The 55,572-nt window shown below is 69.7% G+C and carries 53 protein-coding genes; 18 read left to right on the top strand and 35 right to left on the bottom strand.

Features of this window, described 5'->3' with window-relative positions:
• Positions 1-2,126: 2,126 nt before the first annotated feature.
• Positions 2,127-2,519 (bottom strand): VOC family protein, encoded by a 393-nt coding sequence (locus D7W82_RS10700; protein ID WP_120618242.1) that lies wholly within the window; start codon positions 2,517-2,519, stop codon positions 2,127-2,129.
• 99 nt (positions 2,520-2,618) lie between these two features.
• On the opposite strand from D7W82_RS10700, the gene D7W82_RS10695 reads away from it, so the two are divergent.
• Positions 2,619-3,572, top strand: coding sequence for an oxidoreductase (locus tag D7W82_RS10695; RefSeq protein ID WP_120618241.1), 954 nt, complete (start codon positions 2,619-2,621; stop codon positions 3,570-3,572).
• Positions 3,573-3,597: 25 nt separating this feature from the next.
• Here D7W82_RS10695 and D7W82_RS10690 read toward each other — a convergent pair whose 3' ends face one another.
• Positions 3,598-4,473, bottom strand: coding sequence for a helix-turn-helix transcriptional regulator (locus D7W82_RS10690; protein ID WP_370450978.1), 876 nt, complete (start codon positions 4,471-4,473; stop codon positions 3,598-3,600).
• A 229-nt stretch (positions 4,474-4,702) separates the two neighbouring features.
• On the opposite strand from D7W82_RS10690, the gene D7W82_RS10685 reads away from it, so the two are divergent.
• Positions 4,703-5,848 (top strand): NAD(P)/FAD-dependent oxidoreductase, encoded by a 1,146-nt coding sequence (locus D7W82_RS10685; protein WP_120618239.1) that lies wholly within the window; start codon positions 4,703-4,705, stop codon positions 5,846-5,848.
• Positions 5,849-5,858: 10 nt separating this feature from the next.
• On the opposite strand, the gene rsmG is transcribed toward D7W82_RS10685, so the two are convergent.
• The 6 genes from rsmG to D7W82_RS10655 all read right to left on the bottom strand — a co-directional run bounded on the left by rsmG (position 5,859) and on the right by D7W82_RS10655 (position 13,625).
• On the bottom strand, positions 5,859-6,512 hold the full coding sequence (gene rsmG / locus D7W82_RS10680) for a 16S rRNA (guanine(527)-N(7))-methyltransferase RsmG (RefSeq protein WP_120618238.1): 654 nt from the start codon (positions 6,510-6,512) through the stop codon (positions 5,859-5,861).
• A 76-nt stretch (positions 6,513-6,588) separates the two neighbouring features.
• Entirely contained in the window at positions 6,589-8,430 is a 1,842-nt protein-coding gene (gene mnmG / locus D7W82_RS10675; RefSeq protein ID WP_120618237.1) for a tRNA uridine-5-carboxymethylaminomethyl(34) synthesis enzyme MnmG, read from the bottom strand.
• A gap of 488 nt (positions 8,431-8,918) precedes the next feature.
• Complete coding sequence (locus tag D7W82_RS10670) at positions 8,919-9,473, bottom strand: hypothetical protein (RefSeq protein ID WP_147439289.1); 555 nt, start codon at positions 9,471-9,473, stop codon at positions 8,919-8,921.
• A 110-nt stretch (positions 9,474-9,583) separates the two neighbouring features.
• A complete protein-coding gene (locus D7W82_RS10665; protein WP_120618235.1) occupies positions 9,584-10,261 on the bottom strand; it encodes a glutathione S-transferase family protein in 678 nt (225 codons plus the stop codon).
• Between the two features lie 36 nt (positions 10,262-10,297).
• On the bottom strand, positions 10,298-10,759 hold the full coding sequence (locus tag D7W82_RS10660; protein WP_120618234.1) for a macro domain-containing protein: 462 nt from the start codon (positions 10,757-10,759) through the stop codon (positions 10,298-10,300).
• Between the two features lie 40 nt (positions 10,760-10,799).
• Positions 10,800-13,625 (bottom strand): pitrilysin family protein, encoded by a 2,826-nt coding sequence (locus D7W82_RS10655; protein WP_199727723.1) that lies wholly within the window; start codon positions 13,623-13,625, stop codon positions 10,800-10,802.
• 251 nt (positions 13,626-13,876) lie between these two features.
• Here D7W82_RS10655 and D7W82_RS10650 point away from each other — a divergent pair, with 251 nt between their 5' ends.
• Positions 13,877-14,287 carry a hypothetical protein gene (locus D7W82_RS10650; protein WP_120618232.1) on the top strand — a complete coding sequence of 137 codons (411 nt, stop codon included), beginning with the start codon at positions 13,877-13,879 and terminating at the stop codon, positions 14,285-14,287.
• A 21-nt stretch (positions 14,288-14,308) separates the two neighbouring features.
• Here D7W82_RS10650 and D7W82_RS10645 read toward each other — a convergent pair whose 3' ends face one another.
• Positions 14,309-15,295, bottom strand: a complete 987-nt coding sequence (locus D7W82_RS10645) for an aldo/keto reductase (RefSeq protein WP_120618231.1) — start codon at positions 15,293-15,295, stop codon at positions 14,309-14,311.
• Positions 15,296-15,555: 260 nt separating this feature from the next.
• Between D7W82_RS10645 and sppA the strand changes: the two genes are divergently transcribed.
• Positions 15,556-17,352 carry a signal peptide peptidase SppA gene (gene sppA, locus D7W82_RS10640; protein ID WP_120618230.1) on the top strand — a complete coding sequence of 599 codons (1,797 nt, stop codon included), beginning with the start codon at positions 15,556-15,558 and terminating at the stop codon, positions 17,350-17,352.
• Between the two features lie 2 nt (positions 17,353-17,354).
• On the opposite strand, the gene D7W82_RS10635 is transcribed toward sppA, so the two are convergent.
• On the bottom strand, positions 17,355-17,951 hold the full coding sequence (locus D7W82_RS10635) for a cysteine dioxygenase family protein (RefSeq protein ID WP_120618229.1): 597 nt from the start codon (positions 17,949-17,951) through the stop codon (positions 17,355-17,357).
• 292 nt (positions 17,952-18,243) lie between these two features.
• Here D7W82_RS10635 and D7W82_RS42330 point away from each other — a divergent pair, with 292 nt between their 5' ends.
• Complete coding sequence (locus D7W82_RS42330; protein WP_120618228.1) at positions 18,244-19,272, top strand: general secretion pathway protein GspE; 1,029 nt, start codon at positions 18,244-18,246, stop codon at positions 19,270-19,272.
• A 10-nt stretch (positions 19,273-19,282) separates the two neighbouring features.
• Here D7W82_RS42330 and D7W82_RS10625 read toward each other — a convergent pair whose 3' ends face one another.
• From D7W82_RS10625 to rpmH, 8 genes are all read right to left on the bottom strand, one after another.
• Positions 19,283-19,891 carry a Uma2 family endonuclease gene (locus D7W82_RS10625; RefSeq protein WP_120618227.1) on the bottom strand — a complete coding sequence of 203 codons (609 nt, stop codon included), beginning with the start codon at positions 19,889-19,891 and terminating at the stop codon, positions 19,283-19,285.
• A 77-nt stretch (positions 19,892-19,968) separates the two neighbouring features.
• Positions 19,969-21,324 carry a tRNA uridine-5-carboxymethylaminomethyl(34) synthesis GTPase MnmE gene (mnmE, locus tag D7W82_RS10620; RefSeq protein ID WP_120618226.1) on the bottom strand — a complete coding sequence of 452 codons (1,356 nt, stop codon included), beginning with the start codon at positions 21,322-21,324 and terminating at the stop codon, positions 19,969-19,971.
• Between the two features lie 60 nt (positions 21,325-21,384).
• Positions 21,385-21,612: a hypothetical protein gene (locus D7W82_RS10615; protein ID WP_014400867.1), complete on the bottom strand. Its 228-nt coding sequence runs from the start codon at positions 21,610-21,612 to the stop codon at positions 21,385-21,387.
• A 46-nt stretch (positions 21,613-21,658) separates the two neighbouring features.
• On the bottom strand, positions 21,659-22,447 hold the full coding sequence (locus D7W82_RS10610; protein WP_120618225.1) for a hypothetical protein: 789 nt from the start codon (positions 22,445-22,447) through the stop codon (positions 21,659-21,661).
• Positions 22,444-24,264, bottom strand: coding sequence for a membrane protein insertase YidC (gene yidC / locus D7W82_RS10605; protein WP_120618224.1), 1,821 nt, complete (start codon positions 24,262-24,264; stop codon positions 22,444-22,446). The genes D7W82_RS10610 and yidC overlap by 4 nt, the downstream gene beginning before the upstream one ends.
• Positions 24,265-24,316: 52 nt before the next feature.
• Complete coding sequence (yidD, locus tag D7W82_RS10600) at positions 24,317-24,535, bottom strand: membrane protein insertion efficiency factor YidD (protein ID WP_014400870.1); 219 nt, start codon at positions 24,533-24,535, stop codon at positions 24,317-24,319.
• The gene (gene rnpA, locus D7W82_RS10595; RefSeq protein WP_014400871.1) at positions 24,532-24,951 is read right to left on the bottom strand and encodes a ribonuclease P protein component; all 420 of its coding nucleotides are present in this window, start codon (positions 24,949-24,951) and stop codon (positions 24,532-24,534) included. Before rnpA ends, yidD begins: the two co-directional genes overlap by 4 nt.
• Positions 24,952-24,966: 15 nt before the next feature.
• Positions 24,967-25,119 carry a 50S ribosomal protein L34 gene (gene rpmH / locus D7W82_RS10590; protein ID WP_120526629.1) on the bottom strand — a complete coding sequence of 51 codons (153 nt, stop codon included), beginning with the start codon at positions 25,117-25,119 and terminating at the stop codon, positions 24,967-24,969.
• A gap of 599 nt (positions 25,120-25,718) precedes the next feature.
• Between rpmH and D7W82_RS10585 the strand changes: the two genes are divergently transcribed.
• The 4 genes from D7W82_RS10585 to dnaA all read left to right on the top strand — a co-directional run bounded on the left by D7W82_RS10585 (position 25,719) and on the right by dnaA (position 29,598).
• A complete protein-coding gene (locus D7W82_RS10585) occupies positions 25,719-26,315 on the top strand; it encodes a DUF6310 domain-containing protein (RefSeq protein WP_370450977.1) in 597 nt (198 codons plus the stop codon).
• The gene (locus D7W82_RS10580; protein WP_120618245.1) at positions 26,312-27,067 is read left to right on the top strand and encodes a DUF5953 family protein; all 756 of its coding nucleotides are present in this window, start codon (positions 26,312-26,314) and stop codon (positions 27,065-27,067) included. Before D7W82_RS10585 ends, D7W82_RS10580 begins: the two co-directional genes overlap by 4 nt.
• Before the next feature lie 467 nt (positions 27,068-27,534).
• Positions 27,535-27,969 (top strand): GNAT family N-acetyltransferase, encoded by a 435-nt coding sequence (locus D7W82_RS10575; protein ID WP_120618222.1) that lies wholly within the window; start codon positions 27,535-27,537, stop codon positions 27,967-27,969.
• A 270-nt stretch (positions 27,970-28,239) separates the two neighbouring features.
• Positions 28,240-29,598 carry a chromosomal replication initiator protein DnaA gene (gene dnaA / locus D7W82_RS10570; protein ID WP_120618221.1) on the top strand — a complete coding sequence of 453 codons (1,359 nt, stop codon included), beginning with the start codon at positions 28,240-28,242 and terminating at the stop codon, positions 29,596-29,598.
• A 6-nt stretch (positions 29,599-29,604) separates the two neighbouring features.
• Here dnaA and D7W82_RS10565 read toward each other — a convergent pair whose 3' ends face one another.
• The gene (locus D7W82_RS10565; protein WP_255417103.1) at positions 29,605-30,018 is read right to left on the bottom strand and encodes a CBS domain-containing protein; all 414 of its coding nucleotides are present in this window, start codon (positions 30,016-30,018) and stop codon (positions 29,605-29,607) included.
• A gap of 210 nt (positions 30,019-30,228) precedes the next feature.
• On the opposite strand from D7W82_RS10565, the gene D7W82_RS10560 reads away from it, so the two are divergent.
• On the top strand, positions 30,229-31,032 hold the full coding sequence (locus D7W82_RS10560; RefSeq protein ID WP_147439288.1) for a hypothetical protein: 804 nt from the start codon (positions 30,229-30,231) through the stop codon (positions 31,030-31,032).
• Between the two features lie 9 nt (positions 31,033-31,041).
• Here the strand turns inward: D7W82_RS10560 and D7W82_RS10555 are convergent, their stop codons facing one another.
• Entirely contained in the window at positions 31,042-31,863 is an 822-nt protein-coding gene (locus tag D7W82_RS10555) for a hypothetical protein (protein ID WP_120618218.1), read from the bottom strand.
• A 132-nt stretch (positions 31,864-31,995) separates the two neighbouring features.
• Here D7W82_RS10555 and D7W82_RS10550 point away from each other — a divergent pair, with 132 nt between their 5' ends.
• Together D7W82_RS10550 and D7W82_RS10545 are read left to right on the top strand one after the other, a co-directional pair.
• Positions 31,996-33,402: a pitrilysin family protein gene (locus tag D7W82_RS10550; RefSeq protein ID WP_120618217.1), complete on the top strand. Its 1,407-nt coding sequence runs from the start codon at positions 31,996-31,998 to the stop codon at positions 33,400-33,402.
• Between the two features lie 2 nt (positions 33,403-33,404).
• The gene (locus D7W82_RS10545) at positions 33,405-34,913 is read left to right on the top strand and encodes a pitrilysin family protein (protein WP_120618216.1); all 1,509 of its coding nucleotides are present in this window, start codon (positions 33,405-33,407) and stop codon (positions 34,911-34,913) included.
• 66 nt (positions 34,914-34,979) lie between these two features.
• On the opposite strand, the gene D7W82_RS10540 is transcribed toward D7W82_RS10545, so the two are convergent.
• Positions 34,980-35,261, bottom strand: coding sequence for a hypothetical protein (locus tag D7W82_RS10540; RefSeq protein WP_120618215.1), 282 nt, complete (start codon positions 35,259-35,261; stop codon positions 34,980-34,982).
• Between the two features lie 455 nt (positions 35,262-35,716).
• Between D7W82_RS10540 and thrA the strand changes: the two genes are divergently transcribed.
• Entirely contained in the window at positions 35,717-38,173 is a 2,457-nt protein-coding gene (gene thrA / locus D7W82_RS10535) for a bifunctional aspartate kinase/homoserine dehydrogenase I (RefSeq protein WP_120618214.1), read from the top strand.
• A gap of 50 nt (positions 38,174-38,223) precedes the next feature.
• On the opposite strand, the gene D7W82_RS40035 is transcribed toward thrA, so the two are convergent.
• Positions 38,224-38,706, bottom strand: coding sequence for a hypothetical protein (locus D7W82_RS40035; protein WP_147439287.1), 483 nt, complete (start codon positions 38,704-38,706; stop codon positions 38,224-38,226).
• Positions 38,707-38,762: 56 nt separating this feature from the next.
• Here D7W82_RS40035 and D7W82_RS10525 point away from each other — a divergent pair, with 56 nt between their 5' ends.
• The 4 genes from D7W82_RS10525 (at position 38,763) to D7W82_RS10510 (ending at position 41,700) form a co-directional block, all read left to right on the top strand.
• A complete protein-coding gene (locus D7W82_RS10525; protein ID WP_120618212.1) occupies positions 38,763-39,413 on the top strand; it encodes a TIGR02269 family lipoprotein in 651 nt (216 codons plus the stop codon).
• Positions 39,414-39,442: 29 nt separating this feature from the next.
• Positions 39,443-40,171 (top strand): double-CXXCG motif protein, encoded by a 729-nt coding sequence (locus tag D7W82_RS10520; RefSeq protein ID WP_120618211.1) that lies wholly within the window; start codon positions 39,443-39,445, stop codon positions 40,169-40,171.
• Positions 40,172-40,309: 138 nt separating this feature from the next.
• On the top strand, positions 40,310-40,948 hold the full coding sequence (locus tag D7W82_RS10515) for a TIGR02269 family lipoprotein (protein ID WP_120618210.1): 639 nt from the start codon (positions 40,310-40,312) through the stop codon (positions 40,946-40,948).
• A 26-nt stretch (positions 40,949-40,974) separates the two neighbouring features.
• Positions 40,975-41,700 carry a double-CXXCG motif protein gene (locus D7W82_RS10510; protein WP_120618209.1) on the top strand — a complete coding sequence of 242 codons (726 nt, stop codon included), beginning with the start codon at positions 40,975-40,977 and terminating at the stop codon, positions 41,698-41,700.
• Between the two features lie 5 nt (positions 41,701-41,705).
• On the opposite strand, the gene D7W82_RS10505 is transcribed toward D7W82_RS10510, so the two are convergent.
• The 5 genes from D7W82_RS10505 to D7W82_RS10485 form a co-directional block, all read right to left on the bottom strand.
• Positions 41,706-43,499: an alkaline phosphatase D family protein gene (locus D7W82_RS10505; RefSeq protein ID WP_120618208.1), complete on the bottom strand. Its 1,794-nt coding sequence runs from the start codon at positions 43,497-43,499 to the stop codon at positions 41,706-41,708.
• Between the two features lie 45 nt (positions 43,500-43,544).
• Entirely contained in the window at positions 43,545-43,961 is a 417-nt protein-coding gene (locus D7W82_RS10500; RefSeq protein ID WP_120618207.1) for a VOC family protein, read from the bottom strand.
• 65 nt (positions 43,962-44,026) lie between these two features.
• Positions 44,027-44,884: a helix-turn-helix domain-containing protein gene (locus tag D7W82_RS10495; protein WP_120618206.1), complete on the bottom strand. Its 858-nt coding sequence runs from the start codon at positions 44,882-44,884 to the stop codon at positions 44,027-44,029.
• A gap of 11 nt (positions 44,885-44,895) precedes the next feature.
• Complete coding sequence (locus D7W82_RS10490) at positions 44,896-45,915, bottom strand: alpha/beta fold hydrolase (protein ID WP_120618205.1); 1,020 nt, start codon at positions 45,913-45,915, stop codon at positions 44,896-44,898.
• Positions 45,916-45,984: 69 nt separating this feature from the next.
• Entirely contained in the window at positions 45,985-46,422 is a 438-nt protein-coding gene (locus D7W82_RS10485; protein ID WP_120618204.1) for an SRPBCC domain-containing protein, read from the bottom strand.
• A gap of 56 nt (positions 46,423-46,478) precedes the next feature.
• On the opposite strand from D7W82_RS10485, the gene D7W82_RS10480 reads away from it, so the two are divergent.
• Entirely contained in the window at positions 46,479-46,814 is a 336-nt protein-coding gene (locus D7W82_RS10480) for a helix-turn-helix transcriptional regulator (protein WP_120618203.1), read from the top strand.
• A 10-nt stretch (positions 46,815-46,824) separates the two neighbouring features.
• Here the strand turns inward: D7W82_RS10480 and D7W82_RS10475 are convergent, their stop codons facing one another.
• The 8 genes from D7W82_RS10475 to D7W82_RS10440 all read right to left on the bottom strand — a co-directional run bounded on the left by D7W82_RS10475 (position 46,825) and on the right by D7W82_RS10440 (position 55,367).
• On the bottom strand, positions 46,825-48,102 hold the full coding sequence (locus D7W82_RS10475; protein WP_120618202.1) for an MFS transporter: 1,278 nt from the start codon (positions 48,100-48,102) through the stop codon (positions 46,825-46,827).
• A gap of 213 nt (positions 48,103-48,315) precedes the next feature.
• The gene (locus tag D7W82_RS10470; RefSeq protein ID WP_120618201.1) at positions 48,316-50,124 is read right to left on the bottom strand and encodes a CapA family protein; all 1,809 of its coding nucleotides are present in this window, start codon (positions 50,122-50,124) and stop codon (positions 48,316-48,318) included.
• 111 nt (positions 50,125-50,235) lie between these two features.
• The gene (locus D7W82_RS10465) at positions 50,236-50,742 is read right to left on the bottom strand and encodes a DoxX family protein (RefSeq protein ID WP_120618200.1); all 507 of its coding nucleotides are present in this window, start codon (positions 50,740-50,742) and stop codon (positions 50,236-50,238) included.
• A gap of 115 nt (positions 50,743-50,857) precedes the next feature.
• A complete protein-coding gene (locus D7W82_RS10460) occupies positions 50,858-51,637 on the bottom strand; it encodes a tRNA1(Val) (adenine(37)-N6)-methyltransferase (protein WP_120618199.1) in 780 nt (259 codons plus the stop codon).
• A gap of 2 nt (positions 51,638-51,639) precedes the next feature.
• Entirely contained in the window at positions 51,640-52,593 is a 954-nt protein-coding gene (gene gshB, locus D7W82_RS10455; protein ID WP_120618198.1) for a glutathione synthase, read from the bottom strand.
• A gap of 80 nt (positions 52,594-52,673) precedes the next feature.
• Complete coding sequence (locus D7W82_RS10450; RefSeq protein WP_120618197.1) at positions 52,674-54,335, bottom strand: serine/threonine-protein kinase; 1,662 nt, start codon at positions 54,333-54,335, stop codon at positions 52,674-52,676.
• A gap of 441 nt (positions 54,336-54,776) precedes the next feature.
• Complete coding sequence (locus D7W82_RS10445; RefSeq protein ID WP_233587407.1) at positions 54,777-55,103, bottom strand: hypothetical protein; 327 nt, start codon at positions 55,101-55,103, stop codon at positions 54,777-54,779.
• Between the two features lie 9 nt (positions 55,104-55,112).
• On the bottom strand, positions 55,113-55,367 hold the full coding sequence (locus D7W82_RS10440) for a hypothetical protein (protein WP_233587406.1): 255 nt from the start codon (positions 55,365-55,367) through the stop codon (positions 55,113-55,115).
• Positions 55,368-55,572 lie beyond the last annotated feature (205 nt).

Genomic DNA, 55,572 nt, shown 5'->3' with positions numbered 1-55,572 from the left:
CCCACGAACTCCGTTTCATGAAGACGCCGCATCGAAGGTGGGCCGGTTCACACGACCGGCGGCCCGCTGATGCGCACCGCGAGGTGAAAGGACGGGCTGCCGCTTCTCGCGAACCACGCTCAACGCGGACGGTGCATCGAAGACGAGCCGCGCGGCATGAACGACCGACCACGGATGCGAGCACCGCCACGCGGAGGCCCGGGCTGACCTTCCGGAACCACGTCAGTTGAAGAGCGTCCATCCAGGCCAACCGTTCCATGTGGACCACGCATGAGAACGAGCGTCGCCGCGCGGAGGAACGGTCCGGCGCGTTTTGAGAACCACGCCAACGACAGGCCACGCACCCATGCCGTGCGTTCCACGTGGAACACGCGTGACGACGAGCGTCGCCGCGCGGAAGCACGGCCCTACTCTTTTCGCGGACCACGCCAGCCCCAGGCCGCGCCCATGCCAGCAGGTTCCACGTGGAACACGCATGAGCGCACGACCCTCGCCATGCGGAGAACCCGTCCGGCGCGCTTCGCGGGCCGCATCAACCCAAACCCCATGCGCCCGCGTCCGCGTCCGCGTCCGCAGGTTCCACGTGGAACACGCGCATGCGGAGGCGAGCACACGATGCGGAGCGCGGCATCTCGCGTGGACCCCATCAGCCCGAGTCCGCGGTTCAACGCCGCTGCTTCAGCCGGACCACGCCAGGCCCTTTCGAGCACGCGGCGAGAAAGAAGGTCCGGCATCTGGCGCGGACAACGGCGGGTCCCAGCCGTGCCCCAACGCAAGCCAGGCCGTTCCACGTGGAACACGCGCATGCGGTCGCGAGCACCTCCGCCCCTTCCATGCGGAAGGCCCGCGCGGCCCGTTCCACGTGGAACACGCTCACGTCATCTCGCGCGCATGCGGCGCGCACCGGTCCAGCAGCTGGCGTGAACCCGCTCTGCCCGACCCGTTGGTCCCCACGCCGGACGTTCCACGTGGAACACGCTCACGCTTCGAACACGCTCACGCTTCCGCGAACACACGCAGGTGAAGACCGGGTCCGCGCGGTTCCTGAACACGGCGCTTCAAGGCAGTGGATCCACCGGGACGTTCCACGTGGAACACGCAGACGTCTCCATCCGCTCCACAGGCCATGAACTCACGGGTGCTCGTTGAGCGCGTTGCTCTCTTCAAGCGCCGCACCCATGCCGGGACGTTCCACGTGGAACACGTCACGGAGGTCGCGAAGCGGAAGCGTTTGAACCACTTCCGGCACGCGCGCTTCGAGCCGTGGTTGGGGAAGGAGCAACCGGCCTGGGGCTCCCTTCCATCCACCGCGCTTCGCAACCACCAGCCATGAACCGCCGCATGGATGCCTGTCCGGATCCGATACCCAAGAGCCCGCGAACCGCCGTGATGAACGCCTGATGCGGAGCCGTTCATGCGGTCCCTTCTTCAGCGCCCAACAGCACATCCCATGCACTCCCCCTCATGCTGACGGCCGCAGTCCGAGCAACCAGGGGAGCCCCTTCTTGGAGCGTGTTCCACGTGGAACATGCGAAGCCGCATGAGCGCTGGCTCCCCTCCCCTTCTCCCCATCAAGCGCTCCAGGTCAGTCACGGTTCAACGCCACGGCGAACAACCGCGTGCCGCTTCAACGCTTGTTCGCCAGCGCCTCCACACGCGGACCGGAGGCCGGTCGTGTTCCACGTGGAACACCGGTCAGCCACTCAGCCCGTGCCTCCATCGCTTCATCTCGTTCAGCGCAGCCATCACGCACCGGATCCAGTGGTGGACGGAGGCTCATGACTTCGAGGTCCTTTGCATGCGTGGTTGCGCAGCACGGGCGCGATGCGGGCCCCTGCGCGAACAACGACGTGAGTCCGGTCCTTCGTGAACGGGCTTTCACGCAGCTTCTTGTGATGCTCAGCCAGGACTCAACCGCATCAACCTTCGGGACCATTCGCAGGACCTCCAGGCAGCGCGTGTTCCACGTGGAACATGGGCATCACGTGCGTCCGCGCTCGGCTTCGAGCCTCTCGCCGTGAACATGTTCCACGTGGAACGCGGAGCCTGGTGACCCGCGAACGCATCCGGGCGACTCCGCCTTGGAGGACGTTCCACGTGGAACAAGCGCCGCCGCGCTCCACCGTTCAGCGTGACCAGGCCGCTTGCTGAAGCACGACGCGGTAGCCGTCCGGATCCTCGAAGGTCCTTCCGTTCGTGTCCCAGTACGGATTGCGTGACCGCACCGGCGCGAAGCCCGCGGCCTCCATGCGGTGGACCCGCGCTGCCCACGCTTCCGGGTCCGGCACGTAGAACACCAGGAGGTGGTCCTCGGATGGGGCTCGCGGTGCTTCGTGTCCGTGCTCCACCGTGAACTCCAGGTGATACGGCGCACCCGCATGTCCGAGCATCACGCCGTCGAACCCGGCGTGGTCCTCGAATCCCCCGAGCACCTCGAAGCCCAACCCGTCCCGGTAGAAACGCACCACCGCGTCCAGGTTCCGTGTCGGCCTCGCGACCCGCAGCTTCACCGCGTCCATGCGCCGCCCTCCCCTTCCCGGATCCGCATCCGGGTGGTGCCAGACATAGGATGAATTGACGCTCTTTTCGCGCGGACCGAGGGCCGGCACCTTGCGCCCATGACCACGAAACAGCAGCCCCTGAACTCCGGCTTCGGCGCCACCACCACCGCACGCGAGGCGCTGGGCAACACCCGGCTCGATGGCACCGTCGCCATCGTGACCGGCGGCTACGCGGGCATCGGACTGGAGACCACCCGCACGCTCCACGCCGCGGGCGCCACCGTCATCGTCCCCGCGCGGACTCCCGACAAGGCACGCGCCGCGCTCGCGGGATGGGAGCGCGTGGAGCTGGAGCCCATGGACCTCTTCGACCCGGCGTCCATCGATGCGTTCGCTTCGCGCTTCGTCGCGTCCGGCCGGCCGCTGCACCTGCTCATCAACAACGCGGGCATCATGGCCTCGCCGCTCACCCGCGACGCGCGCGGGTTTGAAGCGCAGTTCGCCACCAACCACCTGGGCCACTTCCAGCTCACCGCCCGGCTCTGGCCCGCGCTGAAGCAGGCGAACGGCGCGCGCGTGGTGTGCCTGTCATCGCGCGGCCACTTCTTCTCCGGCGTCGACTTCGAGGACCCCTTCTTCCAGCAGCGCCCCTACGACAAGTGGGTCGCCTACGGGCAGTCGAAGACCGCGAACATCCTCTTCGCTGTCGGACTGGATGCGCGCGGCGAAGCCCACGGCGTGCGCGCGTTCGCCGTCCACCCCGGCGGCATCCTCACGGACCTGGCCCGGCACATGTCCGAGGAAGAGGTGCGCGCCTCCATCGCGAACTCCGACAAGATCGAACCGCTGAAGACGCCGGAACAGGGCGCCGCGACCACGGTCTGGTGCGCGACCCACCCCCAGCTCGCGGGCAAGGGCGGCGTGTACTGCGAGAACGTCGACATCGCCGTGATGGCGCCCGCTGACGCCACCCTCCGGCGCGGCGTGAAGGACTGGGCCGTGGATCCGAAGCGGGCCGACCGGTTGTGGTCCGCGAGCGAGGCGTGGACCGGCGTCCGCTTCAATCCGTGACGCGCGGTCCGCGGATCCGCGGGGGCTACGCCCGGTCCGGACCGGGCGTCGGCGATGACGGTTGGAACAACTTCCGCGTGCGCTCCAGGTTGGGACCGGGACGCGGCGAGTAGAAGGACACGCGCAGCTCCCGCCCATCGGGTTCCGAGTACGTGAGCGTGACGTTCTCGAACGCGATGGGCCCCCACTTCGGAAGGAGGAACACCTTCACCATGGAGGCGGTCTCCACCACGTCGTGCTCGCTCCAGAGGCGCGCGAACTCCGGGCTCGCGGCTTGGAGCTGCTCCGCCAGCGCGTCGAACTCCGACCGGTCCGCGGCCCTCGCGGCGTCCATCCGGAATCCCGCCACCGCGCGGCGCACCGCCTCATCCCACGAAGGCATGCGCGCGCGCCGCTCTGGATTCATGAACAGCGCCCACAAGCCATTGCGCGCCTCCGGAGCGGAGGCCGGAAGGTCCAGGTCCGCGTAGAGGACGGTCGCCGCCGCGTTCCACGCGACGATGTCCCACCGCCGGGTGGAGGCGAGCGCCGGAAAGGGATGCGCGTCGAGCAGCCGTTGAAGCGCGTCGCTGACCGACTCCGGTGAGCGCACGGGCAGGGGCGCGGGCCGGCCATGCGCCAGCGCGAAGAGGTGCAGACGTTCCGTCGGCGTGAGACGGAGCGCGACCACCAGGCGCTCCAGCAGCGGTTCGGAGACGTGGATGTCCCTCCCCTGCTCCAGCCACGTGTACCAACTGACGCCCACGTCGGCGAGCCGCGCCAGCTCCTCGCGACGAAGGCCCGGCGTGCGCCGCCGCGAACCGGAAGGAAGTCCCACGTCCTCTGGACGCAACCGCTCACGGCGGCTGCGAAGGAATTGCGCGAGCTCGACGCGCCCGGAGCCGCGGGAGGTGTCCGTCACGCGGTGGAACGTTAGGCGAACCGTCCACGTGAGGCATCGGCACCGGGGTGTTCCGCGCGTCGCTCGCGGACGCTCGTAAGGTGCCCTCCCCTTCCGACGAGATGCTCCAAACCTGTCCGACTGTCGGACAGGTTCGTGCGGTGCGACTCGGACGGGAGGCCCTGCCGCGTCCCAACCCCGGCGTCCCTTTGGGTTGCATGGGGCCCCACGCCCATTTACATAGCACACTATGCACATCACGAAGACAGTGGGAATCGTCGGGGGTGGTCCGGGTGGGCTGACGTTGGCGCGCATCCTGGAGACACGGGGCATCGTGGCCACGGTGTTCGAGCTGGATGAGCACCCGCTCTCCCGTCCCCAGGGAGGTTCGCTGGACCTGCACGGCGACTCCGGGCTGCGCGCGCTTCGCGAGGCCGGACTGGAGGCGGAGTTCAAGGCCGTTGCCCGATACGACGACCAGGGTGACGCCATCTATGACGCCCAGGGGACGCTCCACTTCCAGCACAACGAGGCGAGCGACGGCGACCGGCCGGAAATCGACCGCACCCAGCTGCGCTCGCTCCTGCTGGACAGCCTCCCCGCGGAACGGATCCGCTGGGGAAGCAAGGCGTCCACCGTGGAGCCACTCCCCAACGGGCGCTACCGCGTCGTGGGTCCGGCGGGTTCGCTCGGCGAGTTCGACCTGGTGGTGGGCGCGGATGGCGCGTGGTCGCGGATCCGCCCGCTCGTGTCGTCAGCGACGCCGGCCTTCACGGGCGTGCTCTTCATCGAGCTGCAAATCGATGACGTGGACACGCGGCACCCAGCGGTCGCGAAGCTGCTCCCGCGCGGGAAGCTCTCCGTCGTCGGAAACAACCAGGGCCTCATCGCCCAGCGCAGCAGCCACGGCCACGTGCGCGCCTACTTCATGTTCCGGGTGTCCGAGGCGCAGCTCCAGCAGGGGCTCGTGGACACGTCCTCCCCTGCCCGGGCCCGCGAACAGCTCAAGGCGCTGCTCCCTGGGTGGGCGCCGTCCCTGCTCGCGTTCATCGACGCGAGCAACGACAACATCGTCGCGCGGCCCATCGTCGCGCTGCCGGTGGGCCATCGGTGGACACACCGGCCGGGCGTGACGCTGCTCGGGGACGCGGCCCACGTCATGCCGCCCTTCTCCGGCGAGGGCGTGAACATGGCGATGCTCGATGGTCTGGAGCTGGGGCTCGCGCTCGCGGCGGATGCCGACTGGAGCCGGGCCGTGAAGGGCTACGAGGAGGCCATGTTCGAGCGGGCCGCCTCCGCCGCCGCGGGTGCCATGCAGGGGCTCGACTTCGTCTCCGAGCACGCGCTCGACCACGTGCTGGAGCACTTCCGGGAGCTTCAGCAGGCCGGAGCCTGACCGCCCTCCTCTACTGCTTCGCGAACACCGCGACCTGACGCTCGGCGCCGGAGAACGGGAGCCGGTACGACCGGGCGGACACCACGCGCAGGTCGCGCTCTGCCGCGCGCGCCTGGAGCTCCGCGTCCGTCTGCTGCTTGCCCAGCATCGCCACCACGCGTCCGCCCTCCTCGACATACGCGGGCGCCAGGTTCAGCCAGTCCGGCAGGTCCATGAACGCTCGCGCGATGAGCACCTGCGCGCGCGGAATCCCCTCCGTCTCCGGCTTCCCTTCCGCCCGGGCATGCAGCCCGCGCACGCCGACGAGGCCCAGGCTGGCGGCGGCGGCCTTGATGAACGCGATCTTCTTGCCCACCGTGTCCACCAGCGTCACGCCCAGCTCCGGCAGCTCCAGCTTGAGCGGCAGCCCGGGGAAGCCCGCGCCCGCGCCCAGGTCCAGCAGCGACGTCGCGCCCTTCACCTCCGGCAGCACCGCCAGCGAGTCCAGGAAGTGCTTCTCCAGCACCTCCTCCGGCGCGGTGATGGCCGTGAGGTTCACCTTCGCGTTCCACTTCAGGAGCTCCGCCATCAGCCGCTGGAGCTTGGGGCCCACGTCCGGTCCCACGGTGATGCCCAACGCACTGCATCCGGATGCCAGCTGATCTGCGAACCGCGCGTTATCCACAACACCTCCACCCCGAAGGGCCCTTCAAGTCCTTGGAATCACTCAGGAGAAATTCATCCCCAGAAATATCCACACGTTATCCACAGCCCTGTTCCTGATCACTTGACGGCCCCTGGCCCCGCTTGAGCGCGACCAGGAGCAGGGACACCGCGGCGGGCGTCAGGCCCGGAATCCGCCGGGCCTGCCCCACCGTCCCGGGCCGGTGCGCGGACAACTTCTCCACCGCCTCCGTACCCAGACCGCGCACGTCCGTGAAGCGGAACGTGTCCGGGATGCGCCAGCGGTCGGACGCCTCCGCCTCACGCGCCGCGGCCCGGGCGGCCTGGGCGATGTAGCCCTCGTACTTCACCTCCACCTCCACCTCCTCCGCGACGTCGGGGGTGAGGGCCGGGAAGTCCTCGCGACCGTCCGCCAGCTGCGAGTACGTCACCTCCGGGCGCTTGAGCCGCATCGCCAGGCCGGTGCGCTTGAGCCGCGCGACCTCCGCCGTCACCGCGTGGGCCCGAGCCTCCGCGCGCTCCAGGGCCTCCTTCGGCAACAGCCCCACGCGATGCCCGTGACGCGCGAGCCGCAGGTCCGCGTTGCCTTCGCGCAGCTTGAGCCGGTGTTCGGAGCGGCTGGTGAACATGCGGAACGGCTCATCCACGCCCTTCGTCACCAGGTCGTCCACGAGCACCGCGCCGTGCGCCTCGTCACGGCCCACGACGAGCGCCGGTTCGCCCTTCACCTGGAGCGCCGCCTGGATGCCGGCCCACAGGCCCTGGAAGGCGGCCTCCTCGTAGCCGGAGGTGCCGTTGAGCTGGCCCGCGAAGAACAGGCCCGCGACGGCCTTCGTCTCCAGCGTGGGGTGCAGCTGCGTGGGCGGCGCGTAGTCGTACTCCACCGCGTAGCCGTAGCGGACCACCTCCACGCGGGACAGGCCCGGGATGGTGCGCAGGAACTCCAGCTGCACGTCCGCGGGCATGCTGGTGGACAGGCCCGCCGGATACACGAGCGGCGACGTGGGCCCCTCCGGTTCGAGGAACACCTGGTGCCGTTCGCGAGCGGCGAAGCGCACCACCTTGTCCTCCAGCGACGGGCAGTACCGGGGCCCTCGCCCCACGATGTCCCCCTGGAACAGCGGCGAGCGGTGCAGGTTGTCGCGCAAGAGCCGGTGCGTCGCCTCCGTCGTCGCGGTGAGGCCGCACATCACGGAGGGCCGACGCGGGAACGGCAGGCCCTGCTCCAGCTGCGTGCGCCAGGAGAACGGCCGCACGCCCAGGTCCCCAGCCTGCGGAGTGACGGCGTCCCAGTCGATGCTGTCCCGGGACAGGCGCGCGGGCGTGCCCGTCTTGAAGCGGCCCAGCGTGAAGCCGAGTGAATGCAGCGACTCCGACAGGCCGCGCGCGGCTTCGTCTCCCAGGCGGCCACCGACCTCCTTCTGCTCGCCCACGTGCATCAGCGCGCGAAGGAAGGTGCCGGTGGTGAGGAGCACCGCGCGGGCCACCACCTGCGTGCCGTCCCCCAGCACCACGCCCTTCACCCTCCCCTCCTCCGCGACGACGGCGGCCACTTCGCCCTCGCGCACGGTGAGGTTGGGTTGGGTGAAGAGGAAGGACTGCATGCCGGCGGCGTAGGCGTCGCGGTCGCAGAGGACGCGAGTGGCCTGCACTGCGGGGCCCTTGGAGGGATTGAGGATTTTGACGTGCGTGCCCGCGAGGTCCGCCGCGCGCCCCATCTGTCCCCCGAGCGCATCCAGCTCACGCACCAGGTGGCCCTTGGCGGTGCCGCCCACGGCGGGGTTGCAGCTCATCACGGCGGCGCGCTCGCGCTTGAGCGTCACGCCCAGGGTGGACAGGCCCATGCGCGCGCACGCGAGCGCCGCCTCGCAGCCCGCGTGGCCCAGCCCCACCACGACGATGTCGTATCGGAGTTCCATCGCGTCCCGGGGGGTATCACGCCCCGGCGCGTCCGTGGCAAGCCGGCCATGGGCATGGGGACACCGTCCACCCGGCTGGTTCCTCCCTGGGCTGAGCCGTGGCCCAAACACAGACAGGGCCCGGCCCAGTTTGGGAGCACGCGAGGCGGGCAGTGGGAGGGGTAACAACGCCGCCCGCCTCGCGCGCACCAGTCATCGTGGATCCATCAAAGGGCGCGCCTGACACACCGGTGGCGTCTCTGGCCCTTCGACGGCGATGGCATCCATGGGACCTGCCCACACGAGTCCCCCGGCCCTCGTGTCTTCACATGGCGTCGCACACACGGGGGCCGGAAAGCGGCCCATGCGGTGAGGGCGCATGGGGGCTCTCGGACTCGAACCAGCGAGGCCGGCGGACCCTCCGTGTGCGCGACGGGGAAGGGTATAGCGGGGGGGTCTGACATTCCCGGTTCCGGGCCCTTCACCCGGGCCCGGAAAGCCGCCCGGCGTCAGCGGGTGGGCAGCGGGTTCGACCGGCTGGGGCAGTGCACGTTCTCCGGGCAGCGCCCGTCGGACTTGGGGATGCACGCGCCGCAGCACTCCATCTCGTCCGGGCGGCAGGCCGGCTGGCACGCGCCGCACTCCAACACGCCGCCGCAGCCGTCGTCCGCGGTGCCGCACTTCAGCCCCAGCGAGGCGCACGTCGCGCGCTGGCAGACGCAGCGGTTGTCCACGCAGGACTCGTTGGGTTTGCACCCGGGGGTGCAGGTGCTGATGGGGCCGGTGGGTTCCTTCTTCGGCTCGGCGGGCACGGGCGGCGCCACGCAGCGGCCGTCGGTGCACGTGCCGGCCTGACAGTCGCCGCAGTCGATGAAGCCGCCGCACCCGTCCGGCGTCCGGCCACAGGCCACCATCGCCTGCGAGCACGTGGCCGGCGCGCAGCCATCCAGCGCCACGTTGTCCCGCGACGCGCGCACGGTGCCGCCGCTCGGCGTGCACGCGCCCCACAGTCCCAATGCCAGACACAGTCCGGCCCACCGGCCCAGGCTCCGCACCACTTCCATGTCATCCACTCCCCGGGCTCCCGGTCCGGGAGCCTTGAACGGCCCCATCATTCGCACGCCGGGCTCGGATGTCCGGGGCCATGCGACGGGGCAGGGGAGGGGAGGGCGCTTCAGCGCTGGATGAGCCCGCGAGCGCCCTCGATGCGCTGCGCGGCGGTCCGTGCGTCCTCCTGCTTGCGCGGCGTGGGCACATCCAGTCCGCGCTGCGCCGCGGGCCGGTTCTCGATGGAGGCCAGCCACCGCTGCACGCCCGGCAGCCCGTCCACGGACACGCCCGCCCACTCGTGCGAGCGCACCCACGCCCAGTTCGCGATGTCCGCGATGCTGTAGTCACCGGCCAGGTATTCGTGGTCTTTCAGCCGGCTCTCCAGCACCGTGTACAGGCGGCGCGTCTCGTTCTGGTACCGGTCGATGGCCGGCTGGAGCTTCTCCGGGAAGTAGCGGAAGAAGACGTTGGCCTGCCCCTGCATGGGCCCCACGCCGCCCATCTGGAACATCAGCCACTGGATGACTCGCGAGCGGCCCTTCGCGTCCGTGGGCATCAGCTTGCCCGTCTTCTCCGCCAGGTAGATGAGGATGGCGCCGGACTCGAAGACGGCGAAGTCGCCCTCCGCGCGGTCCACGATGGCGGGGATGCGGCCATTGGGGTTGATGGCCAGGAACGCGGGCTGCTTCTGCACGCCCGTGGAGATGTCCAGCGCGTGCACGGTGTACGGCAGCGCCAGTTCCTCCAAAGCCACGGAGACCTTGAAGCCGTTCGGCGTGCCCCACGTGTACAGGTCGATCATGTCACCCTCGCTTCGCGTGTGAAGAGGTGCGCTCGTCTAACGGCGGAAGCGAACCACGCGCACGTCGAAATCGGGGGCGTCCCCCAGGGCCTCGCGCAGCAGCTCCAGCGCGCGGTCCTCGTTGAAGCTCCCGGAGCCCGCGCCGATGATGGGGAACGCCAGGGAGCGGAAGCCGTGCTCATGCGCCCGAGCCAGCGCGTTTCGCACCGAGTCCTGGATGGACCGCGCGGACGCGCGCCAGAGCATGTTGATGCCCGCCACGTGGATGATGGCCTTGAAGGGCAGGGTGCCCGGCCCGGTCACCACCGCCGAGCCCAGGGGCATGGGCCCCACGCGCGCCAGCTCACGGAACGGCGCCGTACCGCCCCGGCGCTTGATGGCCCCGGACACCCCCTGCGGCAACAGCAGCCACCAGGGGATGATGTTCCGGTTCCACGCGTTGACGATGGCGTCCACCGGCTGGTCCAGCAGGTCGCCTTCCACCAGTTGCACGGGCATGGGCGGACTCTAGCGCCCATGCCCAATGACAGACACGGCTTTACGGCGCGGCGGTCGCCTTGGCGGGCGACGGGGCCTGCTGCTTGGAGGCGTTCGCGAAGTCACCCGCGCGCACGAAGGTCGCCTTGCTGAAGTCCACGTGATTGGACAGGGCCTTGCGCACGTCCTCGGGGGTCAGCTTCTGGAGCTTCGCCTCCACGGCCGCGTCGAACGCGAGCGTGCGCCCCAGATACAGACCGTCCGCCAGCTGCTGCGCCAGGTTGCCGTCCTGCGCGCGAGCGGACTGGCGGTACTCCAGGAGGCCCGCGCGCGCCTTGTCCAGCTCCTGCGGCGTGAAGCCCTTCTGCACGGCGCGGGTGACCTCGTCGCGCATGGCGGCCTCCAGCTTCTGGGCGTTCTGCGGCGCGTAGATGGCGTAGGTGAGGAACCAGCCCACCGAGTCCAGCTCCTCGACGGACACGCTGCTGCCCACGCCGTAGGACAGGCCGTCCTGCTGGCGCACGCGCGTGGCCAGCCGCGAGTTGAGGAAGCCACCGCCCAGCATGAAGTTGCCCATCATCACGCCGGGCCAGTCCGCGTCGTCGTCGCGCAGCTGGAGCAGCTGGCCCGCGAGGAAGTACGCGTTGGCCTTGTCCGGCGTCTCCAGCACCACGGACTTCGGGGCCACGGCCTGGAACGTGCGAGGCACGCGCGCGTACGGGGCCGGGCTCTTCCAGCCGTCGAGCAGGGTGCCCACGAGCGAGGTGATCTCCTTCGCGTCGAAGTCACCCACCACCGCGAGCTCCCCGCGCGAGGCGCCGTAGAACTGGCGGTGGAAGTCGCGCGCCTGATCCAGCGTGACGGCCTTCGCGTCGGCCAGGCGCTCCTCCAGCGAGGAGATGTAATACGGGTGGCCCTTGGGGTAGTGCGCGCTCAGCACGCGCCAGAACGCGATGCTGCCCTGGGGCTGCGGCTCGCTGCGCTGCGACTCCAGCGAGGCCAGCCGCTCCTGCTTGAGCAGCGCGAACTCCTTCGCGTCGAAGGCGGGCTCGCGCAGCACCTCGGCCACCAGCTTGAGGACCTCCGGGAGGCTCGAGCGCGGGCACTCGATGGAGACGCTGGCGCCCATCGCGCCGCCGTCCACGCCCACGCGGGCCTTGAGCTTGTCGAGCGCGTCGTAGAGCTGCTGCCGGGTGTGCTTCTTCGTGCCGCGCATCAGCATGCCGCCGGCGTAGGAGGCGGCGGGCAGCTTGCCGGTCAAGGCCTCCGCGGTGCCCCAGCGCAGGTCCAGCGCCAGGTTGACCATCTCCCCGCGCGTCTTCTTGGGGAGCAGCGCGTACTTCACGCCGTTGGCCAGCTCGCCGCGCTGCACGCGCGACTCGATGTTGGCGGGGGAGGGGTCGAAGGCCTCGCCCTGGGCGACCGCGGCCTTGCCCTGGTAGCCGTCCACCATCTTCGCCACGTCCACCGCGGGCGGCAGCTCCGAGCGGTCCGGCTTGGGCGTGGGCACGAAGGTGCCCAGGGTGCGGTTGGAGCTCTTGAGGTACGCGGAGGCCACGCGGGTGACGTCCGCGGGCGTGACGGCCTCGATGCGGTCGCGGTGCAGGAAGAGCAGGCGCCAGTCGCCCACGGCGGCCCACTCGGACAGGAGGATGGCGGCGCGCTCGGAGTTGTTGAGCAGCAGCTCCGTCTGCTTCGCGAGGGCCGTCTTCGCGCGGCTCACCTCCTCGTCGGTGAAGGGCGTGCGGGAGGCCTCCTCCACGGTCTTGATCAGCGCCTCACGCACGGGGGGCAGGGGCTGATCCTGCCGGGCCTCCGTGCTGAAGCCGATGACGCCCGGGTCGCGCAGCTGGAAGTTGAACGCGCCCGCGCGCGAGGCCTTCTTCGTCTCCACGAGCGCCTTGTAGAGGCGGCCGGACGGCACGTCGCCCAGCACCTGGGTGAGCACGTCGATGGCGGCGAAGTCGGGGTGGGCGCCCTCGGGCACGTGGTAGACGCTGGAGATGAGCTGGTTGTCGCCCACGCGGCGCAGCGTGATTTCGCGCTCACCGTCCTGGGTGGGCTCCTGGGTGTACGTGAGGGGCACCGGATCCGCGGGCTTCTGGAGCTTGCCGAAGGTGGCCTGCACGAGCGCCAGGGCCTTCTCCGGCTGGAAGCGGCCGGCGATGACGAGCGTCGCGTTGTCGGGGCGGTAGTAGCGCCGGTAGAAGGCCTGGAGCCGGTCGATGGGCACGTTCTCCAGGTCCGCCTTCGCGCCGATGGTGGCCTTGCCGTAGTTGTGCCAGCGGTACGCGGCGCTCATGGTGCGCTTGAAGAGGATGCCGCGCGGGTCGTTCTCGCCGGACTCGAACTCGTTGCGGACCACGGTCATCTCGCTGTCCAGGTCCTTCTTCGCGATGAAGCTGTGGACCATGCGGTCCGCCTCGAAGGCGAGCGCCCAGGACAGGTTGTCGTCCGACGCGGGCAGGGTCTCGTAGTAGTTGGTGCGGTCCAGCCAGGTGGTGCCGTTGGGGCGCGCGCCGCGCTCCGTGAGGGCCTGGGGCACGTTGGGGGTGGTGGGCGTGCCCTTGAACATCAGGTGTTCGAGCAGGTGCGCCATGCCCGTCTCGCCGTAGCCTTCGTGCTTGCTGCCCACCAGGTAGGTGACGTTGACGGTGACGGTGGCCTTGGTGGGGTCCGGGAAGAGCAGGACGCGCAGGCCATTGGGCAGGCGGTATTCGGTGATGCCCTCGACGCTCGCGACAGGGGCCAGGGCGGCCGGCTTCGTCTGGGCGCGCGCGGTCGAGGAGGCAGCGGGCTTCGGGAGGGGAGCCGGGGCCCGGGCCCACACGGGCGGGGCCGCCACGAGCAGGACAGCCAGCAGGGCGAGCGGGGTACGACGCGTCATGCGGTCCTCGGGGTGCGAAGGATTAGGCACGGGACTTCTAACCGCTCCACCGGGTCCTCCCATCCCGAGAAACCCAGGCCCTCCGGGCAGGCGTCCACCCAGGGACACCCATGGACCGTCCCAGGTCCTGTCCCGCGCTTCCAACCTCACAGGTCGTCATGTATCCTGGCGCGGATCCAAACCGGAGGCCGGACGCAATGTCATGTCAGAACACCTTGGTAGGAACGCCGCCCACCACCAGGAGGGAAGGATTGGCGACGGCGACGGGCGGGGACGTGATGGTGCGGATGCTTCAGGAGTTCCGCGAGATGCAGGAGGAGTCGAAGGAGCAGTTCGCGCGGACGGAAAAGGCCTTGAGAACGGTCCACATGAAGTGCCGGGTCCTCTTCCGGAAGACCCAGCGCATGTCGGAGCGGATCCATGCCATCTCCGAACAGGTGAGAGCCTTGGATGCGGAGATGAATGAGTTCCGGGACAACATGGGTGAGCTCACCACGCACGTCTCGACCCTCACGCAGGAAGTGCACGGGATCAAAAGCGCGCAGATCCGGATGTTCGGTCAGATGGGCCGCATGCTGAACCACCTCGCGGATGCCCAGTCCACGGACCGCAAGCACATCGACGTCCTGGAAGAGCGCATGGACGGCCCGGGGGAGAACTGAGCCCTCCATGCGCCCCCTCGCTCAGGCGTAGATGCCCCCGGGCGCCATCGCGGAGCCGGACCCCAGGACCTCCTCCACCTCGCGGACCTCCTCGGACGTCAGCCGGAAGTCTCCCGCCTGGATGAAGCCCTCCACCTGCTTCGCGCTGCGCGCCCCCACGATGGCGGCGGTGACCGCCGGCCCCCGCAGCGTCCAGGCAAGGGCCACCTCCGCCGGGGAGCGCCCATGCCGCGCGCCCACCTCACGCATGCGCTCCACCAGCGACAGGTGATGCGACAGCTTCGGCTCCTGGAAGTCCTCGCTGCCGCGGCGCCAGTCGTCGTCTGGCATCGCCAGGATGCGCTCGCGTGTCATTGCCCCCGTCAGCAGGCCGGACGCCATGGGTGAATACACAATCACCCCAATGCCCTGCGTCTGGCAGTAGGGCAGCAGGTCGTCCTCGATGTCCCGGTGGATGAGCGAGTACGGCGGCTGCAACGACGTCACCGGGGCAATGCGCCGCACCTGCTCCAGCTGCGAGACATTGAAGTTGGACACCCCCAACCAGCGCACCTTGCCCTGCCGTTGCAGCTCCGCCAGCGCCGTCCACCCCTCCTCGAGCTCCGCCCCGTCCTCCACCGGCCAGTGCACCTGATACAAATCAATGGCATCCACCTTCAGCCGGCGCAGGGACGCCTCACACTCCTTGCGCACCGAGTCCGCGCTCAACCGGCGGCTGACCTTGCCCTGGTCATCCCAGACCATCCCGCACTTGGTGAAGACATACGGCCGCTTGTCCCGGCCCTTCAGCGCCCGGGCCACCACGTCCTCGGAGTGCCCCAGCCCATACACCGCCGCCGTGTCTATCCAGTTGATGCCCGAATCCAACGCGCGCTGGATGGCTTCAATGGACTGCGCGTCATCCTGCGCGCCCCAGGCGAACGCCCAGCCGCCCCCTCCAATGGCCCACGCGCCGAACCCCAGCGCGGTGAGCTCCATGTCGGAATTGCCCAACCGTCGCTTCTGCATCCCATGCCTCCCGGGGCCGGAGGCCCCCTGGTTCCCCTGGCTCCCCTGGCTCCAAGAAGGACGGTGTGCACCGCGGCGGCGCTCGCCCGGACCCGGGTGCCGGCCCGCCCCCCGGCCACCAGGACGGGCAGGCCCTGGCTCCCCGTCCGCCGTCCATCAATGCATCGCACGCAAGCGTCGTCGGACGCGCGCGTTGATGGTAGGCCGCCTGAAGATGGGGGAACGCCCCTCGGGTACTTGGGCACCAGGAGTCCTCTCGGATGAAACGCTTCTTCATTGGCGCGCTGGCCTTCATTGGGGCGCTGTCCATCCTCTTCGTGGTGGGTGTGGTGGGGCTGCTGATGCTCGCGGCATCGAGCAAGCCGGGTGTGCCGTCCAACCTGGTGCTGGAGCTGGACCTGCAGGAGCCGCTGCCGGAGTACACGCTGGACACGTCCCTGGCGGGCGCCTTCGGCGAGGAGCCCACGTCGCTGAGGGACGTGGTGGAGGGCCTGGAGAAGGCCGCCACGGACCCCCGGGTGAAGTCGCTGGTGGTGCGGATCGGGCAGCCGGGCAGCGCGGCGCAGGTGCAGGAGCTGCGGGACGCGGTGAAGGCCTTCCGCGCGTCGGGCAAGCGGGCGGTGGCCTACGCGGACGGCTTCGGTGAGGCGGGCAACGGCACCGGCGCCTACTACCTCGCGAGCGCCTTCGACTCCGTCTTCATCCAGCCCTCCGGCGACGTGGGGCTCACCGGCCTGGTGATGGAGACGCCCTTCGCGCGCGACGCCTTCGCGAAGCTGGGCGTGAAGCCGGAGTTCGGCAAGCGCGCCGAGTTCAAGAACGCCGTCAACAGCTTCACCGACGACTCCTACGGTCCCCACCAGCGCGAGGCCACGGAGGCCTACGGCGGCAGCCTCTTCCAGCAGGTGGTGAAGGGCGTGGCCGAGGGCCGCAAGCTGTCCGAGGACGAGGTGCGCGCCCTCATCGACCGCGCGCCCTTCATGGGCCAGGCGGCCGTGGACGCGAAGCTGGTGGACGGGCTGCGCTACCGCGACGAAATCCACGACGAGCTCAAGCAGCAGGCCGGAGAGGGCGCGCAGTTCCTCTACGTGGACAAGTACCTGGAGCGCGCGGGCCGGCCGCACCAGACGGGCACCAGCATCGCGCTCATCTACGGCGTGGGCGAGGTGCTGCGCGGCAAGAGCCAGTCCAACCCGCTCTCCGGCGGACAGGTGATGGGCGGCGACACGGTGGCGGCGGCCTTCCGCAAGGCGGTGGAGGACCCGTCCGTGAAGGCCATCGTCTTCCGCGTGGACAGCCCGGGCGGCAGCTACTCCGCCAGCGACACCATCCGCCGGGAGGTGCAGCGCGCGCGCGAGGCGGGCAAGCCCGTCATCGTCTCCATGGGCACGTACGCGGCCAGCGGCGGCTACTTCGTGGCCATGGCCGGGGACAAGATCGTCGCCCAGCCGGGCACGCTGACGGGGAGCATCGGCGTGTACAACGGCAAGTTCGTCACGTCGGAGCTGTGGGCGAAGCTGGGCGTGAACTTCGACACCATCGCCTTCGGCAAGAACGCCACCTTCGCCAGCTCCGACCAGGAGTTCACCCCCGAGCAGCGCGCGCAGCTGGAGACCGAGCTGGACACCATCTACCTGGACTTCACCAGCCGCGCCGCCCAGGCGAGGAACATGCCGCTGGAGCAGCTCCAGGCGGTCGCGAAGGGGCGCGTGTGGACGGGCGAGGACGCGCTGGAGCGCGGGCTGGTGGACGCGCTCGGCGGCTACCCGAAGGCGCTGGAGCTGGCCCGGGAGGCCGCGAAGCTGGAGAAGGGCGCCCCCGTCCGCCTCGTCGTCTTCCCGCGCCCCCGGCCCACGGGCCAGGTGCTGTCGGAGCTCTTGGGCAACCACGAGGCGGACAACAGCGATGACGAGGCCACCGGGAGCCACGCCGCCGTGTCCTCCCAGGTGCTGGAGCAGGTGCGGGCCGTGTACCGCGTGGGCGCGAAGCTGGGCCTCACCGGGCAGGGCGCGGAGGGGCGCACGCTGTACGCGCCGCTCCCGGAGGTGCGCTGGTAGCGCTAGACGTGCAGGGGGACCGGGACGCGGCCCTCGGAGGGCCGCACCGGCCGGCCGAAGATGCTGTGGTAGCGCAAGGAATGCGACGCGCAGCGGTGACGGCGCGGGTCGAACACGAGACAGCGGGCCACCGGGCCGGCGTAGACGTGCAGCGTCACGCCCGGGGCGTTGCCGGCGATGCTCACGCGGTGGATGGAGGCGCCCGGGTCGCGGAAGTCCACGTGCCCGGCGCCCACCGGCCCCACGCGCACCGGCGTCCCCAGCCGCGCCAGGCCGGGCTGCGCCCCGCCCTCCAGCAGCGGGTAGTTCTCCAGGAGGAACTCGCCGCGCTGGATGCTGAACCAGCACTCCTGGCCGTCATGGTCATGGATGGGCGAGGCCACGCCCGGGGACCAGCAGTTGAGGATGACTTCCATCCCCTCGTCGCGGTGGACGAGGTTGCGCGTGTACCGGCCCGGCAGGAAGTGCAGGTAGGGCTTGAGGCTGGAGGGCTCCAACCGCAGCCCTGCCATCCGCGCGTCCACGCCCGAAAGTCCACCGGGAGCGGCACGGCGCGCGCGGAGCATCCGCACGAACTCTCTCAGGCAGGCGTCAGCCATGCGTACAGGCTAGGAACGTCTGCGACATCCGGCCACCCTCGGGTCCGCCAATGAACGTCCGCTTTGTCGTCCCCCCCTCAAGGATCGAGGCGGGGTTCGTTGAAGGACGGTGAACCGGCGGGAAGAAGTGGCCATCCGGCGCCTTCTGGGTCCGAGCAGGCAACCAGCACCTGCCTGGAGCCCGCTTCCTCCGTTTTAAATGTAATTTTACACCCTCCTGACGTAGAGGGGAGGGCATGGTGGTCAGGTCGTCCCGGCCGAAGCATCGAGGGGGGCCGGAGGAGAACGAGTGATGAAGAAGCGCCTGGGGGACATCCTGCTCGCGCGGGGTGTGGTGGATTCATTGCAGCTGCAGTCGGCGCTGGCGTACCAGCGCAAGTGGGGCGTGGCGCTGGGGCAGGTGGTGGTGGACCAGCGCTTCTGCACGGCGGAGGCGGTGCTGTCCGCGCTGGCGGCCCAGTCCGGCGTGGAGGCGGTGGACCTGGACGCCTGTCCGCTGGACGCGTCGCTCTCCAGGCTGATTCCGTGCAAGGTGGCGGAGGCCCACCGCGTGGTGCCGCTGCGGCTGGAAGGGCAGGGGGCGCGGGAGGTGCTGGTGGTGGCCCTGGCCGCGCCGGCGAGCCTGGCCACGCTGGACGTGGTGAAGAGCGTGTCCGGCAAGCCGCGGGTGGTGCCCCGGCTGGCCACGGACGCGGCGCTGGGGCGGGCCATCGGGCGGCTGTACCGGGGTGAGCCGGCGACGCCGCGGCGCCGTCCCGGGATGGAGAGCTTCTCCCTGCCGGAGTGGGACGAGTCGATGCCCCTGGTGGCGGGCACGTCCCTGGCGGAGCTGACGGACCTGTTGGCGCCGGAGCCCGTCCTGGCGCCGGAGCCCGTCCGCGAACCCGCGCGGCGGGCGGACAGCGCGGACCTTCCCATGCTGACGCCCCTGGAGCCCGTCCAGGCCCCGGCGCCGAAGCCGCGCGTGGCGGCGCGCGAGCAGGTGCTCGTGTACGGCTGGGGCGCGGACGCGGCGGCGGGCCTGGTGCAGGTGCTGAGCGGGGCGGGCTTCACGGTGAAGGTGGCGAGCACGGAGGACGTGTGCGCCGCGACCGAGGCGCAGGTGGTGGTGGCGCCGCTGCCCGCGATGGAGGTGCTGGCGCGGCGGCTGCGCGCGCAGGTGCTGGTGGCGGGCAAGGCGCCGGAGCGGGACCTGCCTCGCGCGCAGGCCGTGCATGCGCGGGGCTTCGTGGCGGCGCCGGTGGATCCGGACCTGCTGCTGCGCTCCGTGCGGCGGCTGTCGCGCGCCTCCGAGGAAGCGCGCCTCAAGCACGCGAGCTGAAGCCGCGGCGTCAGGGCACCGCGACGAGCCGGGGCATCTCCTCCGGCGCGTCGGGGAGCCACAGCGAGCCCAGCTCCAGGGAGACGGACGTGAAGGGCTCGGCGCGCACCAGGGCGTCGTCCTCGTGGCTCGCGGTGAGGAGCCAGCCGCGCTTGAGGCGCTGGTAGACCTCCAGCGTGCGCGCGACGGGGTCCACCAGCCAGACGTAGGACACGCCGGCCCGCCCATACAGGGGCAGCTTGCGGGCCCGGTCCAGCGCGGTGGTGGCGGGGGTCAGCACTTCGCAGACCCAATCCGGCACCAGGGTGAAGAAGGCGGCGCCGGGCTCCGGCGGGGCGGCCACGCGCTCACGGCGCCAGCCGGCCAGGTCGGGCACTAGGATGTCCTCGCCCAGGTGCAGCTCCGGCGCGCGCAGGAAGCACCAGCGGCCGTTGCCGCCACGGCGCGGATCCAACCGCTCTCCCAACTCCACGCCCATCATGAAGGCCGCGCGAGCGGGCGCCACGGAGAGGCGGGGCGAGGCCACCAGCTCGCCATCGAGGATTTCCCCCACCCAGCCCGACGGCAGCGCCGAGAGCAGGGAGTGGGAGGTGGGTTGAAGCTGCTGGAGTGCCGTCATGAATCCTCGGGGAGCGCCGGTGAACGCGAGGCATTCTAGGGAGGGGTCTGACATGCGGACCGCCACCCGCGAAGGCGCTACTTCCCGATGCAGAAGCGCTGGAAGAGGGTGTCCAGGAGCGCTTCGGAAACGCTCGTTCCGGACACTTCGCCCAGGGCCTCCAGCGCGAGCCCCACCTCGCCGGAGAGGACCTCCAGGGTGGACACGCGTGACGCGGCTTCGGCGCGGCCCAGCGCCTCGGCGGTGCGACGCAGGGCGTCCGCGTGACGCTCGGAGACGAGCGCTACCGCGGAGGGCGTCCCCCCGCCCCACAGTCGCGTGAGCACCGTGGTCCGGAGCGCCTCCACGCCCTCGCCCGTGAGTCCGCTGACGCGCGGCGGGGCAGGGGAGGGGAGGCCAGCGGACACCGTGTCTCGAGCCCCGGGGATGGCGTCGCACTTGCCGGTGACGGCGAGCACGGGTGTGGCACCGGCCTCGCGAGTCCACGACGCGGCCTCTTCGCTCGACGTCTCCGGAGGCAGCACCAGCACGGCCAGGTCCACGGCCGCGAGCAGCTCCCGCGTGCGCGCGATGCCCAGGGCCTCCACGCGTCCGGGGGCCTCTCGCAGGCCGGCGGTGTCGTAGAGGGTGACGCCCAGGCCGTCCCACTCGACGCGGGCCTCCAGCGCGTCGCGGGTGGTGCCGGGCTCGTCATCCACCAGCGCGCGGGCCTCGCCCACCAGCCGGTTGAACAGCGTGGACTTGCCCGCGTTCACCGGGCCGTACAGCGCCACGCGCGCGCCCTGGCGCACCAGCCGTCCACGGCCCACCTCCGCGCGCAGCGCTTCGGCGGCGGAGCGCAGCGCGGTGACGCGAGGGCCCGCTTCCGCGTCCGCGCCCTCCGCCTCGTCGGGGAAGTCGAGGACGCCCTCCAGGTCCGCGTGCAGCTCGCGCAGCGGCGTCTCCAGCGCGCGGATCCGCTCGGCCAACGCGCCGGCAAGTCCAGCCGCGGCGGCGCGCACGGCCGCCTCCGAATCCGCGGCCACCAGGTCCGCGACCGCCTCCGCGCGGGTCAGGTCGATGCGGCCGTTCAGGAACGCGCGCCGGGTGAACTCACCGGGAAGCGCCGGACGCACGCGCTCATCCTCCAGCGCCCGAGTGAGCAGCAGCCGCAAGAGGCGCGGACTGCCATGCGCCTGGAGCTCCACCACGTCCTCGCCGGTGAAGGACCGGGGCGCCTGGAAGTAGAGGAACAGGCCCTCATCCAGCGCCGCGCCCGCGGCGTCCACGAACGACGCCAGGTACGCATGGCGCGGCGTGGGGGATGCGGGAACACCGGGCGCGAGCCTCCGTCCCACCTCCAGCGCGGCCGGCCCGGACAGCCGGAGGATGCCCACCGCCCCCGCGGCGGGCGCGGTGGCGAGGGCGACGATGGTGGCGGAGTCAGACGTCATGGCGGGGCAGGGGACCAGCGGCGGACGGGCGCGCTCGCATGACTCCCGCCCCTCGAGCGCCTACCGGACGCCCTGCGGCGGAGTGGAGCCGCGAGCGGCGCGCTCCACGTCGTCGCGGTGCTCCTCGATGTACTTCTCCACCTCGGCGTCGTCGACCTCCAGGTCGCGCAGCACGCCCGGGTAGACGAAGCGGAACGCCGGCGACTCCTCATCCCCTCGCAGGCGGAAGCTCATCTTCAGCACCGCCGCGCCGTACAGCTTGTCCTTCAACCCCTTCGCCTTACCCATTCGTCCCTCTCGCGCCCGCCGGCGGCCCCGAAGCGGGCACACCTGCTCAGGCGTCGACGTCGTCTTCGTCGTCGTCCGGCAGCAGGCTCCGCTTGGGCATCGGGGCGGGCTTCGCCGGGGTGAACACCACGCGTCGGTTGCGGCCTTCGCCTTCCGCCGCCACCTTCACTCCACCCACTCCTTCTACTGCCTTCAGGACGCGCGCGCGGTCCTCAGTCTTCATCGCGGCGAACGCATAGAAGCGCCCCAGGCTGGCGGACTTCTCCGCGAGCTTGCGGACGGCCTCCCGGAACACCGGATCCTCTTCGACCTGCAGCGTGCGCTCATCCGCCTCCACGCCCTTCGCGGGGGCCTGCGCCTGCGCGGGCTTCGCGGCCTGCTGCGCCGGCTGCCCACCCCGCGCGTTGCGCTGCGGAGGCTGCGCGGCCGGAGCAGGCGCCGCGGCCCGGGCCGGCTGCTGCGCGGGCGTGGAAGCCACCTGCGCCACGGTCCCAGCCAGAGCGGCGGCCTGCTGCTGCGCCGCCGCGTCACGGCGCGGCCGGGGCTCCGGGTGCGCGCCCGCGCCCAGCATCACCCAGCGGCGCTCCACGCCGGGGCGGTGGAGCATCTTGTTGAGCAGGAACTGGAGCGAATCCAGCACCTGGCTGCGCTTGCCCGGCTCCACGCCCGGAGGCGCGCCGGACTCGAAGTGGAGCGCCACGGACAGGCTGCCGTCGGCGGCGTCCTGCAGGTCCAGCCGCGCAGGGAACCCCATCAGCCCGAGGATGTCCGTGAGCAGCTTCTCCACCCGGGGGCGGAAGTCCCCGCCGCCCGCCACCACCTGTGCCCCGCTCACTTGCGTTTGCCTCCCCCGGCGGTGACCACCGCCGGCGTCCCGCCGCCCGTCTGGTTCTTGTTGCGGTCCAGCCACTTGCGCAGGCCCCACTGCTGGCCAATGGAGAGCACGTTGTTCGTGAAGATGTAGAGCGACAGGCCCGCCGGGTACTGGAGCAGCGTGAAGGTGAAGATGATGGGCATCACCCAGGTCATCATCCGCGCCTGCGCCGCGTCCATCATCTGCGGCTGCATCTTCTGCGTGATGATCATCGACACGCCCAGCGCCAGCGGCAGGATGTACGTCGGGTCCTTGTAGGTGAGGTCGCGCCAGATGGGGCCGAAGAAGGGCTCGCCGTAGATTTCGAAGCTGTTGCGCAGCGACGTGAACAGGGCGATCCACACCGGCATCTGGATGAGCAGCGGCAGACAGCCACCCAGGGGGTTCACCTTCGCCTCCTGGTACAGCTTCATGATCTCCAGGTTCTGGCGCTCCTTGTCGTCCGCGAACTTCTTGCGGATCTCCTCCATCTTCGGCTGCAGCACCTTCACCGCCTCCATGCTGACCATGGAGCGGTATGTGAGCGGCAGCAGCGCCAGCTTCACCACCACGGTGAGCAGGATGATGGCGACGCCCCAGTTCCCCACGATGCCGTGGAAGAACTTCATGACGGCGAGCAGCAGCTTGCACACCACCGCCCAGATGCCGAAGTCGACTGTGTCCTCCAGCATGGGGTGGAAGGTCGTGGTGGACAGGCCGGCCACGGCGCGCAGCTCCGTGCCAGGCACGATGCGCAGCAGGTCCGGGTCCTTGGGGCCCGCGTAGCCGCCGAAGCGGAAGGTGGCCACCTGGCCGGGGGCCACGTTGAGCGGGAAGCCCGCGGACACCTCGCGCGCGGTGGGCGTGGCGGTCAGCGTGCAGTGCCCCTGGAGGGCGCCGTCCAGCGGGTAGAGCGCGGACAGGAAGTACTGCTGGTTGATGCCGAAGAAGGAGATGGGACCCTTCGTCTCCTCGGGCGGCTTGTCGCCCGGGGACAGGTTGTGGAGCTTGTCCTCCACCCAGCACGCGGAGCGGCTCAGGTTGCCCACGCCGCCGAAGAAGGACGGCGCGTGCTCGAACTCCGGGTCGATGGCGCGGCCGTAGTGCACCTTGAGCTCACCCGACTGGGCCTGCGCGGAGGTGTTGCGCACCTGGACGGTGTAGGTGAACTCGAAGCCCTCGCGAGGCCACAGCACCGTCTTCGTCACCTCCCACGGACCCTGGCGGCCGGTGAACACCACGCTGCCGCCGTTGTCGGTGGGGGCCTCCTGCACGGCGTAGCGGGTGTTCCCCGCCAGCGGAGCAGCGCCCTCAATCGTCACCGCGAGCGGCAGGGGCTGGCCGGGCACCGGGTGCGCCACGTTCATCTGCGGCGGCGGGGGGATGTCCTTGCCGAAGAGCTTCTCGAAGCCCTCCTTGACGGTGAGCGACTGCTGCTCGCGCATCTTCGTGCCCTGGAGCACGGCGGAGGTGAGGCCGGCGCCCTCCGAGGAGAAGGTGTACTTCACCTCCGGGCGGGCGAACTCCACGGTGCGCGCGGGGGGCTGCGGGGCCTCGGCGTGGGTGCCCGCGTCCTCGCCTCCGGCGCCCGGCGGCGGTACGGCGGCCATGCCCGGGGTGCCGGCGTCGGCCGTCGCGGCGACCTCCACGCCCGCGTCCGCGCCTTCCGCGCCCGGGGGCGGCCCCTGGGGGGCGAAGAAGAAGGTGTAGGCGGCGGTGGCCGCGAAGGAGAGGGCGAGCGCCAGGAGCAGCCGCTTCTGTGAATCGTTGGACTGGGGCGACAGCGGGTCGTTCGTCATGGAGTTCCCTGTGCCGGCGGCACGGCGCCGGAGGGCGGGCGGAAGCAAACCGTCAGGGGACGGGATCGAATCCACCGGGGTGGAATGGCTGGCAGCGCAGCAGGCGCCAGACGGTGAGGGCGCTGCCCTTCAACCCGCCGTGCTTCTCCAGCGCCTGCATGGCGTAGGTGGAGCACGAGGGATGGAACCGACACGCCTTCGGCAACAGCGGCCCCAGGAACCGCCGGTAGAAGCGGATGGGCAGGGCGATGACGAAGGCGAGTGGACTCATGGGGCGGGCTCTTTGGGAGGCACGCGCGGTGCCGGAAAGAGCCGTTGCAGCTTACGGGTGACGCCGTCGAACGCACGGGAAACTTGCGCGAAGGAGGCTTCCTTCGCCGAGGAGCGGACGACCAGGACTACGTCGAGACCGGGGGGCCATTGCCCGCGGTGCTTGCGGAACAGCTCGCGGAGCACTCTGCGCAGGCGTGCGCGCACCACCGCGTTGCCCACCTTGCTGGAGACGGTGAGCCCTACGCGGGAGTGCGCCCGGGAATTGCGTTGAACGAGGGCCAGGAGGCAGTCGGACGGAATCTTCTGACCGCCCTCCTGGACTTCAAGAAACTCACGCCGCTGGAGCAGGCGAAAGGCCTTGGGGAAGCGCTCGTCGGTTGCCTGAGGCACCCGCGGCGCCGCTCCCTCGGCCATCGTCCGTGCGTCCAGTTACTTCTTGAACGACGACACCACCAGGCGCTTACGGCCCTTGGCGCGGCGGCGCTTGAGGACATCCCGGCCGCCCTTGGTGGCGTTCCGCTTACGGAACCCGTGGGCGCGGTTGCGCCGGATCTTCGACGGCTGGTACGTGCGCTTGGACACAACGACTCCTGAGAGCTGAAGGCAGCGCCTGAATCATCGGCGCGACCCGTACATTGGAAAGGGGGCGTCCGTAACCCTATTTCCAGGACAAGTCAATCAAGGATCACCAGCGCCGACCGTGCAGCCCTGCGCCGGGTGGACCGGGCGATCATGTAGGAAAAGGGGGGACGGGGCAAGGAACAGGGCTTCGCTGAAGGACTCTGGGCCCGGAGCCGAGTGGGCCCGTTCCAGGTCCTTCGCTGTTGACCCACGAGTGGCTGGCCGGTTGAACGGACGTCGCCATGCGCCTCCATGCCTGCATCCTGCTTTTGCTCCTGTCCTCGGCGTGCGCTACCCCAATGCCCCTGAAGGCCCGCACGACCCCTTCCTTGAGGGTCGCCAACCTCCATAGGGCGTCAAAGCTGCCTTGGAGTGATGAGGGGCGATGCGTCGTCCAGGAGGCTTCTTCGCCTTGGTCCGTGGTGGTGGAGCGCTGCTTCGGAGCGCTGGACCATCACCGGATCCGGTTTCACGATCCGACGGGACGTTGCACGGTCGCCTCCGCTGGAGCCGCGACCCTGGGGCTTGGAGTTTGTGTCCTTGTCGCTCCTGAAATCGTCATGGGCGCAGTCATCATCACAGGTGTTGTCGTGGTGGCGGTCGCCATCAAAGAGGAACTGGACGCGTACGAGTTCCGCCAGCTCTATCCCGAGGAAGCTGGGGCCATGCGAGGAACGAGGGCCGTCCCCCGGGAGACCGTAGCGAAACGGAAGCCCAGGCTTGAACCCGACCCTGTTGGGAAGGACTGGCAGCCCCCGATGCCTCCCGACGCCTTGGACCGGACGCGCCATCCCAGGTGCGAACCCATTCCGGTCAAGCACCGGGGAGGAGACGACGCGCACAACCGGTGTGCCGACAGGATTCCACCGAATCGCTACCCCGGCCATGACGTGCTCGTGAACGGCAAGCACTTCGATGCGTTGCAAGTCGGTGTGCGCGTGCTGTGGGAAATCAAGACCGACCAGTTCGACACGTACAGCGACTTCCTTCAAGCGCAGGTGGTCAGGGACCAGGTGGCCGAACTGCTGGAGGAGCGAGACATCGCGGGGGCATGTGGCTACGCCTTCGTGGTGGGAGTGAGCAGCGAGGCGCATAAAGCCGCGCTGAAGGAGATTGCCGACGAGTTGGATATCGTCGTCACGGGGTGCGAACGATGACGACGCGCGACCGCCTCATCCTGAATGTCCATGCACCGGCTCTGACGATGGACGACGGCCGTACGCTCGCTGTCGTTGAAGGCATGGAACGGGCGATGCCCGGCATGCGTCTGGCGTGGGAGATATCCAAGGAAGGAAAGCCTGTCGCGCTATCTCAGCGAGACGCGTGGCTCGCGGCCTCAGCGGCACGAGGAGAGTTTCCGCTCATCTGCAACGGAGACGAGGACTATCCCGTGACGATTTCCGGACTGCGCAGATCCGCCAGTTCAAGTCCGGGCAGACAACCTCAACTCCAGGTCCATGCGAAGCTGCCTCAGGACGCAGCCAGCATCGCGGCGGCAGCGGATGTGCTGGAGCACGTCGCGGAGGGTGTCCACGCATATTGGGGGATCCTGGCGCCGTCATCCGTGATGCAGTTCATCGCGGATCAGACAGGCCCGAAGCGACATGGACCTGAAAAGCCACCTCTCGGACTGCCCGCTCTCAAGCTCCCAGAAGCGATTTCCACTCCAGAGATTCCACGCCACCTGGGTTGGCTGAACTACTGGTCGGCCGAGGCCGCGAAGGCCCTCGGGTTCCCGGACCCTGAGCGTGACGCCGAGTTGCTGTCACGTGCCCGGCGCACTGCTACTGGCGGGTGGGTGGTCCGGCTCACGGATGCTCCGCTCGACCTGGGAAACCGCGCGCACCTGGCAGCACTCCTGTGGGCCTACGAGCGCTTTCCGGAAATAGGCGGACGGTCAGTGCCTTGACCGCACCCGCACCGGAAGGAACGGAACCTGTCAACGTGAATGAGACAGTGAAACTGAGAGATTAGTGCGCAGCCGCCTGTGAGTTGGGGAGCTGCGCGGGGTTGTTGATCCATACGGCGTTCGGAAGGGCCTAGGGCTTCGGAGTGTTGCCGCGCGCCTTTGTTGATGGACCGGTGAGCCGACGGGTTGATGGCCTCGGGACTACGGTTCCCCAGTCGCGTCAAGGAGTTGCATCCCCTCATGAGCGCGCTCTCCGGTGGTCCGGCTCCGTGATGGGATTTTCGGAGCCTCTCCTCGCGAGTCCCTCAACCAGAGTGCGCGAGAACAGGCGTCCATCCCTCAAATAGCGTGCGCGGCAACACCGACCGTGCAGCCCTGCGCCGGGTGGACCGGGCGATCATGTAGGAAAAGGGGGGACGGGGCAAGGAACAGGTGGGTGCGCCGCCCGTTCAAGTAGCCTCTCCAGGATGATCCTCCGCGACGTCACGGATGAGGACCTCCCCCTGTTCTTCGAACACCAGCGCGACCCCGAAGCGGCGCGCATGGCTGGATTTCCATCGCGGGAGCGCGACGCGTTCATGACCCACTGGCGCACGAACGTCCTGCGTCCCGGGAACGTCAACCGCACAATCGTGATGGGCGGCGTGGTGGTTGGGAACATCGGCAGTTGGGAACAGGAGGGCCAGCGCCTCGTCGGCTATTGGATGGGTCGCGAGCATTGGGGACAGGGCCTCGCCACCCGGGCCCTCTCCGAGTTCCTCCGGCTCGTGCCCACCCGGCCGCTGCATGCGTGGGTCGCCGCCCACAACCTCGCGTCGATCCGCGTCCTGGAGAAGTGTGGCTTCCACCCCGTGCCCCACGAGGATCCAGGCGAAGTCCTCATGAGGCTGGGTCCGACGTAGGCGCGTCACTCCCGCCCCCTGTCCAGCACCTGACGGCCGCGCGCCACGGTGGATCCGTTCAGGTGGCGCCGCCGCCCACCTCCCGCAACCCACCGGAACGGCTCGCCTCCGCAGCGCGAAAGCGGATCCGCCGCGAGTGATCATCCCCACCCGCCAGGGCGTCCCGCTGATCCGTGCTACAGGCCGGTTCCTTGATCAGCCGGAGAGCGGGTGTTAGCACCGCCGGACGCCCGCGGGTTCCCTCCTTCCGCGCCGTCCCTGAGCCTCCAAGTGAACGCCCTCGCCCAAGCCCCTTCGCCTTCGCTGCCCAGTGCCGGCGTCATCTGGACCCGCACGCTGGAAGCCATCCGTCAGGAGGGGCTCCACTACGCCCTCACCTGGCTGGAGCGGATGCGCCCCATGGAGGTGCGCGAGAACGCCCTGGTCCTGGGCGTGCCGGACCGCTTCTTCCGCGACTGGGTGGATGACCACTACCGCGCCATGCTGGAGACGCACCTGGCCCGGCTGGAGCCGTCCCTGGGGCGCGTCGCCTACGAGGTCGTCGTCGGTCCGCCGCCGTCGTCCGCGGACCTGCCGCCCACGCCCACCGTCAAGGTGAACTCGATGCGGCCCGCGCGGCTCAACCCGCGCTTCACCTTCGACACCTACGTCGTCGCGGACAGCAACCAGCTCCCCGCCGCCGCCGCGCAGGCCGTGGCCCACCGGCCGGGCCACAACTACAACCCGCTCTACATCTACGGCGGCACCGGCCTGGGCAAGACGCACCTGCTCCAGGCCGTGGGCAACCACATCTGGGAGAAGGACCCCACCCAGCGCATCGTCTACCTCTCCAGCGAGCAGTTCACGAACGAGTACGTGGAGAGCGTGCGCGAGCACCGCATGACGGACTTCCGCCGGAAGTTCCGCGAAGAGTGCGACGTGCTCCTCATCGACGACATCCAGTTCCTGGGCAAGCGCGAGGAGACGCAGAAGGAGTTCTTCTACACCTTCGAGACGCTCTTCGGCCTCAACAAGGCCATCGTGCTCACCAGCGACATGGTGCCCGCGGAGGTGCCCGGCATGGAGGACCGCCTGCGCAGCCGCTTCGCCATGGGCCTGATGGCGGACATCCGCGAGCCCACCTACGAGACACGCGTCGCCATCCTCCAGAAGAAGGCGGAGCAGGAGGGCCTCAACCTGCCGGACCCCGTGGCGCACTTCATCGCCAAGCACGTGCAGAAGAACGTGCGCGAACTGGAAGGCGCGCTCGTGAAGCTGTCCGCGATGCACAGCCTCACGAAGCAGCCGGTGACGGAGGAGTTCGCGTCCCAGGTGCTGCGCGACATCCTGCCCGCGCAGCGCACCGTGGACGTGGAGGCCATCCAGCGCGAGGTCGCCCGCTTCTACAAGGTGACGGTCGAAGCGCTGAAGGAGGACCGGCGCCACAAGGCGCTCGCGCACGCGCGCCAGGTGGCCATGTACCTGAGCCGCAAGCTGACCAAGAGCTCCTTCCCGGAGATCGCCTCGCGCTTCAACAAGGACCACTCCACCGTCATCTCCGCCGTGCGCAAGGTCGAAGGCCTGCGGGAGACGGACGCGGCCGTGCACCGCGACCTGTCGGAGCTGGAGACGAAGCTCGGCGGCATGTAGCCCGCATCAGGGCGCGGCCGGCTGCGACGGGGCGGACACCTCTTCCAGCGTCCTGCCGCTCTCCTGGTCGCTGAGCTCCGCCGAGATGTCTCCCAGCGAGAGGATGCCCACCAGCCGCTTCGCCCGGTTCAACACCAGGATGCGGCGGATCTGCGAGGCCCTCATCTTCTGGGCCGCCTGGGTGAGGTCGTCGTCGTCGTAGACGAACTCCACGCCCCGGGTCATCGCCTGGGCCACCTGGGTGCGCTCGGCGTCCAGTCCCTGAGCCACCGCGCGGATGACGATGTCCCGGTCCGTGACGATGCCCACCAGCTCATCGCCGTCACACACGGGCATGGGGCCCACGTTCAGCAGGCGCATCTTCTCCGCGGCCATCCTCAGGGAATCAGACGGTCGGACGACCTCTACGTCGGATGTCATTACGTCGCTCACGCGTTGCGTTGCCATGGTGTCTCTCCTGTGGGGTTCCTCCTCACGCTGAGCACCGGCCTGTCCGCTGGCATGCGCCACCCTCACGGGTGTCTGTCCATTTCCCCGGGCTTCGGGCATGCTGAGGCTTCGTGGGCCCTGTGGGGCTCGCGCATCGGGACGCCCGGCCGGAGGCGCTCCCCCTTGTGCAGTGCTTCCGACATGCCCTCAATCCCCTGGTTGCGTACCTCCGGCCCTGCTGGCGCCGTGCTGTGTCTGTCTTTGATGTCCCTGGGGCTGTCCGGCTGCGGTGACAGCCATCCCCGGCTCATCTTCTCGCTGAGCTCGACCCTGCCGGGCGCGTCCTCCCTGGCGGTCCCGGCCTCCGGCGTCCGGGCCATGACGTCCCCGCCCCCGTTTCCCGAAATCACGTCGGGTGACGGCTTGATCTTCCAGTTGCATACCGTCGTCGTAAGCGTGGCGGACATCCGTCTGGAATTGGGCGGGGGACTGACCTGCGAGGACGTGAGGGAGGAGCTCCCCGAGGGCGCCGGGTGCGTCCAGTCCGGAGACGCCCCGAGCACGGTCACGCTCGCGGGCCCCTTCTCCATCGATCTGGATTCTGGGGAGCTCTCGCAGGGCGAGAAGGAACTGCGGATCCCCCCTGGCAAGTACCGGCGGATCGACTTCGTGCTGGGGGAGGGCGGCTTCAAGGCCCACACCTGGCTGAAGCGCGGCGGCACGCAGAGCTGGACCATGAAACTCACCCTGCCCGAGGGCACGGCGCTGGGCTTCGAGGTCCCCTACGCCCTCGCGGTGGAGGAAGGCGGCTCCCTGCGCGTGACGTTCCGCCAGTCCACCTGGCTGAAGGACCTCTCACTGGGAGCGTGCATCCAGAGCGGGGACCTGCCCCATACGGACTCCGAGCTGCTCCTGGACGCCGCGACCGGTGAATGCCAGGGCGTGGGGGACACGGTGCGGGAGATCCTTCGCACCGAGGGGGCCCTGGGCGCTCGCCCGTTCTGACCGTCGCGGTCAGAAGGGGATCCGGCCGGACAGCCACAGCAGCAGGAAGCTCCCCCACAGCAGCGGACTGACCAGCCCCAGGACCAGCCCCATCAGGGCCTGGTTCCGGCGGCCAATGGGCGGCGTGGCCTTCGGGTCCACGCGCTTCAGCGCCACCGCGCCGCAAATCACCGCCACGGGCGCGAACATGGGCATGAACAGCGCGCTGAAACCGAACCGCGAGGCCTGACGCGCCATCGGGTTGTCGAAGCGCTCGTTCCACAGCAGCTTCAGCGCCCCGGGCGGCACCGGCAGCCGGAAGAAGAGCTGGTTGCGCACGTCGCGATGGATGCGCAGCCCGGTGACCAGGCCGGGGATGGCGCACAGGAGGTAGAGGAAGCGCCCGTCCGGCACCAGGGCATCCGCCACCACCGCCATCATCAGCGGCGTGACCAGCATGGCGTGCCGCGCCCAGCGCTGGCCCAGGAAGAAGGCCACGCCCACCGGCACGGGCAACAGCAGCAGGAACGTGAAGAGCGATTCCTTCGTCGCGCGCACCCCCCACTCCGCCAGGGCGGCGGCGGTGGCCACGCAGAGCAGCAGCGTCACGCCCCCCACCACCCACGCCCATCCATCACGCTTGCCCCAATAGCGCTGGCGCAGGGCCTCCAGGTAGTTCACGTCCGGGCGCGCCGCGCAGGCCTGGCAGTACAGGCGCACGCCCAGGCCCGCCACGGACGTGGCGCAGTCCGCGCAGATGAAGCTCCCGCAGCGGAAACAGGTGCCGCCCGCGGGCAGGTCCGGGTGGACCGCGCAGCGGCCCTGCTGGGAGAGGGGCACCTCCAGGCTCATGGCCGCAGTGTCGCACGGCGAGCAACCCCCGGCACCCCCGGGCCCACCCCGTCTCCTTCCGGCTTACAGGCCCCGGGGCGCGTGCTAAGCGCGCGAAAGACCGTCCTGAACCGTGGAGGAACCTTGTCCCGATTGAAGGCCCTCGCCGCAGCGGCCCTGTTCGTGGGGCTTCCGGCGCTCGCGCAGACCCCCGAGGCGAAGCCGCTGGAGCCCGGCCGCGAAAACCTGGCCATCCCCTATGAGAAGTACACGCTGCCCAACGGCATGGAGGTCATCCTCTCCGTGGACCGCAAGCTGCCCGTGGTGGCCGTCAACGTCTGGTACCACGTGGGTGCCTACGACGAGACGCCGGGCCGCACCGGGTTCGCGCACCTCTTCGAGCACATGATGTTCCAGGGCTCCAAGCACGTGCCGGACGACGTGCACATCGGCCTCTTGGAGCAGGCGGGCGCCACGGACCTGAACGGCACCACCAGCTTCGACCGCACCAACTACTACGAGACCGTGCCCAGCAACCTGCTGGAGACGGCCCTGTGGTTGGAGAGCGACCGCATGGGCTTCCTCTTGGACTCGCTCACGGAGAAGAAGCTCCAGACGCAGAAGGAGGTCGTGAAGAACGAGCGCCGCCAGGGCGTGGAGACGGCCCCCTACGGTGAGGCGCAGGAGAAGGCGTGGCAGGCGCTGTTCCCCGCGCCGCACCCGTACTCCGGCAACGTGATTGGGTCCATGAAGGACCTGGACGCGGCCACGGTGGATGACGTGAAGGCGTTCTTCCGCAAGTGGTACGCGCCCTCCAACGCGACGCTCGCCATCGTGGGCGACTTCGACCCCGCGAAGGCCAAGGCGCTGGTGGAGAAGTACTTCGGCACGCTGACCTCCGCGCCCAAGCCCCAGCGTCCGGACGTGCAGCCGGTGAAGGTCACGCGCGAGACGACCATCCGCCACGACGAGAAGGTGGCCACGCTGCCCCTGCTCACCATGTCCTGGCTCACCGCCCCGTACCTGAAGCCCGGGGACGCGACGGCGGACGTGCTCGCCACCGCGCTGGGCACGGGCCGCGCGAGCCGCCTGTACCGCCGGCTGGTGCTGGACAAGCAGCTGGCGCAGAGCGTGGACGCCGTGCAGCAGAGCCAGGGCGCGCAGTCCGTCTTCTCCATCGAGGCGGTGGCCCGGCCCGGCGTCACCACGGACACGCTGAAGAAGGAGATCGACGCGGTGCTGGACGAGGTCCGCAAGGACGGCGTCACGCAGGAGGAGATTGTCCGCGCGCGCACCCGCTATGACACGCGGCAGCTGGCGGGCCTGCAGGCGGTGGGCGGCTCCGGCAGCAAGTCCGACACGCTCCAGACCTACAACCAGTTCGTGGGCGAGCCCAGCTACGTCGCGCAGGACCTGGCGCGCTACCAGGACGTCACCCCCGGCGCGGTGAAGCAGTTCGCCAACGACGTGCTGCGCCCCGACGCGCGCGTCGTGCTCCACGCGGTGCCGTCCGCCGGCAAGGCCGCGCCGTCTTCCGCTCCGGGCAAGGAGGCCCGCTAGTCATGCACCGCCGAATCCTCACTGCCCTCCTCACGCTGTCCATCGCCGGCTGCGCCACCACGAAGCCCGCGGAGACGCCGGCTGAAACGGCGCCGGCCGCGCCGCCGCGAACCCAGACACCCGCTCCGGACGCGGAGGCGTTCCGCGAGCAGCAGCCCAAGCCCGGCAAGCCGCCGGAGCTGGTGCTGCCCACCTTCGAGCAGGCGAAGCTGGACAACGGCCTCACCGTCATCGTCAGCACGCGCAAGGAATTGCCGCTGGTGTTCGTGGGCATCGCCTTCGCCGCGGGCGTGTCGCAGGAGCCCGCCGCGAAGCTGGGCATCGCGGACCTGTCCTACCGCATGCTGCTGGAGGGCGCGGGCAAGCGCGACACGGTGGCGCTGGACAACGCGTTCGCGGACCTGGGCGTGTCGCCCGCGCTGTCGGTGGACCCGGACGGCGCCTTCGTGGGCGCGCGCGTGCTCACCACCAACGTGGACGCGGCGATGAGCCTGCTGTCGGACGTCGTCCTGCGGCCCACCTTCGACGCGAAGGCCTTCGAGCGCCGCAAGAAGCAGCAGCTGGGTGAGCTGGTGCGCCGCATGGGCGACCCGAACTTCCTGGCGCAGCAGGCCTACTACCAGGCCGTGTTCGGCGCGGACCACCCGTATGGCCATACGTCCGGCGGGACGCCGAAGACGGTGGAGTCGCTCACGCTGGCGGACGCGAAGAGCTTCTACACGAAGCACACGGGCCCTCGCGCCGCCGCGCTCATCATGACCGGCGACGTGACGCTCCAGCAGGCCGTGGAGTTCGGGAAGAAGTACTTCGGCGGGTGGAAGGGCGGGGCCGTGGCGCCCAAGCCGCCGCCCGCGCCGCCCGCGCCGCCGCGTCAGCAGGTGCGCGTGGTGCCCAAGCCGGGCCTGGAGCAGACGGTGGTGCTGGTGGGGCGTCCCGGCCTCGCCGCGGGCCACCCGGACGAGTATCCGCTGGAGCTGGCCACCACGGTGTTCGGCGGCTTCTTCGGCAGCCGGCTCAACATGAACATCCGCGAGGACAAGGGCTACAGCTACGGCGCCAACGCGCACCTGGGCACGCGCCTGGGCGTGGGACCGCTCACCGCGTACGCGGCCGTGCGGCAGGACGTGACGGGCCCGGCGCTCAACGAGTTCATCAAGGAGCTGGCCGGCATCAAGTCCAACCCCATCACGGAGAAGGAGCTGGCCGCCGCGCGCGAAGGGCTCATCCGCGCGTTCCCGGGCGCCTTCGAGACGGTGGAGGGCCTGGGTGGCAGCGCCGCGCAGCTCTACTTCCACCGCCGGCCGATGGATGAGTTCAAGCGCACCGTGGAGGGCCTGGAGAACGCCAGCGCCGCGGAGGTGCAGCGCGTGGCCGAGTCCTACCTGGACTCCGCCAACATGCAGGTGGTGCTCGTGGGCGACCCGCTGGTCATCCAGGAGCAGGTGACGCCGCTCAACCTGGGCAAGCTCACGCTGGTGGAGACGCCGGCGTCGGAGCCTGCTTCCAAGTAACAGAGCGCTCCACTTCGAGGCGTGGAAGCCGGGGTCCCGACGTGGGTGTCGGGGCCCCGGTTTTTTTCATTCCCGGGTGGGCTCGTTCTCTTCCTGGCGGGCCTCGGCCTTGAGGCGGCCGCGCTCCTCGCGCTCCTCGTCGTCGATGTCGTCCATGACGCTCTGGGGGTTGTTGCGGGGGCCTCCGACGGGGCCGTCGCTGTCGAGGGCGAACTTCTGCTCCTCGGTGGAGTGCTTGGCGTCGTCCGCGTACAGGGGCTTGGTGTCGTCCGCCTCCAGCCCGCCCTCCACGCGGTCCTTGGCGAAGCCGGGCTTGTGGGCGGTGTCGCTCTTCTTGTGGGTGGCCATGGGTTGCTCCGGAAGGGGGTGGGACAGCTCACACGCTCAATGTCGGCAGCCCTGGCCGCGAGCACCACGGTGGGGGCCCTGGACCGGGGGGCTGGTTGCCTGCCCCCTGACCCTGGCGCGTGAAAAGCGGCTAGGATGGGGACTCCATGGTCGGACGCAGCGGGGACAGCCAGCGGCACGAGGGGACGACGTCCTCCGTGGGCGCGCGCGTCCAGACCGTGCTGACCGAGACTTGCACTCGCACCGGCCTGACTCCTCGCGGAGCGCGGACCGCCTGACTTCCGAAGCGGACCTCCTGAAGGTCCCCCTTCCGAACCCGGCCCCGCGCTCCTCCCGAGCGCGGGGCTTTTGCGTTGCCCCACCTGCCAGCCGCCAACCCCGAGGACCCGTATGACGCCGCTTCCGATGTGCCGCCCCAGCCACCGAGTCCCGACGTCCCGAGAGGAGGCCGTGTCATGCGCGTGATGAAATTCGGTGGCACCAGTGTCGGGGATGCGGAGCGGATGCGCGGCGTGGTGGCGCTGGTGGAGGAGGCGCGCAAGGCCGAGCGGGTGATGGTGGTGGCGTCCGCGGTGTCGGGCATCACGAACCTGTTGGTGGAGGCGGCGAAGGTGGCCGAGGAGGGCGAGTCCGTGCAGGAGGCCTGCGCCCGGTTCGACGACACGCACTCCGCCATCGCGAAGGCGCTGAGCGTGGACCTGAAGCCCGCGCAGACCCGGCCGCTGGCGGAGGGGTTGGTGGCGCTGGGCGTCGAGCTGCGCGGGCTGTTGCAGGGCGTGGGGTTGTTGCGGGAGTGCTCGCCGTCGGTGCTGGCGCACCTGTCGGGGCTGGGGGAGCGGGCGTCGTGTCTGCTGCTCGCGGCGCTGTTGGATGCGCGGGGGCTTTCGCCCGTGAGCCTGGACCCGAGGCAGGTGCTGGTGTGTTCGGGAGACCCGCTGCAGGCGACGCCCCGGGTGGAGGAGATCCGCGCGCGGTTCGCGACGCTGCGTGAGGACGGGCCGGGGCTGATGTTGATGCCGGGCTTCTTTGGTGGGGATGCGCGCGGCAAGACGATGTCGCTGGGGCGGGGAGGGTCGGACTACTCGGCGGCGCTGGCGGCGGCGGCGTTGGATGCGCGGCTGTTGGAGATCTGGACGGACGTGGACGGCATCTTCAGCGCGGACCCGCGGCTGGTGCCGGAGGCGTTCGCGCTGGAGGAGGTGAGCTTCGAGGAGGCGATGGAGCTGGCCTACTTCGGCGCGAAGGTGCTGCATCCGAAGACGATTGCGCCCGCGAGGGAGCGAGGCATCCCGGTGAGGGTGTGCAACAGCTTCCGGCCGGAGCACCCTGGCACGCGGGTGACGGCCACGGCGCCGGCTTCGCGGCACCCGGTGCGGGGGTTGTCGTTCCTGCCGGACATCGCGCTCATCAACATCGCGGGCGCGGGGTTGAAGGGCGTGCCGGGCACGGCCGCGCGCGTCTTCGAGGCGATGGCGATGGCGTCCATCTCCGTGGTGTTGATTACGCAGGGCTCCAGCGAGTCCTCCATCAGCTTCTGCGTGGGGGAGGCGGAGGCCCGGCGGGCGGTGCTGGCGCTGGAGGACGCGTTCGAGGTGGAGCGCGAGGCGGGGAAGGTGGACCCCATCGAGCATCAGCCGGGGCTCGCGGTGTTGAGCATCGTGGGAGACGGGATGCGGCACCGGGTGGGCGTTGCGGGGACGTTCTTCAGCGCGCTGGCGGACGTGGATTGCAGCATCGCGGCCATCGCGCAGGGGTCCAGTGAGCGCAGCATCTCCGCGGTGATTTCGAGGGAAGACGGGCCGCGGGCAATGGCACACGTGCACCGCAAGGCCTTTGGCACCACGGAGGTGGTGGAGCTGCTGGTGGCGGGCGTGGGCACGGTGGGCGGGGAGCTGCTGCGGCAGATTCATCAGCAAGCGCCGAAGCTGCGGGCGCACGGGTTGGATTTGCGCGTGTGTGCCATTGCGAATAGCAGACACAGCCTGGTGGCGCCGGAGGGCGTGGCGCTGGACGGATGGAAGGCACGGCTGGAGACGAGCGAGTCGGGTTTCACGCTGGACACGTTCCGGGCGTGGGCGAAGGCGAGGCGGCCGGGCCGGCCCATCTTCGTGGACTGCACGAGCAGCGAGGACGTGGCGCTGGGTTACCCCGCGTTGATGGCGTCCGGGCTGCACGTGGTGACAGCGAACAAGAAGGCCAATGCGGGGCGGCAGGAGCACTGGAAGGCGCTGCGCGAGACGGCGGCGCGGCACCAGCGGAGGTTCCTCTACGAGACGAACGTAGGGGCGGGGCTGCCGGTCATCGACACGTTGAAGAACATGCTGCGCACGGGAGACACGGTGCACCGGGTGGAGGGCATCCTGTCGGGTTCGCTGTCGTTCATCCTGGGGCTGACGGAGGCGGGAGTGCCGCTGTCGAAGGCCGTGGGCACGGCGATGGAGAAGGGCTTCACGGAGCCGGATCCGCGCGACGACCTGGAGGGCACGGACGTGGCGCGCAAGGTGCTCATCCTCGCGCGGGAGCTGGGGCGGTCGCTGGAGCTGGAGGAGGTGGCGCTGGCGTCGCTGTTGCCGGAGGAGTTCGACGCGAAGGGCCCGCTGCCGGAGTTCCTGGCGCGGCTGCCGCAGGCGGACGAGATCTTCCAGAGGCGGGTGGACGCGCACCGGAAGGAAGGCAAGGTGCTGCGCTACGTGGGCAGCGTGGGGCCGGAGGGCGTGCGCGTGGGCCTGGTGCCGGTGCCGCTGGAGCATCCGCTGGCGGCAGTGAAGGGCGGCGAGAACGCGCTGAGCTTCCTGTCGGAGCGGTACAGCCCCACGCCGCTGGTGATTCGAGGGTATGGCGCGGGCGCTGCGGTGACGGCGGCGGGGGTGCTCGCGGATGTGTTGCGATTGGTGGAGGGGCCGTTGCCCTGAGCGTGGGTGTCGTGGATGGCGGCGTGCGCGTCCAGCACGCCGCTTCTGTTTCACTCCCGGGTGTCTTCGGCGGCTCGTGTGACCAGGATTTCTTGAAGCATCCCAGGAAGGCGGACGAGGCCGTGGTGTGTGAAGACGCGGTGCTTCTCGTTGGGCGTATAGCCTTCGGGAGTGATTCGTCCGGATTCGACAGTGAAGTAGCCGATGATGTCCTCTGGGGGCACACGCTCTTCACCCGGAGGCAGCCGTTGATCCGAGATGTAGAGCCACCCCTTGCCGATGCGTTGTGCCTCGGCCTGGGCGCCTGGATCGGCTGGCGCGCACTCGCGGACGACCTGATGGAGAAGTGCCACGAAGGCTGGGTTCACCTCGAAGCCATCGGGCCCTCCGTGAGGGTCATGCAGCGTGCCCGCGATCGCGTGGAGGGGGAGGCCTCCCGCCAGGAATCGCTCGGGCGGCAGCACGGAGATGACCCTCGAAGTCACCCGCTGTTCCTTGCTCTTCTTCCCGAATAGCGTCTTCCAGAAGCCCATGGGCTGACGCTACCACCGTGGCGGGGACGCACGGGTCTATGAGTAGGCTTTCCATCATGAGGAAAAGCCTGACGTCCTGTGTGCTGGCGCTGTGGATGGCGGCGTGCGCGTCCAGCACGCCGCTCCAGCAGCGCTGGGATGAAGCCGAAGCGGAGTGCGGTGACGCGAGCAGCGACGCCTGTGTGACCCTGGTCTGTGGGGACACGGCCTGCGGCTTCTTCCGGTGCGAGGACGTGCCCGGGGAGGTGGTGCTGGCGCGGGGACTGCCGCCCCGGCCGCCACCTGTGGCCGTGGCTCCCGCGCCAGGAAGCGGGCCCCGGCGCAACTGGGGCAGCAGCATGGGGCTACCGGGTGATGTGGAACCGGTGATGGTGTTCCCCTGGCACGGGAACCCCAAGCCCGTGCCTCCACAGCGGCGATTGCCGGCGGGCAAGTTCGAGAAGCACCACATCTTCCCGCAGGCCCCGGACCTCGCCGCGTGGTTCAAGATCAAGGCGATCGACATCCACCAGTACACGATCCCCATCCCCGTGCACGTTCACCGGCGCATCCACAGCAACGGCCCCAAGGGGGGCATGTGGAACGAGGCCTGGCGTGAGTTCAGAGATACGAACGGAGGCGCTTCCCCAGAGGAAATCTTCAAGCATGCCGGGGAGCTGATCTATCGATTCCAACTGCTGGGTGGCCCCATCCAGAAGTACAACTGAGCCTTCACCCATTTGAGCCCTGACGGTCCATGCCCTCCTTCTTCTGGCTCCGCGACGACGAAGCAGCCACATCCCGTTACAGCGGAGATTTCGACGCCACGCACAAATGGATCCTGCCCGGCATCAAGGATTGCCCAGGCTGCGGCGTGACGGGGGGTGGATGGGGACGTCAGTACCCCGCCGTGGACCTTTCATTCATCCCCGAGCATCGGGAATTCGAGGAGGCCCGAGCCGAGCCGTTTCATGAGTTCGTCCGTCTCCGGGAACTGGTGCGCCCACTGGTGCCACCGGATGCATCGCTTCCTCCCGGAACAAGCTTCGGTCCGCTCACGGGCACTGCATCCGGTCAGTTCGGGCCGTTCACCTGGCAGGGGACCTCGCTGATGCTCATCCGCCGCGACGCATTCGACGGTCTCCAGGCTGTGGGCATCCGTGGACTGCTGGGCTGCAAGACGGAGCTGCGGTTCCGTCAGAAGACGCCTCCGGACATCCTTGAGCTCCAGATCGAACCGCGCGGCCTCCTGCACCGCGACTGCCTTCCTCCTGACCTGGAGCCGCCCTGTCCCACCTGCGGACGACAGGGCTTCCGACGTCCGGACGACCCCATCCTCGACGGTGCTTCGTTACCCACGGACAGGGACCTGTTCCGCTTGGACAACTTCAGCACCATGATCATCGGAACGGACCGCTTCAAGGATGCAGTGGAGCAGGGCGGTTGGACTGGCATCTCCTTTCGGGAACTGCCCGTGCGTTCCTGAAGTTCAGACTGTCTTTCGTGAAGACAGTCGCTGGGGAAAGCGCTCCTCGACCCCGGGAGGGAAAGCGACTGACCGGCACGTGCAGCTTCCACGGCCTGATGGATACAGAGACGCCGGATATGAGTAGGTTTCTCCGCCATGCGAAAGATGCTGATGCTCCTGGCGCTGTGCATGGTGGCGTGTGCGTCCAGTACGCCGCTCCAGCAGCGCTGGGATGAAGCCGAGGCGGAGTGCGGTGACGCGAGCAGCGATGCCTGTGTGACCCTGGTCTGTGGGGACACGGCGTGCGGCTTCTTCCGGTGCGAGGACGTGCCTGGGGAGGTGGTGCTGGCGCGCGGACTGCCGCCCCGGCCTCCACCCGTGGCTCCCGCTCCAGGAAGCGGGCCCCGGCGCAACTGGGGCGCCAGCATGGGCCTGCCGGGCAACCCGGAACCCGTCATGGTGTTCCCGTGGTACGGGAACCCCAAGCCCGTGCCTCCTCAGCGGCGGCTTCCTGCGGGCAAGTTCGAGAAGCACCACATCTTCCCGCAGGCCCCTGACCTGGCCCGGTGGTTCAAGAGACAAGGCGTCGACATCCACCAGTACACGATTCCCATTCCCGTGCATGTCCACCGGCGCATCCACAGCAATGGGCACAGCGGGGGCATGTGGAATGAAGCCTGGCGCGAGTTCAGCAGGGCGAACAGGTTCGCCAAACCTCCAGAGATCTTCAAACACGCTGGGGAACTCATCTATCGGTTTCAGCTGTTGGGTGGTCCCATCCAGCGGTACAAGTGACCTCCGGTGATTCGACTTCAGAGACCATGACCCGCTTCTTTGAGCTTCGTCGCGACAAAGCAGTCTGGAACTCCTTCAAAGGGGATTTCGATGCCGCACCGAAGTGGGGCCTGCCTGGCATCAAGGATTGCCCGGGATGTGGCGCCACCTGGTCCACCTGGGGAGACCATTACCCCGCGGTAGACCTGTCGGTTCTTCCCGAACGAGGCGAGTTCGAAGAAGCCCGGCCCGAGCCCTTCCACGAGTTTGCGCGTCTCCGCGAACTGGTACGCCCACTGGCGCCCCCAGGCTCCGAGCTTGCCCCCGGAACGACCTTTGGCCCGCTGGTAGGCCATGCACGAGGTCAGTTCGCTCCCTTCTCGGGTCTGGATAGCTGCTGGATCCTCGTGCGCCGCGATGCCTTCGACAGCCTCCAGGCCGCCGGCATCCGAGGCCTTCTCGGCTGCAAGACGGAGCTGCGGTTCCGGCAGAAGACGCCCCCGGACATCCTCGAACTCCAACTCGAACTGCGCGGCCGGATGCACCGCGACTGCCTCCCCCCCGACCTGGAACCGCCTTGTCCCACCTGCGGACGCGTGGGCCTCCGCCTCCCGGACGACCTCATCCTCGACGCGGCCTCGCTGCCCACGGACATCGACCTCTTCCGCCTGGGCGACTACGGCACCGTCCTCATCGGCACGGACCGCTTCAAGGACGCGGTGGAGCAGGGCGGTTGGAGCGGCATCTCCTTCCGGGAGCTCCCGGTCCGCTGAAGCCCTCAGCCCACGGCAGGGAAGGGCGGCGGCTCCACCACCACCTCCATGGGCAGGTTCTCCTTCTCCGCGATCCACTTCACCCACAGCTTCGGACGCGCCGTCGTGTCGCGGTGCTTGGGCCGCTCCAGCCGGATGGACAGCCAGTTGCGGTCCCTCAGGTACAGCTCCTTGCCCACCGGCAACAGCTCCGTCTGCAGGAACCCCGGCAGGTCCTCCCTTGAATCCTCCGACAACGCCAGCATCCCCTTGAACGCGAGCCACCCCGGCGGCGGATGCACGATGGGCGAGGACGTCGCCTGTTCGATGAACACCTCGCCCACCGTCCCCAACGCGGGCACCAGGTGGTCCGGGTTGCGTGAACGCACGCGCGCCCTCGCTCCCACGTGCACGTCCCCGGACAACACCGTCACCGCGCAGTAGGACTTCTTCGCCAGCGAGAACAGGTTCATCAACAACCGCGTGCGCTCGCCCCGGTGCACCGCGGACTCCCACTGGTCCAGCAGGTCGTCGCGCAGCTCGACGCCACCTCCGGTCATCCGCTCCATCGCTGGACCAAAACGCAGGTGCACCAGCGGCACCGACGACACCACCAGCACGTGCCGCGCCTTCTTGCCGTTCTCCGGCCGCTGGCGGTGCTCCTCGCGCCACGCGTCGAAGGCGTCCCACTGTGAGCGGCTCATCACCGTGAACTCGGTCTGCGGATGCGCGTCCCCGGTGTCCAACACCCGGCTGGTCCGGCCGCTCCTCAGGTCCAGCAACACCACGTCCAGGTCGCAGTCCGCCGTGGAGAAACAGAACGTCTGGAAATAGTGCCGAGCGGGCTCCACCACGCCCCGGTCGTCCGGCTCGCGTGCCTTCGCCGGCTGCTCCAAGAAGCCTCGCTGGAAGGCCTCGAATGCCCGCGCCGCCGCGCTGTAGATGGCGCGATACCAGGGCGCCTGCTGGAGCTCCTCGTGCGATCCCCACCCGTCGAAGATGTCGTGGTCGTCCCACATGAACAGCCCCGGCACCCTCCGCAGCAACGGCGCGATGCCCTGGCTCCCGCCCCAGCGCTCCCGGTAGAGCCAGACGTATTCCGCGAACAGCTTCTCCGAGAGCCCGTCCGGCACCGGCAGCTTCAACCGCTCCGACCGCGGCAGCTTCATGAACGCGTTCAACACATCCAGCGTGTTGTGCAGCGAGTCCGCGTAGAGCTGATCCCCACCCCCGAGCAGCAGCTGGAAGCCCGGCGTCTTCGCCGGATCCACCGGGTCCCCCTGATGCTGTTGCAGCATCCGCTCCCACAGCGCGAAGGGCTGCGCCAGGTTGCTCCAATCACTCGCACGGCTGGCGCCGTTGCAGGAGAAGAACGCGATGTTCGGCGACACGCCCCTCGCGGGGACGACCACGTCGGACACCACCAGCGGCTCCGGCGGGATGACCTTCGAGGACCACGGCCGGTGGTCTCGCGGCGTCGGACGCTCGAAGGTCACCGGCACGCCGGGCGTGTCTGGCGATTCGAAGTGATAGGACAGACGCTGCGCCACGTCCGTGCGCGGCAGGTTGACCTCCCAGCGCCACACCACGCCCCGGGTGTCCTTGGGCAGGGCGGAGAGGTCCGCGGCGGGCTTCGCCTCGTCGAAGACGGCGACCCGCTGGCCCTTCGCGTCCCGGAAACACAGCCTCAACGCCGGAGGCTTCTTCGCCGACGTGCTGTCCAGGAACACGTTGACGAAGAAGCTCCACACGTCATGGGACTTCGGGTCCGGCGTGGCCTGCGCCCGGGCGTACAGGATGGGTCCCAGCAAGAGCTTCATGGGGAAAGCCTTGCATGGACACCCCCTCCCGTCGACGAAGGCGCCTCACCCCTTCTGCGGAGGCACCGCGAGCGGCTGGTACGTGCCGAAGCTCCAGACGTTCCCCTCGGGGTCCAGCGCGCTGAAGTCCCGCGAGCCGTAGTCCGTGTCGTGCAGCTCCATCGCGATGCTCGCGCCCGCCGCCTTCGCTCGCGCGTACAGCGCATCCGGGTCCGTCACCACCACGTAGATGCCCTGGTTCTTCAGGGGCACGTCCTTCGACGCGGCCATCTTCAGCCGGCCGCCCTCCGCGCCGCCGAACATCACGAGGCCGTGACCCAGCGTCAGCTCCACGTGGGCGATGGCGCCGTCAGGCTTGCGGTAGACGACGCGCTCCTCGCAGCCGAAGGCCTGCTTCAGGAAGCGCAGGGCGGCCTCGGGGTCGGCGTAGTGGAGGAAGGGGTACATGCTGGGCAGGGACATGGTGTGATTTCCTTTCACCGCGCATCCTGCCCATCCACCCCCGGCCTTTCTTGGACGGATTTTACCTACGCGCCGGATTCGAAGCCGCCCGCGTCCGGTAGCACACGGCGCAGGAGGGCGGACGGCGGCCCACCGGTGAACTGGCGGAAGTCCCGGTTCAGGTGCGCCTGGTCGAAATAACCCAGCTCCAGCGCCAGCTCCGCCCAGCGCACCGGGCCTCCGGACTTGATGCGCTCCACCGCCCGGTCGAAGCGCAACAGGCGCGCGAGCCTGCGCGGAGGCAGCCCCACCTGCTCATGGAACTGGTGGATGAGGTGCTTGTGGCTGTGGCCCAGCTCGCTCGCCAGCGTGGCGATGTCCACCTGGCCTCCCGTCCGCTGGATGCGCTCCACCGCCCACTTCACGCCCGCGTCCACCGCCGGCCCCCGCTCCGCGCGCTTCAGCAGGAACGCGTCCGCGAGGGCGAAGCGCGCCGCCCAGTCCCGCGCCTCCGCCAGGGACTCCACCAGCCTCCGCGCCTCACCGCCCCACAGGTCTTCCAGGCCCGTCACCCGGTGGGCCAGCTCGTGCATGGGCAGGCCGAAGAGGCGCCGGGCCCCCAGCGGCGTGAGGTTCACCTGGAGCCCGTGGGACTCGCCGTTGTGCTCGGTGGTGCTCCAGCGCTCGTCCAGCCCCGCCACGAAGCCGGAGCGGTGCCGCGTCACCCCGCCCACGTCGTCCAGGTGCTTCAGCAGCGGGCCGAACTCCAGGATGAGCACCACCTGCACGCCGGGCAGCTCCTGCCGGCGCATGGGCTGGGGCATGGCCTCGCGAAAGCCGCAGTAGTCCCGGATGAGCGGCGCCAGCGCCGGGGGCGGCGTGGCCAGCGCCATCTCCCAGCCGCCCCGCTCGGACGCGTGGCGCACCACGCGGATGCGATGCATGCCGCGGAAGACTACTTCGAAACCTTGCGCAGGAAGTCCAGCAGGGCCGAGTGCCACTTCTCCGGCGACTCGAAGTGGGGGATGTGGCCCACGTTCGGGAGCTCCACCAGCGTGGCGCCCGGGATGGCCGCGGCGGTCTTCTTCCCCAGCGCCGGGTACTGCCCCAGCTTCGGCAGCAGCGCGGGCGGCACGCTGCCCTTGCCCACCACCGTGCGGTCCTCCTGGCCAATCACCACCAGCGTGGGCACCTTCACCTGCGGGAACTCGTGCACCACCGGCTGCTCGTAGATCATCGTCTGCGTGGCGGCGGACGCCCAGGCCAGGCGCGGGTACTCGCCGCTGAGCGTCTGGCGATAGAGCACCTGGACGTATTCGTCGTACTCGGGCTTCCACTTCACGTAGTAGCCGCGCTGGTACTTGCGCAGCCCCTCCTCGGTGGCCTTCAGGTTCTCCAGGTAGAGGTCCTCGGTGGACTTCCAGGGGACGAACTCGCGGTAGTCCTCCAGGCCGATGGGGTTCTCCAACACCAGCTGCGTCGTGACCTCCGGGAACATCAGCGCGAAGCGCGTCGCCAGCATGCCGCCCATGCTGTGGCCCACCACCGCGGCCTGCTTCACACCCAGCTTCTCCAGCACCTGCCGCGTCAGCGACGCCATCATGTGGAAGCTGTACGCGATGGCCGGCTTGGACGACTTGCCGAAGCCAATCTGATCCGGAACCACGACGCGGTAGCCCGCGGCGGTGAGGGCGCGAATCGTGTCCTTCCAGTACGCGCCGAAGAAGTTCTTGCCGTGCAGCAGCACCACGGTGCGCCCGTTGGCGTTGCCCGTGGGCTTCACGTCCATGTACGCCATGCGCAGGTCCTGGCCCTTCAACGTCACGGACAGGAACTGCACGGGCGCGGGGTAGGGGTAGCCCTCCATCGCGATACCCAGCGCCTCCGGGGCGCGCTTGGGCTCCTGCGCGTTCGCGGCGGGCGCGGAGAGCAGCAGGGCGGACAGGAGCAGGGCAGGGACGCGGACGGACGGCATGGGGCTCCTTCGTCAACGGGACGCGAGGGAACGGCAGTCTGGCCGTGACATTCCCCCGCGTCGCGGATTTCAGAAGGCCCCGCCCTCCCGAAGGTTGATTCCGTACTCCAGGTAGCCCTTGAGGCAGAGCATCATGTGCATCCAGCCACCCGCGTTGCCGTAGGACGCCGTGATGCCCTTCTCATCCGGCCTCCAGCCGGACTCGCGGATCTTCACCATCGTGTTGCCCGCGTCCAACGGCACGAAGTCCATCTCCACGCGCGTGTTGTAGCCGTCGTCCGTGGGCCACTCGAAGACGATGCGCTCGTTGGCAATCACCTCGCGCGCGATGACGTCGAACTCGCCCGGCACCTCCGCGAAGCTCCACTTCACCGTGGTGCCCGCCGCCAGCGGACCGCTGCTCGTCTTCACGAAGTAGCCGCTCAGCTTCGCGGGGTTCACCACCGCCTCGAACACCTGCGCCACCGGCTTGCGGATCTTCAACTGCACCTGGAACTTCGGCTCCATGGGGCACCCCTGGTCGTGAACTGGTCCTGCCCGCAAATAGGTTATATAAATATAACATGTCAAGGAGTGACGACCGGGACGACCTCATCTTCAAGGCGCTGGCGGACTCGCGCCGGAGGGCCATCCTGGACCTGTTGAAGGACGCGCCCCGGACCACCGGGGAGCTGTGCGAGCACTTCGAGGAGACCCTGGACCGCTGCACCGTGATGCAGCACCTGAAGGTCCTGGAGAAGGCGGAGCTGGTGCTGTCCCACAAGGAGGGACGCACGCGGTGGAACCACCTCAACGCGGCGCCCATCCAGGACATCCACGCGCGGTGGATCAGCTCCTACGCCACGCACGCGGTGAAGCTGCTGACGAAGCTGAAGCGGGACCTGGAAGAGGAGGACTGACGGACGCGCGTCAGTGCGCGCTGTCGGAGAACGGCTGGACGTCCGCGGCCTGGGCCAGGGGCTCGTTCTCGAAGCGCGCGGGCTTGAGCAGGCGCGTGGTGAGCACCAGCGCGAGGAAGAGGGCGCTGCACCCGAGGGTCACGAAGCGCAGGTGCATGCGGTCCGCCAGCGCGCCCTGGAACCAGACGCCCAGCGAGTAGCCCGCGCCCAGCACCATGCTGTAGAGGCTGCCCATGCGCGCTTGCAGCTCGCGCGGCACGCGGCCCTGGCAGGACGCGCTCAGGCTGCTCATCAAGATGAGGTAGTTGGCGCCGAGGAAGAAGATGCACACCGCCGCGACCTGGAGCGTGGGCGCCAGCCAGTACACGCCCGCCAGCACCGCGATGGTCGTCGCCGAGTAGCCGCGCAGCTTGCGCTGTCCGAAGAGCTCCGCGAGCGTGCCCACGCACAGCGCCGCCGTCACCGCGCCCGCGCCCTGGCACGTCACCAGCAGCGACGTGGCCGCCGCGCCCTGGCCCAGCTCGCGGATGGCGAACACCGGCACCAGGCCGATGAAGGGCGCCACCAGCGCGGCCACGAAGAAGGTGGCCACCAGAACCAGCGAGATGTCCTCGTCGTCTCGCGCCACGGTGATGCCGCGGCGGATGCCGTCCCACAGCGGCTCTCGCTTCGCGGCCTTGTCCCGCGCCGGCGGCGCCACGCGCCACAGCGCCACCAGCACCGCGAAGAAGGACAGCGTGTTCGCGAGCAGCGCCCACGCGGGCCCGCCGGCCTGCAACACCACCGCGGCCAGCGTGGGCCCCATGATGCGGCCCAGGTTGAACTGCGCGGAGTTGAGGCTGGTGGACAGGTGCAGGTCCTCCGGCGGCACCAGCTCCGCCAGCAGCGCGGAGAAGGCTGGATAGGTGAGCGTGCTCACGCACCCGTTGAGGAACGAGATGACGCCGATGACGGACACTGACAGCTGCCCTCGGAACGCCAGCACCGTCAGCACGGCCGCGAGCACCGCCTGCAGCAGCGCGCCCAGCCCCGCGTACGCGCGCCGGTCGAAGCGGTCCGCCAGCGCGCCGCCTACCGGCGCCAGCACCACCGCGGGGAGGAAGGACAGCGCGACGATGGCGCCCGTCCACTCCGCGCGGCCGGTGGTCTGCGTGACGTACACGCCCATCGCCACCGTCTCCATCCAGGTGCCGATGTTGGAGATGAGCGCGCCCAGCCACACGGCGAAGTAGCCGGGGTATTCGAAGGGGCGCAGCGAAGTCAGTCGTGGGAGTCGATGGGCAGGCACGTCGATGGCTGTCTTAGCGCACGCCGCCCACGCATGCCTTGCACGGCGCGGCACGCTTGGAGGCGCAATGAAGCGCACGGCAGCCCAGGCAGCAGCCCGGCTTCAACAAAGCGCGCATTCCCTGACGGTGATGCGCGATGCGTGACCTACAAAACACCCACGGAGGTGCTGCGTCCGTGGGTGCGGGTGCGGCGTTGTCGTGAAGGCTCGGCGCTACGGCGCGGTGCTGGAGGCCGTGACGGGCGACTTGCGCGGAGAGAGGCGGCCGTCGTCGGCGATGCGGGCGCCCGTGTCGGGGAAGTCCTCGGTGGTGAGCTTGCGCACCAGCGAGACGACGTTGGCGGCCGGGTCCGGCCAGGTGATGCCTGCGCCCACCTGCTTCGTGGGGAGGATGCGGCCGTTGGAGAAGCCGCCGCGGCTGTCCAGCTCCACCTCCAGGATCATGCCCAGGCCCTGCGGACCCTTGAGGTTGAAGCGGCCGTAGGTGGCGAAGTTGCCCATGGAGTAGGCGATGAGGCGGCCCTGGTAGAACTCCATGGCGCGCGCGACGTGCGGGCCGTGGCCGAGCACCAGGTGCGCGCCCGCGTCCACCACCGCGTGGGTGAAGACGCGCAGGTCGCCGCGGTCCTCGCCGAAGAACATCTCCCTGCCGGCCGGGACGTGCAGGGCCTTGCCGCCCTCCGCGCCGCCGTGGAAGGAGACGATGACGATGTCGTGCGTGGCGGCGGTCTGCTTCACCAGCGCGGTGGCGGTGGGCAGGTTGTTGAGGTGGTTGCAGCCCGCGGACGTGTGGAAGGCCACCAGTCCAATCTTCAGCCCGTTGCGCTCCACGGTGGCCACGCTGCCCGGGGGACCGCTCCAGGCGATGCCCAGCGTGTCCAAGGTGGACTCGGTGGCGCGGCGGCACTCCTCGCCGAAGTCTCCGGAGTGGTTGTTCGCGGTGGAGACCACGTCCACGCCGGCCTCCTTCAGGTACTCGCCGAAGGAGGTGGGGGAGCGGAACGCGTAGCAGTTCGCGGGCGAGCGGCACTTGGTGGTCTTGCCGGTGTCGCAGAGCGGCCCTTCCAGGTTCACGAAGGTGAGGTCCGCGTCCTCCAGCAGGGGGCGCACGGCCGCGATGACGCTGCCGCCGCCCTCGGGGGGCAGGTAGCCCTCTGGCACCGTGGTGCCGAGCATCAGGTCACCGGCGGCGCGGATGCGCAGCTTCGCGCCCGGCGGCGGGGGAGGGCGGGGCGTGCTGTCCACCGGCTGCGCGAGCTTCGCCTGGAGCGCGGCCTGGCTGCGGGCCTGCGTGAGCGCCCCGTCCAAGTCCGGCTGGTTGGGATTGAGCGCGCGCACCTGCGTCCACTGCGTGAGGGAGTCCGCCCAGCGGCCCTCCACGGAGTACGCCCAGCCGAGCTCCCAGCGGCAGTCGGCACGGGACGGCGCGGCCTGCACGCACGCGGACAGCTCCGCGATGGCGGTGCGCGAGTCCTTGGACTGGAGGGCGGCGACGCCCCGGGCGTAGTGCTCGTCCGGGTTGCCCACGGTGGCGAGGCCAGACGCGCCGGCCTTGCCGTGCATCGCCATGGCCGCGGCGCGCAAGGCACCGACGCTGGCCTCCACGGCGATGCGGCCTGCTTCGGAGAGGGATTCTGTCTGGCTTTGCGCGGCGCCCGTGGCCGGCACCGTGTTCGACTCGGGGCGCGGCGTCGGGATGGACTCGGCGACGCCCGCGGGCATCCGCACCGCGACCGGCGTCTCGGAATCACTGGAACGGGTCCGCGTGGCGGCCGTCACGGACGCGAGGCCCGCCGCATCCAGCTGGCGCGTGCCACCCGGCTTCCCCGCCGCCCCTCGCACGGACGCGAGGCCCGCGACTTCGAGCCGCCCGGCGCTCGTATCCCGGATGACGGAGCGCACGGAGGCCATGCCCGCTTCGGTGAGGCGCGCGGTGCTGGAGGACTCGGCTGTGGAGAAGTTGGGGACAGACGCGGCGGGCGCGGCGAGCGCCAGCATCAGCAGGACGGACGGGGGGGCCATGGCCCGCGCATCTTACGGGATGAAGCGGGGGCAGGGGCGCCACCGGCAGGCCCGGTTCGGCAGCAGACGGGCAGGCGACACCCCCACACCCCTCGGAGGCCCTGGCCCCGGCTACCCGATCGCGTCGAGCAGCACCGAGCCCCTGCGCTGACGCGGCAACAGCCGGAAGTGCCTCAGCTCCCGGCGCTTCACCCGCCGCTCCAGCGCGCTGTGCAGGGACAGCCTCCCGGGCCCGCGCATCAGCGTCCCCAGTGCGATGGCGATGAGCGCCACGTTGAACTCGTAGCCGCCCTTGGTGATGTCGAAGCCGTTCTTCCGGTGCACCTTCGCGATGGCCATCGCCTGCGTGACGATGACCGACACCGCCGTGAAGCGCGTCGCGATGCCCAGGATGGAGCTCACCCCGGCCACCAGCTCCGTGATGCCCGTGGCCAGCAGCCACGTCTTGCCGGGCTTGATGCCCAGCTGCTCGAACATGCCCGCTTGCTCCTCCATGCCTTCCTTCTTCAGCTTCGCCAGGCCGTGATGAATCATCGTCGCGCCCAGCGACAGGCGCGGAGGCAGCAGCGCGGCCGACTTCAGCAGCGACGGCTGTTCGTTGAGCATCGTCACGTTCATGGGGCTCTCCTCATCGGGACGCGCACGTCCGGTAGGTGAAGTGCCCCTTACGTTGTGACGCATCTGCCCATCCGGCCCCGACGCTCGCAGGGCCCAACGCTCAGCGGCCGGGCGCTCAACCCCCGTTCCGCTCCGCCAGCGGCACGTCCATCAGCGCCGCCACCTCCGCGCTGTAGCCGCCGGGTCCCTCGCCATGGACGATGAGCGGCGCGCGCACCGACAGGCCCCGGTCCTGATCCCTCAGCGCCTGCACCAGGAAGCGCGTGGCGGGCGCGTCCACCCGCGCGTGCACGGCTCTCAGCACCCGGGGGAACAACCGCGCGCTCGCGAGCACCCCCAGCACCTCCGCCAGCCGCGCCGCCGGGTACACCAGGCTCACGCCGCCACCGGGCCGCAGGGCATGCCGCGCCGCCGCGACCACGGACGGCGCATCGCACGCCACCTCCGACTTGGACACGGCCCGCTCCGCGTCCGGGCTCACCACGCCCGCCTGGGCCCGGCGGAACGGCGGGTTGGACACCACCTGCCCGTAGGTCCCGGACGTGAACAACGACCGCGCCTGCCGCAGGTCCCCGAGCACCGGCCGCACCCGGCCCTCGCACCCGTTGAGCGCCACCGCGCGCGTCAGTCGTTCGTGCACCGCGGGCTGGAGCTCCAGCGCATCCACCGGGCCCGCGACGCCGAACTGCTTCACCAGGAGCAGCGACACCACGCCGCTGCCCGCGCCCAGCTCCAGCACCGGCCCGGACAGGTCACCACCCTCCGTGGCCGCGAAGTGCGCCAGCAGCACCGCGTCCAACGTGAAGCGGTAGCCCGTGCGGCGCTGGAACACGCGCACGTCCGCGGTGCCAATGGAGTCCAGCGTCTCGCCGTCCTCCAGCCTGACGGGTTCCACGGTCAGCGCGCGCCGTGCATCCGCTCGGCGACGTCCAGCACGCGCGCCTCGCAGGAGACGCCGTCCAGGTGGCTGGCCTCCACCAGGCCCGTGGGGCTGGTGACGTTCACCTCCGTGAGGTAGTCGCCCAGCACGTCGATTCCCACCAGCGTCAGCCCCTTCTCCTGGAGCGACGGCTTGAGGCGCTTGCAGATGTAGAGGTCGCGCTCGGTGATGTCCGCCTTCATCGGCGTGCCGCCCGCGGCCATGTTGCCCCGGTGGTCCGCGTCCGACGGCACGCGCAGCACCGCGCCCACCGGGTCTCCGTCCACCAGGATGATGCGCTTGTCGCCCAGGCGGCTCTCCGGCACGTATGCCTGCGCGAGGATGGGCTCCTTCCCGCCCTGCGTAAGCAGCTCCACCATGGAGCGCGCGTTGCGGTCCCCCGGCGCGAGGAACAGGATGCCCTTGCCGCCGAAGCCGTCGATGGGCTTCAGGATGGTGCCCTGCGCGTTCTTCGCCGCGAACTCCAGCACCACGGACAGCTCACGCGTCACGCGCGTCTCCGGCATCAGGTCCGGGAAGTTCAGCGTGAAGAGCTTCTCGTTCGCGTCGCGGATGCCGGACGGGTTGTTGATGAAGATGGGAGAACGGTCCGGACACAGCTCCACCAGCTGCGTGGCGTGCAGATAGTCCGCGTCCACCGGCGGGTCCTTGCGCAGGAAGAGCACGTCCAGCTTCGACAGCGGCCGCACGTCCTCGCTCAGCACGTCGAAGGGGTGCCCCACCTCACGCCGCACCTTCACCCGGCGCATGCGCGCCTCCGAGCACCGGCCGTTGAAGCGCAGCCAGCCCTGCTCGAAGTAATAGACGTCGTGCCCCCGCCGCTGTGCCTCCAGCATCAGCGAGAACGTCGTGTCGTGGTCCACCCGCACGCTCTCGAGCGGGTCCATCAGGAAGCCAAGGGAGAGGGCCATGTGGGGGCGGAAGATAGCGGACGCCCTCCGCCCGTGCCGCTCCTTCGAGCAGGTTCTTCCGCGCCGGAACGGACAGGGGTCTAGCGGCCCGGCAGCTCCCTCAGCTTGAGGTTGAGGCGCACGGGCTTGCCCGCCTCCACCGGCACGGCGAGCACGCGGCGCTTCTTGTCCTCGCCCACCAGGATCAGCTCCGCCTGGCCCACCGGCAGGGACTTCTTCACCAGCGGCGCGCGGCCCAGGGACTTGTTGTTGAGGAAGATCTCCGCGGGCTCGTCCAGGAAGAGCGTCACCTCGCCCTTGCCCTTGCGGCCACGGCTGCCCCGGTTCGCGGTGGCCTCGTCCCGGTCGCGGTCCTTGTCGCCAGCCTTGGTGTCACCAGCCTTGGCGTCGCGGTCCTTGGCGTCGCGGTCCTTGGCGGCGGCGGCCTTGGGGTCCTTGTCCGCCTCCACGACGTCCAGGTCCTCGCCGGGCACGGGGGCGTTGGGCGGCCGGATGGGGACCATGGCGCCCAGGCCCATGGGCGGGGGAGGGGGCGCCTTCTCCTCGGCCTCCAGCAGCTGGGTGAGCCGGAACGCGCCGTAGGCCAGGCCCAGGAACAGCGACAGCGACAGGAGCGCCCACACCGCGCCCAGCTTCGAGCGCTTCACCGGGGGCGCGGTCTCGTCACTGCCGGGCGCCTCCGCGCGCAGCTTCGCGATCTCCGCCTTCTTGCGCGCTTCGACGACGCTGAGCGCGGTGGCCTTGCGCTCCGGCAGGTAGGGGCCGTCATCCTTCTGGAGCGCCCGCTTCGCCGACGCCAGCACCTGGCTGCTGGTGGTGACGTCCGCGCTCTCCAGCAGGGACCGCGTGGCCGCCATGCGCTCCGCGAACAGGCTCTTCATGAGCGCGGCGCGCTGGTCCGCGTCCATCAGCTTGCCGCCGGCCGCCTTCTCGATGGCGCGCGCCATGTCCCGCCCGGACGGGTAGCGGCGGTCCACGTTGCGCTCCAGCGCGCGCATCACCACGCGGGAGATGTCCTCGGAGATGTGCGGCAGCAGCACGGACGGCCACGGGATGGCGTCCTCGAGGATCTTCACCATCTCGTCGCGCTCGGTCTTGCCCGCGAAGAGCCGCTCGCCGGTGATGAGCTCGTGCATCACCACGCCCACGGAGAACAGGTCGCTCCTGCCATCCAGCGCATCGCCGCGCACCTGCTCCGGGGACATGTACCCGGTGGTGCCCTTCACCGTGCCCACGCTGGTGCGCTCCAGGCTGTTCTTCGCCTTGGCGATGCCGAAGTCGAGCAGCTTCACGGTGCCGTCGTACGTCACCATGATGTTCTTCTGCGCCACGTCGCGGTGGATGACGGGGCTCGCCTCGCCGCCGGCGGACGTGAAGGTGTGCGCGTAGTGCAGCGCCAGGCACACGTCGCGGGCCACGGACAGGGTGAAGGCCAGCGGCACCGGCTGGCGCTTCTTCAGGCACGCGCTGGTCACCTGGTTGAGGTTCTGCCCGCCGATGAACTCCATGGCCAGGTAGAGCCCGTCGTCCTCCTCCCCCAGGTCGAACACCTGCGCGATGTTCGGGTGGTTGAAGGCCGCGGTGATGCGCGCCTCGTCCAGGAACATGCGGACGAACTGATCATTGGAGCGCGCGTCCGGGAGGATGCGCTTGATGACCACGTACTTGCGGAAGCCGCCCGGGCCCGACGTGTAGCCCAGGAACAGCTCCGCCATGCCGCCCACGGTCAGCTGCGTGAGCACCTCGTACTTCCCGATGCGCTCGCCCCGATGGAAGTCGATGAGCTCATCCTCCAGCGCCTTGGAAGAATGGCGCCCGCGTCGTGAAGAAAGCCGGCCGGACCATAACAGGGCTGTTGCATCCGGGGTCCTTCCTTGCCGGGGTCCTGCCCCCCAGGTCCCTGTGGATCACCTGTGGATGGTGTGGACGGACCTGTGGACAACCGGGGGCTCGGAAGCCCCCTTGTGGATGCCCGGGGGAAACCGGCAATTTACCCACATGTAGCAGATCGCCGATTCGTGAATGATTCCCGAAGCTTGCTGACTTGTCCCCAACTCGGCTTCCCCTACCTCTTCTACCAGTTGATCAACACTCCAATTAGACTGGTGAAAAGAAGCAGGGCCCGTGCACAAGTCGGAAACCGGCAGGCCTCCGCGGAACAGCGAACGGCGTGGGACAGAACGCTACAGGATCGTGGCGCGGAGCCGCTCCAGCAGCCCGGGCAGTTCCTGGAGCAGCTGCCGGTCCAGGTCCTCCAGCGCGGCGCGGTGCATGACCAGGTCCTCCGGCTCCCGGTCCGTGGCCATCATGCGCTGCAGGCCCCGCAGGCGCTGGTTGCGCTGGACCAGGCGGGCCAGGGTGTCGTCCAGCTCCTCCGCGAGCACCGGGTCCAGGTGCAGCTCCTGGCCCACCAGCTCCCGCAGCTGCTCCACGCGGTAGGTGAGCTCCCAGCTCTCCTCGTAGCCCGCGCGCCGGGGCAGCATCTGCCCATACGTCCACCGCTCGCTCACCAAGGTCCTCTAGTGCGGCCGGGGCCGGGTGAGGCCCGTCAGGGACAGCCGGGTACGCATCGGGTCCAGCTCCACGTGCATCCGGCAGTCCGCCACGTCCAGGCGCAGGGTGTAGGGAGGACGGGCCGCCTGCCCCGAGTGGGCCTCACAGGCGCGAGCGCCCATGCGGAACAACTCGGCCAGCACCGCCCGCCGGACCTCCGCCGACAGCCGGTCCACGGTGGATTGTACACCCCGGGCGATGAGCACCGTGAATGCCTGCAATCCTGGAGAATCCTGCGGCGGGCCGGCCAGGGTCATCCCCTCGCCAGCTGCCAGAACCGTACCCTGCGACAGGCCTGTCGTTCCGGGGGGTTGGAAGGGCTCGAAACCCTTGGGGCTGAAAAAAACTCAGGCCCGGAAGTGCTCAATCCTGAAACCCCGGCGGGTGGGGTGCCGTGGGACAGGGGAATGAAGAGGGGTGTAAAGG

The sequence above is a fragment of the Corallococcus sp. CA049B genome, from assembly GCF_003611685.1.
Classification (GTDB): Bacteria; Myxococcota; Myxococcia; order Myxococcales; family Myxococcaceae; genus Corallococcus; species Corallococcus coralloides.
Note: the sequence above shows the minus strand (reverse complement) of the source record. Positions and strands in the feature narration are given on the sequence as shown.

What these genes read in the sequence shown, in the direction of transcription:
- D7W82_RS10520 (WP_120618211.1), top strand. Translation starts at nt 39,443, where the DNA reads ATGCCCTCCTTCTTCTGGCTCCGCGACGACGAAGCAGCCACATCCCGT.
- sppA (WP_120618230.1), top strand. Translation starts at nt 15,556, where the DNA reads ATGAAACGCTTCTTCATTGGCGCGCTGGCCTTCATTGGGGCGCTGTCC.
- D7W82_RS10465 (WP_120618200.1), bottom strand. Translation starts at nt 50,742, where the DNA reads ATGAACGTGACGATGCTCAACGAACAGCCGTCGCTGCTGAAGTCGGCC.
- D7W82_RS10665 (WP_120618235.1), bottom strand. Translation starts at nt 10,261, where the DNA reads ATGATCGACCTGTACACGTGGGGCACGCCGAACGGCTTCAAGGTCTCC.
- D7W82_RS10495 (WP_120618206.1), bottom strand. Translation starts at nt 44,884, where the DNA reads ATGCATCGCATCCGCGTGGTGCGCCACGCGTCCGAGCGGGGCGGCTGG.
- D7W82_RS10515 (WP_120618210.1), top strand. Translation starts at nt 40,310, where the DNA reads ATGCGAAAGATGCTGATGCTCCTGGCGCTGTGCATGGTGGCGTGTGCG.
- mnmE (WP_120618226.1), bottom strand. Translation starts at nt 21,324, where the DNA reads ATGACGTCTGACTCCGCCACCATCGTCGCCCTCGCCACCGCGCCCGCC.
- D7W82_RS10575 (WP_120618222.1), top strand. Translation starts at nt 27,535, where the DNA reads ATGATCCTCCGCGACGTCACGGATGAGGACCTCCCCCTGTTCTTCGAA.
- D7W82_RS10485 (WP_120618204.1), bottom strand. Translation starts at nt 46,422, where the DNA reads ATGGAGCCGAAGTTCCAGGTGCAGTTGAAGATCCGCAAGCCGGTGGCG.
- D7W82_RS10635 (WP_120618229.1), bottom strand. Translation starts at nt 17,951, where the DNA reads ATGGCTGACGCCTGCCTGAGAGAGTTCGTGCGGATGCTCCGCGCGCGC.
- rnpA (WP_014400871.1), bottom strand. Translation starts at nt 24,951, where the DNA reads ATGGCCGAGGGAGCGGCGCCGCGGGTGCCTCAGGCAACCGACGAGCGC.
- D7W82_RS10585 (WP_370450977.1), top strand. Translation starts at nt 25,719, where the DNA reads ATGGGCGCAGTCATCATCACAGGTGTTGTCGTGGTGGCGGTCGCCATC.
- D7W82_RS10565 (WP_255417103.1), bottom strand. Translation starts at nt 30,018, where the DNA reads ATGACATCCGACGTAGAGGTCGTCCGACCGTCTGATTCCCTGAGGATG.
- D7W82_RS10555 (WP_120618218.1), bottom strand. Translation starts at nt 31,863, where the DNA reads ATGAGCCTGGAGGTGCCCCTCTCCCAGCAGGGCCGCTGCGCGGTCCAC.
- D7W82_RS10560 (WP_147439288.1), top strand. Translation starts at nt 30,229, where the DNA reads ATGCCCTCAATCCCCTGGTTGCGTACCTCCGGCCCTGCTGGCGCCGTG.
- yidC (WP_120618224.1), bottom strand. Translation starts at nt 24,264, where the DNA reads ATGACGAACGACCCGCTGTCGCCCCAGTCCAACGATTCACAGAAGCGG.
- D7W82_RS10580 (WP_120618245.1), top strand. Translation starts at nt 26,312, where the DNA reads ATGACGACGCGCGACCGCCTCATCCTGAATGTCCATGCACCGGCTCTG.
- yidD (WP_014400870.1), bottom strand. Translation starts at nt 24,535, where the DNA reads ATGAGTCCACTCGCCTTCGTCATCGCCCTGCCCATCCGCTTCTACCGG.
- D7W82_RS10695 (WP_120618241.1), top strand. Translation starts at nt 2,619, where the DNA reads ATGACCACGAAACAGCAGCCCCTGAACTCCGGCTTCGGCGCCACCACC.
- D7W82_RS10490 (WP_120618205.1), bottom strand. Translation starts at nt 45,915, where the DNA reads ATGCCGTCCGTCCGCGTCCCTGCCCTGCTCCTGTCCGCCCTGCTGCTC.
- D7W82_RS40035 (WP_147439287.1), bottom strand. Translation starts at nt 38,706, where the DNA reads ATGGGCTTCTGGAAGACGCTATTCGGGAAGAAGAGCAAGGAACAGCGG.
- D7W82_RS10670 (WP_147439289.1), bottom strand. Translation starts at nt 9,473, where the DNA reads ATGGAAGTGGTGCGGAGCCTGGGCCGGTGGGCCGGACTGTGTCTGGCA.
- D7W82_RS10500 (WP_120618207.1), bottom strand. Translation starts at nt 43,961, where the DNA reads ATGTCCCTGCCCAGCATGTACCCCTTCCTCCACTACGCCGACCCCGAG.
- D7W82_RS10700 (WP_120618242.1), bottom strand. Translation starts at nt 2,519, where the DNA reads ATGGACGCGGTGAAGCTGCGGGTCGCGAGGCCGACACGGAACCTGGAC.
- D7W82_RS10685 (WP_120618239.1), top strand. Translation starts at nt 4,703, where the DNA reads ATGCACATCACGAAGACAGTGGGAATCGTCGGGGGTGGTCCGGGTGGG.
- D7W82_RS10510 (WP_120618209.1), top strand. Translation starts at nt 40,975, where the DNA reads ATGACCCGCTTCTTTGAGCTTCGTCGCGACAAAGCAGTCTGGAACTCC.
- D7W82_RS10645 (WP_120618231.1), bottom strand. Translation starts at nt 15,295, where the DNA reads ATGCAGAAGCGACGGTTGGGCAATTCCGACATGGAGCTCACCGCGCTG.
- D7W82_RS10505 (WP_120618208.1), bottom strand. Translation starts at nt 43,499, where the DNA reads ATGAAGCTCTTGCTGGGACCCATCCTGTACGCCCGGGCGCAGGCCACG.
- D7W82_RS10470 (WP_120618201.1), bottom strand. Translation starts at nt 50,124, where the DNA reads ATGGCCCCCCCGTCCGTCCTGCTGATGCTGGCGCTCGCCGCGCCCGCC.
- D7W82_RS10480 (WP_120618203.1), top strand. Translation starts at nt 46,479, where the DNA reads ATGTCAAGGAGTGACGACCGGGACGACCTCATCTTCAAGGCGCTGGCG.
- D7W82_RS10540 (WP_120618215.1), bottom strand. Translation starts at nt 35,261, where the DNA reads ATGGCCACCCACAAGAAGAGCGACACCGCCCACAAGCCCGGCTTCGCC.
- D7W82_RS10545 (WP_120618216.1), top strand. Translation starts at nt 33,405, where the DNA reads ATGCACCGCCGAATCCTCACTGCCCTCCTCACGCTGTCCATCGCCGGC.
- D7W82_RS42330 (WP_120618228.1), top strand. Translation starts at nt 18,244, where the DNA reads ATGAAGAAGCGCCTGGGGGACATCCTGCTCGCGCGGGGTGTGGTGGAT.
- mnmG (WP_120618237.1), bottom strand. Translation starts at nt 8,430, where the DNA reads ATGGAACTCCGATACGACATCGTCGTGGTGGGGCTGGGCCACGCGGGC.
- D7W82_RS10525 (WP_120618212.1), top strand. Translation starts at nt 38,763, where the DNA reads ATGAGGAAAAGCCTGACGTCCTGTGTGCTGGCGCTGTGGATGGCGGCG.
- D7W82_RS10625 (WP_120618227.1), bottom strand. Translation starts at nt 19,891, where the DNA reads ATGACGGCACTCCAGCAGCTTCAACCCACCTCCCACTCCCTGCTCTCG.
- gshB (WP_120618198.1), bottom strand. Translation starts at nt 52,593, where the DNA reads ATGGCCCTCTCCCTTGGCTTCCTGATGGACCCGCTCGAGAGCGTGCGG.
- D7W82_RS10655 (WP_199727723.1), bottom strand. Translation starts at nt 13,625, where the DNA reads ATGACGCGTCGTACCCCGCTCGCCCTGCTGGCTGTCCTGCTCGTGGCG.
- D7W82_RS10615 (WP_014400867.1), bottom strand. Translation starts at nt 21,612, where the DNA reads ATGGGTAAGGCGAAGGGGTTGAAGGACAAGCTGTACGGCGCGGCGGTG.
- thrA (WP_120618214.1), top strand. Translation starts at nt 35,717, where the DNA reads ATGCGCGTGATGAAATTCGGTGGCACCAGTGTCGGGGATGCGGAGCGG.
- D7W82_RS10660 (WP_120618234.1), bottom strand. Translation starts at nt 10,759, where the DNA reads ATGCCCGTGCAACTGGTGGAAGGCGACCTGCTGGACCAGCCGGTGGAC.